The sequence below is a fragment of the Arenimonas sp. genome, from assembly GCF_041913985.1.
Taxonomy (GTDB): Bacteria; Pseudomonadota; Gammaproteobacteria; order Xanthomonadales; family Xanthomonadaceae; genus Arenimonas.
Map to the genome: position 1 here is coordinate 1 of NZ_JAYSEG010000011.1, position 57074 is coordinate 57074.

The following is a 57074-nucleotide window of genomic DNA, read 5'->3' on the forward strand; positions in this document are numbered from 1 at the left end:
CTCATGGCTCCATCCTCTCAAGGTTTGGAGCCTCCGGGAAAGCCGGGGCGATTCATGCCACCGCCTGATCCGGGAGGGCGCGGCTCTGGTCGAGGCGCCGGAAGAAGTCGTGGCGGCGTTGGGGCCGGTCGCCGAAGGCCTGGCCGAACAGCTGCGCGGGCGACTCGGAACGGGGTTGTTCAGCCCCGCCACCCACTCAGCCGCCGGACAGCCAGTCGGGGACGAAGACCACAAGCGCTTGTGGTCGGCGCTGGGCCACGACCCCACCGGCATGGATGAACTCGCCCGCCGGACAGGATTGACGGTGGCCGCCCTGTCCTCCATGCTGCTGCTCATGGAGTTGGATGGGCGGGTGGTCGCCGACAATGGCCGCTACGCCCGGCACCCCTGACCTTCCCATCGCGCCCAATGGCGCAGGCTGAGGGTAATGAAAGAGACCATTCTGGATGTGCTGCTGTACCTGTTCGAGCATTACTTCTACGACGACCCCGACGCCGTCCGGGATCGCGATTCGCTCCAGAACGGCCTGATCCAGGCCGGTTTCAGCCCCGCGGAAATCCACAAGGCCTTCGACTGGCTGGACGAGCTCGCCCGCCAGCGCCCGGCCGTGGCCGCGCCGCGGCTGCAGACCCCGGTCCGCGTGTACTCCGAGCCCGAGCTCGACCGCCTGGACATGGAATGCCGCGGCTTCCTGATGTTCCTCGAGCACAGCGGCGTGATCGACGCCGACCAGCGCGAACTGGTGCTCGACCGCGTCATGGCGCTCGACCAGGACGAAGTGGACGTGGACGACCTCAAGTGGGTCGTGCTGATGGTGCTGTTCAACCAGCCGGGCTCGGAAGCGGCCTACGCCTGGATGGAAAGCCAGATGTTCGAGGACGAACCCGAACCGGTTCACTGAACCCGCCTTCACGGCTACGCTGTGGACGCCCGGCCCCGGCCGGGCGTCGTCGTTTCGGGGAACGCGCGCCGCGCGCGCAGGGGAGCAGGCATGCAGCAGTGGTACTACGTGGACCGCGGGCACAACCGCCAGGGGCCGGTGCCGGCCGAACAGGTGGCGCAGGCCTACCGACAGGGCAAGGTGACGCGCGACAGCCTGGTCTGGCGCGACGGCCTGGAGAAGTGGGAGCCGCTGGGCGAGCACCTGGCGGAGTTGGGCCTGGACCAGCCCGGCCCGCCCGCGCCGCCGCCCGCTGAAATCCCGGCACCCGCCGCAGCCGCCTTGGCCGCCGCGCCGGTACAGGCACCGGCCGCCGCCGCAGGCCCCGACGAGGTGGTGGACGCCGGCTTCCTGCGCCGGTTCGCCGCCTTCTTCCTCGATTCGCTGATCGTCAGCGGCGTGTTCTACACGCTCTACCTGGTGGGTTTCGTGCTGTTCGCGCTGTCCATGGCCGGTGGCGGCGAACCGGACGAAGCCATGGTCATGGCCGGCGCGCTGGCCATGAGCCTGCTCTACGTGCTGCTGAGCCTGGCCTACTACGCCGGCATGGAGAGCTCGTCCCGGCAGGCCACGCTGGGCAAGATGGCGCTGGGCATCAAGGTCGTGGACGCCCGCGGCCAGCGCCTCGGCTTCGGCCACGCGGCCGGCCGCTGGCTGGCCAGCGCCCTGTCCTACCTCACCTTCTACATCGGCTTCGCCATGGCCGGTTTCACCGCCCGCAAGCAGGGCCTGCACGACCTGGTGGCCAACACCTACGTGGTGGACCAGTGGGCCTACACCGACCAGCCCGGGCGCCAGCAGCGCGGCCCCTCGGGCTGCCTGGCGGCGGCGGTGGTCGGCGGCGTCCTGCTGGTGCTGCTGTTCGTGGCGGGCATCCTGGCCGCCATCGCCCTCCCGGCCTACCAGGACTACGTGGAGCGGGCCGGGCGGGCCGCTTCGGCGGCCTCGGCCGACCTGGCCGGTCCGATGGCCCAGGCCCGCGCGTTGGCCACCCAGGTGGACGACTTCCGGCGCAACACCGACCGCTGCCCCCGCGACCCGGAGGAGCTCGGCCACCCCGGCTCGGCCCCGCCGGACATCGAGGCCTTCCGCCTGTTCGAGGACGCCCTGGGCCGCTGCGTGGTGGCCGTGGACCTCGGCGACGCCGGGACCCTGGGCGAAGCCTCCGGCGGCACCCTGCACCTGCGCCTGGACGGCCAGGGCGGCTGGACCTGCGAAGCCAGCGGCATCCCGGAGGCGCTGGTGCCCGCGGACTGCCGCTGACCCCGGCCGGGGGGCCTTGCTTGACAGGCCCGGCCGGACTGAGGCCTTAATGAAAAAAGAACCCCCCGGCCCGCGCACCTCGCGGGCCGCGTCATCTGGGCGACCCGAACGCGGCGCCCTGGAGCATCCCCCGGCATGGCCAAGAACCTCCTCATCGTCGAATCGCCCGCCAAGGCCAAGACGATCAACAAGTACCTGGGCAAGGACTTCCATGTCCTGGCTTCGTACGGCCACGTCCGCGACCTCGTGCCCAAGGAGGGCGCGGTGGACCCGGAGCACGGCTTCGCCATGCGCTACGAGCTGATCGAGAAGAACGAGAAGCACGTGGACGCCATCGCCAAGGCCGCCAAGGGCGCCGACGCCATCTACCTGGCCACCGACCCGGACCGCGAGGGCGAGGCGATCAGCTGGCACATCTCCGAGATCCTCAAGGAGCGCGGCCTGCTCAAGGGCAAGGACCTGCACCGGGTGGTGTTCACCGAAATCACGCCGCGCGCCATCCGCGAGGCGGTGGAACACCCGCGCCAGGTCGCCGCCGACCTGGTGGACGCGCAGCAGGCGCGCCGCGCGCTGGACTACCTGGTGGGCTTCAACCTGTCGCCGGTGCTGTGGCGCAAGGTGCAGCGCGGCCTGTCCGCCGGCCGCGTGCAGTCGCCGGCGCTGCGCATGATCGTCGAGCGCGAGGAGGAGATCGAAGCCTTCGTGCCGCGCGAATACTGGAGCGTGGAAGCCGAGCTCAACCACCCGCAGCAGGGCTTCACCGCCCGGCTGGTGAAGCTCGACGGCCAGAAGTTCGAGCAGTTCACGCTCACCAATTCCAAGGACGCCGAGGCCGCGCGCACGCGCCTGGCGAAGGCCGCGGGCGACGCCCTGCGCGTCACCGACGTGGCCAGCAAGGAGCGCAAGCGCCGCCCGTCGCCGCCCTTCATCACCTCCACGCTGCAGCAGGAGGCCGCGCGCAAGCTCGGCTTCACCACCTCGCGCACCATGCGCGTGGCGCAGAAGCTCTACGAGGGCGTGGCCATCGGCGAAGAGGGCACCGTCGGCCTGATCAGCTACATGCGTACCGACTCGGTGAACCTGTCGGTGGACGCCGTGAAGGAAATCCGCGACGTCATCGCCCGCGACTTCGGCACCGCCGCCTTGCCGGACAAGCCGAACGAGTACAAGTCCAAGTCCAAGAACGCCCAGGAAGCGCACGAGGCCATCCGCCCCACCTCGGCCCTGCGCACGCCGGCCTCGGTGGCGAAGTACCTCGACGACGACGCCCGCCGCCTGTACGAGCTGGTGTGGAAGCGCACCGTCGCCTCGCAGATGGTGCCGGCCACCATGAACACCGTCTCGGTGGAACTGGCCGCCGGCAGCGAGCACAGCTTCCGCGCCAGCGGCACCACCATCATCGACCCGGGCTTCCTGGCCGTGTACGAGGAAGGCAAGGACGCCAAGACCGCCGAAGACGAGGACGAAGGCCGCAAGCTGCCGCCCATGAAGCCCGGCATGTCGGTGCCGCTGGGCAGCATCCACACCGACCAGCACTTCACCGAGCCGCCGCCGCGCTTCTCGGAAGCCTCGCTGGTGAAGGCGCTGGAGGAATACGGCATCGGCCGCCCGTCCACCTACGCCAGCATCATCCAGGTGCTGCAGAGCCGCGAATACGTTTACCTCGACAACCGCCGCTTCCGTCCCAGCGACGTCGGCCGCGCGGTGGCGAAGTTCCTGACCGGCCACTTCATGCAGTACGTGGACTACGACTTCACCGCCAAGCTCGAGGACGAACTCGACGCCGTGGCCGCGGGCGAAGCCGCCTGGGTGCCGCTGATGGAGCGCTTCTGGAAGCCCTTCAAGGCCACCGTCGAGGAAAAGAGCGAATCCGTGGACCGCTCCGAGGCCACCGGCGCGCGCCTGCTGGGCACCGACCCCAAGACCGGCAAGCCGGTGTCGGTGCGCCTGGGCCGCTACGGGCCCTACGCCCAGATCGGCCACATGGACGACGAGGAAAAGCCCAAGTACGCCTCGCTGCGCCCGGGCACCAGCATGCACACCATCACGCTGGAGGAGGCGCTGCCGCTGTTCAACCTGCCGCGCACCCTCGGCGAGGTGGACGGCAAGTCCGTGACGGTGGCGATCGGCCGCTTCGGCCCCTTCGCCAAGCTCGGCGACACCTATGCCTCGCTGGGCAAGGAAGACGACCCGTACACCATCACCTTCGAGCGCGCCGTGGAACTGGTGCGCGCCAAGGAGGAGATGATCGCCAACCGCACCATCAAGACCTTCCCGGGCACCGGGATCCAGGTGCTCAACGGCCGCTATGGCCCGTACATCACCGACGGCGAGAAGAACGGCAAGATCCCCAAGGACCGCGACCCCGCCAGCCTGACCCAGGCCGAGTGCGAGGCCCTGCTGGCCGAAGGCAAGCCGGTGCGCAAGGGCGGCCGCTTCGGCAAGAAGGTGGCGGCGAAGAAGGCACCGGCGAAGAAAGCCGCCGCGAAGAGGGCGGCCGCGCCCGCCGAGGCGCCGGCCAAGAAGGTCGCCAAGAAAGCGGTGAAGAAGGCCGCCAAGAAGGCCCCGGCCAAGAAAGCCGCGAAAAAGGCGGCGAAGAAGGCCGTGAAGAAGGCGACGAAAACCGCCTGAACCAGACCCGCCCACCCCGGGAATACCGGCGTGGGCGGAGTTATAGTGGGCCCCAGAAGAATCCCTCGGAGCCCGCCATGACCCGCCGCACGCCGCTGCACATTGCCCTGTCGATCGCCTTGGCCTTCGCGGCCTCCGGGGCCCACGCGCAGTCCCTTCCCAGCGTCGGTGGTGAACCAGCCCTGCCGCCGAAGGCCGAAGCCCCACTGGCCTGGCGAGACGCCGGCAGCGCCCAGGCGATTCAGTCGGCCCCGCGCCAGGTGTTCGGGCCCATGGCTGCCGAACGCATCGCGGAGCTGGCCGCAAACAACGAGGCCAACGGTTTCAAGCGCCTGCAGGTCGGCATCAACCGCGATATCGGCGAGGCGCAGTCGCGGCTCGAGGGCCTGCAGTGGGCGCCCGTCGCCGGCGGCCATGTGGCGCGGCTGGCCATCGAATCTCCCGACGCCCTGGCCCTGCGCGCCGGCCTGCGGGTGCGCGGCGGCGACGGCCGGCTGGAGTTCCGCTTCTCCGGCAGCGACGACGCCGGCCGCGTCGAAGCCCAGCTGACGGGCGCCGAAGCGCGCAACGTCGCCGACGCTTCCGGGCTCTTCTGGGGTCCGATTACGGACGGCCAGGTGCAGTTCGTCGAGGTCTTCGCGCCGGCCGGCACCGACCTGGCGTCCATCCAGGTGACAGTGCCGCAGGTTTCGCACCTGGTCACCAGCATGGCCAGCGGCTTCCGGCTGGCGCCGAAGATCGGGGAATCCGGCAGCTGCAACGTGGACACCAAGTGCCGCGAAAACACGCTCGGTGCGGCCTTCGTGAATGCCAAGAACGCCGTGGCCTGGATGAACTTCGTCGAAGGCGGCGGCAACTACATCTGCACGGGCACCCTGCTCAACGACACCGACAACGCCACGCAGATCCCGTACTTCTTCACCGCCAACCACTGCATCGACAACCAGACGGTCGCCAGCACCTTGGTCACCATCTGGAACTACGAAGCCACCTCCTGCGGCAGTGGCGTGTCGGCGGCCACGACCCAGCGCGGGCCTGGTGCCACCCTGCTCTACACCGACAGCGCCGGCCCCATCGATGCGCCCCCCTATGAAGGTACCGACATCACGCTGATGCGCCTGAACCAGGCTCCCCCGGCGGGCGCGTACTACGCCGGCTGGGATGCTAACCCAGTGGCCGCCGGCGCCAGCGTTCTGGCCATCCACCACCCCCGCGGCGACGCGAAGAAGGCCTCGCTGGGCCAGCAGCTGCTCAACGACCTCACGACCTTCGAGGCCGGCTGGCTGAGCGGCACCACCGAGGGCGGCAGCAGCGGCTCCGGACTGTTCACGCTGGGCGACGGCTACCAGCTGCGCGGTGGCCTGTTCGGCGGCCAGGCGCTCTGCGCGAACAGCGGCAACCTGGGCAATCAGGGCAATTTCGACATCTACTCGCGCCTGGACGTCGCCTGGCCACAGCTGCAGCAGTATCTCGCCCCCACGCCGCAGACCTTCGGCCCCACGCCGGGCCGCGACTACACCGGCGCCTGGTACAACCCGAACGAATCCGGCTGGGGCCTCACCGTCTACCAGTTCCCGCCGCCGACCAACAACCTGTTCGTGATGTTCTTCATCTACGACCAAACCGGCAAGGCGCAGTGGTTCGAGTTCGACGGCACCTGGTCAGCCACCGACGTGCGCTCGGGCAATGTCCTGCAGTCCACCGCAGGCCCCTGGGGCCCGACCTACAACCCGGCCAACCGCCAGTTCACCGTCGCCGGCAACGCCACGCTCACCTTCACCTCGGCCACCACGGCGAACGTCTCGTTCACGGTGAACGGCGCGACGCGCAACATTTCGCTGCAGAAGCTGTAATCGGCGAAGGCAGGCGAAGCCCCGGCGTGCGCTGCGCGTCGGGGCTTTCTTGTCTGGAGTCCAATCCACAGAATCTCGTTGAATCCACAATGAATTCAGTCGCCTGTCTCATGACACACCGATCCTGTCGCATGCCGCCCGCACTGCAAATGTGATTGCCGCGGCCAAGCCGACAAGATCTTGAGGTGAACCCAAACTCGGCCCCATGATCGAGCCGACCGTCTACTGGGCTATGGAAACATTCCCTGAAGGCCGAATCGCAACGCACAGCCTCCCCCAATGGATACCTCGATCATCCGCCAGCAGTGCGAGCGCAATCAGCGTTTTACAATCGTTCGGCTCTGATTGGCATCAGTCTCTACATAGAGGCGTAGTTACCTGTGCTGGAGTAGGCCGACGGGGCAGTGGTGGCTCGGTAGCGCGCTTGTAGGCCTCATCCTCCGACGCGCTAAATGCGTGCGTTTCCCTCAACGCCTTGGCTCTGCCCGGCACGGAGTGCAGCCGCATTTGACAGGCAATCTCGCGCTTGGATGCAGCATCCTCATCAGAATGGATACATTGAGAAAGGATGCCAGCCCACAATTCGAAACTTCCGCTTTGAGCTCTCAGGGCACCGTTCCACGCGAGCGCCTCAAAAGGGCGCTCATCCCTCCAAACAGAGCCAATTCTGCCAATCCCCTTAAATGGGCCACGTTGCTAGTGGCCGCCACCATTTTCAACTCTGACTCTCCGGCAAACTTTTCGCCCAGCCGTTGTCCTATGCCCTGAGGGCAATGCGTGTCTGCTCTAGGGCAGGCCATATCTGCATGAGAGATGCGTCCACTTGGGGCGAGATACCAGGGCTCGATTTCAATCGCCCATCAAATGCAAGGTGGGCGCATCTCAACTGCAAGATACTGCTCTGCTTGCGGCGAAGTTGCAGAAACACTTAGAAATCTACTCCAACTCAGTGAGAAGATAAATGAAGAAACTCCCAGGCGTATTGCTACTCACATTCCTAACTACAATTCCGACTGTGGTCCTGGCGATCGACTGCAACCCAACCACTGAACCGAAATTCATAATCTCCTATAGCGGAAGCGATTTCGAAAAATCGAAGTCCGACGTCGCGAGCGCTGTGGCTGGGCTGAATGTTGAGGTTAGTTATGAGCGAAAACTTGTCTTTGGTTATCACTCGATATCAATGTCAGGTGCATCTTCCGACATTCAGTCGGCCGTGCAACTTCTTCGCCAAGACAGCTCCCTAGTCTCCTACCTTCAACCGGACCCGATTGCGCGTCCAGCTAACACCCCCACTGATCCGCTTATCAATCAACAATGGGCACTTGGCAATGGGCCTGGCTCACTGTTGATGTCGCAGGGCTGGAACTCACAGAACGGTTATGGAACAGTGGTCGCGATCTTAGATACGGGGATCACTCCACACGAGGATCTGCAAAGCAGATTGCTTCCTGGATACGATTTTGTGAGTCAAATCTACGCCCGAGACGGCGGAGGATGGGACTCGGACCCAACCGACCCCGGAGACTGGGTGGAGGCATCTGAATGCAGTGCCGGAAGGAGATCCACTTGGCATGGAACACATGTCGCGGGAATTGCAGCTGCATCCGCCAACTCTGTTGGTATCGCCGGGATTGCCCCTAGAGCAAGCATACTTCCTATTCGAGTAATGGGTGACGGGCACGGCTACGCATCAGACATTGCAGCTGCAATTGCTTGGGCAGCGGGCTCGCCAATTGAAGGAGGGCCACCGACACTTTCTGCAGGAAGCACTGCATCTGTAATAAACCTTAGCCTTAGCCTTGACGGAAACTGCAGTTCGACACCTGAGCTGGCAATCCTTAGAGAGGCGGTCTCATATGCGCGCAGCAAAGGAGCCATTGTTGTTGCTGCTGCAGGAAATGATCAGAGCCATAGCAGCCTATACTCTCCGGCGTCCTGCCCCGGCGTTATCTCAGTGGCAGCGTCAATAAAGGCAGATTTGCCGACCTTAGCGAGCTTCTCGAATACGGGCGCAAGATTTTCCGCGCCTGGTGTCGACATACTTTCTACCTATAACAGCGGCATGCAGCAGGCTTCGGTCGGAAATTACTCATATCAGGAAGGAACCAGCCAAGCGGCACCGTTTGTCACAGGAACAATCGCATCAATGCAGTCGGTAATGCCGCGGAGCGAATCAGAGATTATTCGAATCTTGGATGAGACTGCCGATCGCGGGGGCTGTACGTCTACAACCACCTGCCCGACGCCTCGAATTCTCTCGGGACCCGCAATCCTTCGCGCCGCCACATACCCAGAGGCGCGATTCAAATTCATGCTGAATAAAACATATCCTGCAAAGATCAGCGCGCGAAATACTTCCGCGGACCCCAATGGAGACACGATGACCGCAGTGTGGAGCTTTGACTCCATGAAATACTATCAATGGAACCTTCCATCAATTCCTGTCACTCTTGGCTCACATCGTATTGAGCTTGAGGTAACTGACGCCACTGGAAAGAAATCAACGACTAGCCAGATGATCAATTGCCCCACTTTGGGCAATTGCTATTAGCGGAATAGTGTTGCCACAGCCATTGGTGTCGGGCTGATTCCCAAGCCCCGGCGTGCGCCGCACGCCGGGGCTTCCTGTTTCAGCGTCCTGGCTGGGCGTAACGCGTGATGCCGCGCTTCGCCTTTTCTTCCGCCACGATGCGGCGCACGTCCCCGAGCAGCGCGGCGGCGTCGTACACGATGCCGTCCTTGATGGTGTAGCGCACGCCGCCTACGCGGCGCGGCTGGCCGTCGGCGCCCAGGCGGATGTGGCCGGTGGCGTAGAGCACCTTCAGGTTGGCCAGCGGGTTTTGGCCCAGCACCACCAGGTCGGCCAGCTTGCCCGGCTCGATCGAGCCGATGCGGTCGGCCGCGCCCAGCGCCTCCGCGCCCGAGAGCGTGGCCGCGCGCAGCACTTCCAGCGGGTGGAAGCCGGCTTCTCGCAGCAGCTCGAGCTCCTCGATGGTGCCGAAGCCGTAGGTCTTGTAGATGTAGCCCGAATCGCTGCCCACGGTGACGCGGCCGCCGCGGTTCTTGTAGTCGTTCACGAAGGCCATCCAGCGCCGGTAGTTGTCCTTCCAGGCGGCCTCTTCCTCGCTGCCCCAGTCGAAGAAGAAGCTGCCGTGGTTGTCGCGGCTGGGGGTGAAGAAATCCCACAGCGCCGGGTGGGTGTATTCGTCGTGGTATTCGGCGGTGCGCGCGCGCATCAGGTCGCGCGTGGCCTGGTAGATGGTGAAGGTGGGGTCGAGCGTGAAGCCCAGGCCCAGCAGTTCGGTGATCACCGCCTCGTAGCGCTCGCTGCCTTTTTCGCTGGCCTGCGCCCAGAGCTTGCCGGCCTCGCCGAAGCGGTGCTGTTCGTCCATGTAGTTGTAGCCGGCCGGGTACTGCTGCACGGTCTGGCCGTCGAACAGCGCCTCGGGCAGGCCGTACCAGTGTTCCATGGTGGTCAGGCCCCAGCGCGCGGTGGTGAGCACGTTCACGCGCGCCACGTCGAGCTGGGCGTGGTGGCAGGCGCTGCCCATGCCCTGCTTGCGCAGCTCGTCGAAGGCGGCTTCCAGTATCTCCGGCCGGTAGCCGAAGCACTTCATGCCCAGCGCGCCCTTGGCCTTCATGCCGCGCACCCACTGGCGCGCCTGTTCGGGCGTGGTGATGGGGCCGTCATGGCCCATGCCGAAGAAGGCATACGGGAACAGGCGCGGCGCGGTGATGGCATTGGCGGCGCTGCGGCGCGCTTCCGAGGCGCACCATTCGATGCCGTTGCCGCAGCCCGGGTCGCGCACGCTGGTGATGCCGTGCGCCAGCCACAGCTTGTAGACGTATTCGGCGGTGACGCCCTGCTCGTCGCCGCCGATGTGGCCGTGCATGTCCACGATGCCGGGCATCACGTAGTGGCCGGCGAGGTCGATCTCGCGGCCGCCGGGCTTCAGCGCCGGGCGGTACTTCGGGTCGATGGGCGCATTCGCGCTGCCGACGATGGCCACCTGCACGATGCGGTTGCCCTCGATGACGATGTCCACCGGGCCGTGCGCCGGCGCGCCGATGCCGGTGATGACGGTGGCGCCGCGCAGGATCAGCTGCGGGTACGGGCCTTCGCCCTCGTCGCGGTCGGGCGCGGCGGGGATGGCCGCCTGCGCCAGCGGCGCGAGCAGCAGGGCGAAGAGGGCGAGCAGTCGAGTCATGGCGGGTCCCGGGCTGGAAGTGGCGGCGGCGCGGGCGGACAATGCCGGCATGCGCCTGCGCTGGTGGCCAAGCTTAGCCATTTTGCTGATCCCCGTTGGCCCGCCGGCCGCGCAGGAGATCACGGTCTACCGCTGCCAGGACGCGCAGGGCCGCGTCACCCTGCAGGACGCGCCCTGCCCGGCCGGCAGCACCCAGGACACGCGCCGGATGCAGCGGCCGCAGGACCCACCGCCGAAGCCCGCGGCACCACCGGCGGCACCACCGCCCACGCCGGCGCCGGAGCCGGAAGCGCCACCCCCGCCGCCGCGCCGCTCGCCGCCCACGCTCTACCAGTGCACCGCCTACGACGGCGCCGTGCGCTACAGCGAAAACTACGACCCGAACCCGCGCTGCATCCCGCTGGCCGTGCTCGGCTACGACGCCGGCCCCTGGGGCGCCACCTGCCGCTGGGTCGAGGACTCCTGCGTGCGCCTCGACGACGCCTCGGCCTGCCTGGTCTACGCCGACAAGTTCGAACAGGCCAAGTCCGACGCCCTGCACGCCTTCAGCGACACCGCCGCCTACCGCAAATCCGAAGTGGCGCGCCTGCGCCAGATCCTCGACGACGGCTGCCGCTAGAACCCGTAGCGGAGGAAACCGCCGTCGACGGCGATGCATTCGCCGGTGACGTAGCTCGAGGCCGGCAGGCACAGGAAGGCCACCGCCGCCGCCACTTCCTCGGGCTCGCCGATGCGGCCCATGGGCGTGCGGTCGAGCACCTCGTCCAGGTAGTCCGGGTCGGCGAGCTTGCCGGAGGTGCGGCGGGTGCGGATGTACCACGGCGCCACCGCGTTCACGCGCACGCCGTCCTCGGCCCATTCGCAGGCCAGGTTCTTGGTCAGCTGGTGCAGCGCCGCCTTGCTCATGCCGTAGGGCGAGCCGGTGCGCACGTGCGTGAGTCCCGACACCGAGCCCACGTTCACGATGCTGGCGCTGGCGTGCTGGCTGAGCAGCGGGAAGGCGAAGCGGCACAGCTCGAAGGCCGAGAACAGGTTGGTCTCGAAGATGTCGCGCCACTCGGCGTCGGCGTAGTCCATGGTGGGCTTGCTGGCGTTGGTGCCGGCGTTGTTCACCAGGATCTGCAGGCCGGTGCCGAGGTCCTCGACCCAGTCGAAGATCTCGCGGCGCTGCTCGGGGTCGGAGACGTCGGCGGCGAAGGCGCGCACGTCGGCCTCGGGGAATTCGTCCTCGAGCTCGTCGCGGGTGGCGTCGAGCTGGGCCTGGTCGCGCGCAACGAGCATCACGTCGGCGCCCAGCCCCAGCAGTTCCGCGGCGATCGCGCGCCCGATGCCCACGCTCGCGCCGGTCACCAGCGCCACCTGTCCGTCCAGCCGCCAGCGGTTCGCGTCCATGGCCTGCTCCTCGTCGCCAGGGCTTAGGATAACGGCCTGCGACCGTAGGGAGTAAACCGCGATGAGAGCCGCCCTGACCGCCGTGCTGTGCCTGGCGCTGTGCGCCTGCAGCGACCCGCCGCCCAACGAGGAGGTACCGCCGCCGGAGCCCCAGGCCGCCGCGCCCGCGGAGAAGAACACCGAGCTGCGCGACGCCATGCAGGCGCCGCTGGACAAGGCCCACGCCGTCGAAGCCGCGCAGGAACAACGCGACGCCGAGCGCGACCAGGCGCTGGAAGACGCCGGCGGCTGAAAACAAAACGCCCGGGTTTCCCCGGGCGTTTTCCCTGCCTGGCGCCGCGCCTCAGTAGGCGCAGAGGCAGTGCGCGACCGCGCGGTAGGGCGTGCGGCCCTTGCTTTCGAGCCAGCGCAGCTCGCCTTCCACCCGTGCCATGGTTTCGCGGTCGAGCAGCAGCGGGGTCGGGGCCAGCAGGCGCACCAGGCCCTGCAGGCGGGCCTGGCCGCCCATGTTCACCACGAACTCCTCGAACGGGCTGAGCGGCTTCTCGACGTAGCTCACGCCGTACTGGCCCTCTTCGAGCTTCGCCAGCTTCGCGGCCTCGGCCAGGGCGGCCTGCAGGCCGCCCAGCTCGTCCACCAGCCCGCGCTCCTTGGCCTGGGCGCCCGACCAGACGCGGCCGCGCGCATGCACGTCGATTTGCTCTGGCGTGCTTCCGCGCGCCTCGGCCACCTTGCCGGTGAAGTCGGCGTAGCCCTTGTTGATGACGGCCTGGATGATGGCGCCCGCGTTCGGGTCGAGCGGCCGGGTCGGGTCGAAGGCGCCCGCCAGCGGCGTGGTGCCGACGCCGTCGGTGCTCACGCCCAGCTTGTCGAGCACGCGCGGCGCGGTCAGCCAGAGGCCGTAGATGCCGATGGAGCCGGTGATGGTGGACTCGTCGGCGTAGATCCTGTCGGCGTTCATCGAGATCCAGTAGCCGCCCGAAGCGGCCACGTTGCCCATGGACACCACCACCGGCTTGCCGCTGGCCTGGATCAGCTCTACCTCGCGGCGGATCTGCTCGGACGGGAACACGCCGCCGCCCGGCGAATCCACGCGCAGCAGCACGGCCTTGACGTTCTCGTCCTCGCGCGCCTGGCGCAGCAGCATCGAGGTGGACTCGCCGCCCACGGTGCCCGGCGGCTGGTCGCCGTCGATGATCTCGCCCTGCGCCACCACCACCGCCACCTGCGGACGGGAGTCGATCGGCATGCGGTGCAGGCCCATCTGGGTGAGGTAGCCGCGCAGTTCGATCTGGCGGAAGCTGTGCTCGTCCTCGTCCGGCGCGCCGCGCTCGATCAGCATCTGCTCGAGCTCGTAGTGGGTCTTGAGGCCGTCTACCAGCTTCTCTTCCAGCGCCAGCTTGCCCAGGTCGCCGCCGGCCGCCTGCACGCGCGCCGGCAGCTCGTTGATCATGGCCTCGAGTTCCGCCTGCTCCATGCCGCGGGCCTTGGCGATGTCGGCGACGAAGCGGTTCCACACGTCGCCCATCCAGTACAGGTCGGCCTCGCGCGCTTCGGGCGAGGCGGCGTCGAGCACGTAGGGTTCGGCGGCCGACTTGTACTCGCCCACCTTGAACAGATGCACGTCCACGCCCAGCTTGTCCTGCAGGCCTTCGCGGTAATACATGCGGTAGCGGCCCAGGCCCTCGAGCAGCACGCCGCCCTGCGGGTCGATGTACACCTCGTCGGCGTGCGCGGCCAGGTAGTAGGCCTTCTGCTCCATGCCGTTGCCGAAGGCGATCACTTCCTTGCCGGCGGCGCGGAAGTCGCGCAGCGCCGCCGCCACGTCGCGCAGCGCGGCGAAGCCGGCGGCGTTGAAGCCGTCGGTGAACAGCACGATGCGCTCGATGCGGTCGTCGTCCTTCGCGGCCTCGATGGCGCCCAGCAGGTCGCGCACCTGGATCTCCAGGCGGCCCTGGCCGGTGGCCTGGTTGAGCACGCGGTCCACGGGGTGGGCGGTGTACTGCTCCACCAGGTCGCCGCCGAGGTTGATCACCAGCGCGCTGTCGGCCATCAGCGGCTTCACGCCCGGGCTGGAGAACAGCACCGCGATGAAGGCGAACAGCAGCACCAGGAACACCAGGTTGAACACCAGGCGGCGGGTGAAGTTGACGGCGTTCCAGATACCGACCAGGAAGCGGCGGATCGGACCCGGCTTCGACTCAGACATGGGGAAACTCCATAACATCCAACCCACAGCATACCGACCGGGGGTGAAGGCCGCATGGGCGTCAGGTCACCACGACGGCCGGCAGGGGGCGGCGCGAAAGCCGCCAGAAACGCCAGCCCAGCAGGGTGGCGGCGGCGCTGAGGCCGAGGATCAGGCCGGTCCACAGGCCGGGCGCGCCCTGGCCCAGGTGGATGCCGAGCCACGCGCCCAGCGGCAGGCCGAGGCCCCAGTAGGCGAGCACGGTGATGAACATCGGCACCCGCGTGTCCTTCATGCCGCGCAGCGCGCCGGCCGACAGCGCCTGCATGCCGTCGGGGTACTGGAACACCGCCGCGTAGGCCATCAGCAGGCTGGCCAGCGCCACCACGGCGGCGTCGGTGGTGAACAGCGACGCCAGCCAGGCCGCGCCCGCCACCAGCCCGATGGCCGAGGCCGTCTGCGCCAGCAGCGCCAGCGCGTAGCCCGCCGCCGCCGACCAGCGCACGCCGGCCAGGTCGCCGGCGCCCACCGCGTGGCCCACGCGCACCGTGGTGGCCATGGCCACGCCCAGCGGCACCATGAAGCACAGGCTGGCGACGAGGATGGCAATCTGGTGCGCGGCCATCTGGGTGGTGCCCATCGTGCCGATCAGCAGCGCGGTGGCGACGAACAGGCTGCCTTCCATGAACACCGACACGCCCATGGGCAGGCCGAGCTTCAGCAGCGCGCGAATGGGCGGCCAGCGCGGCGGGTCGAAGCGCGCGAACAGGCCCAGGTCGGCGAAACGGCGCGAGCGCGCCAGGTAGGTGGCCATGGCGGCCGCCTGGCACCACAGCACCAGCGCCACCGCGTAACCCAGGCCGGCCGCGCCCAGCTCCAGCCCGAACATGAAGGCGTAGCCCAGCGGCGCCAGCAGCGCCAGGCCGACCACGCCGAACACCATGGACGGCACCGTCCACGCCACGCCTTCGCTCAGGTTGCGCAGGCAGAAGAACAGCGCCAGGCCCGGCGCACCCCAGCTGATGGCCTTGAGGAAGGCCACGGCTTCCGGCCGCGCCTCGGCGGTGATGCCCATGGGCTCCAGCGCCAGCGCGCCGGCCCGCACCACGGCGACCAGGCCCAGGCCCAGCGCCAGCGCCAGCCACAGCGCCTGCCGGAACACCGGCCCGATCTCGCCGCGGCGGCCGGCGCCGTTGAGCTGGGACACCGTCGGCGGCACCGCCATCAGCACGCCGATGCTGACCAGGATCACCACGCTCCACACCGCGCTGCCCACGCCCACCGCGGCCAGCGTCACCGGGCCATGGCGGCCGGCCAGCACGGTGTCGACGATGTTCATGCCCATGGACGAGGCCTGGCTGAGCACCAGCGGCAAGGCAAGCACGAAGCTGACGCGCATTTCTCGCAGCAGGCGGGCGGCGCGGCTTTCGGTACGGCTCATGGGGGCTTCGGGCGGGGCGGCGGCCCGCTATATTAGCGGCAGCCCTGCCGGAGCCCGTGATGAGCCCTGAAACCGCCCCGCCGAACGGAACCGCCGCGCCGGAGCGCCGCTGCCAGAACTGCGGCGTGCCCCTGCTGGGCGAGCACTGCTACGCCTGCGGCCAGCCCACCAAGGGCCTGGTTAGGCACTTCACCAGCATCGTCGGCGACTTCATGGATTCGGTGTTCGAGCTCGACTCGCGCATCCTGCGCACGCTCGGCCCGCTGCTGTTCAAGCCCGGCTACCTGAGCCTGGAATATTTCGCCGGCCGGCGCGTGCGCTACGTCAGCCCGGTGCGGCTGTTCGTGTTCATGAGCCTGGTGGCGTTCTTCGCCGCGCAGCTGAGCTTCGACATCGACAAGGGCGCGGTCGTCGACGACGAGGCCGGCGCCAGCCAGGCCAGCAAGGTGGGCGAGATCGGCCGGGTCACGACGGTGGCGGAAGTCGAGGCGCTGCGCGACCAGGCCGTGGCCGAGCTGCAGCGCGCGCGCAAGGAAACCGCCGACGTGCCCGGCGTGGGCATCGGCCTGGACGTGGCCGAGAAGGGCATCGAGAACGAAGCCGAGCGCCGCATCGAGGAAATCCGCCGCGCCGAGGCCGCCGGCGAACCCGTGCCGGTACGCGGCGCCGAACCCGGCGAACCGTCCATGTCGTTCAACGGCGAACCCTGGCACCCGCAGAAGAACCCGATCCGCATCGGCTTCCTGCCCGACGCCGCCAACGCCAAGCTCAACGAACAGGCCGGCCGCGCCCAGGGCAACATCAAGCGCATCCAGGAAGATCCGAACCTGCTCAAGGACGCCTTCCTGTCCACGGTGCCCACCACGCTGTTCGTGCTGCTGCCGCTGTTCGCGCTGCTGCTGAAGGTGGCCTACGTGTTCAAGAAGCGCCTGTACATGGAGCACCTGATCGTCGCCCTGCACAGCCACGCCTTCCTCTGCGGGGCGCTGCTGGTGGTGGTGCTGCTGGACGTGGGCGCCGACTGGGTGGCGGCGCTGCCCTGGCTGGCGGGCGCGATGGGCTGGGTGGAAGTGGCGATGATCGCCTGGATGCCGCTCTACCTGCTGCTGATGCAAAAGCGCGTGTACCGCCAGGGATGGATCATGACCCTGCTCAAGTACGGCGTGCTGGGCACCTGCTACCTGATGCTGGTGAGCATTGGCGCCGGCATCAGCCTGATGGTGAGCCTGGTCAACGTCTGAGCCGCGCCGGCTACTGGCCCAGGCGTTCGCGCAGCAGCGCCTCACGCGCTTCCGGCGGCGCCGACAGCAGGTCGCGGCGCAGCGTCTCGCGCGCGTCGGCCGGCAGGCGGCGAGCCAGCAGCGCCAGGTCGGTGCGCGCTTCCGGCGACAGGCCGCGCAGCATTTCCAGCAGCTGCGGCCGCTGCGCCTCGGGCACGTAGGCGAACAGCGGCTGCAGCGGCGCGAACCAACCCCCCACTTCGGGCCCCAGCCACCACGAGGCGCGCTGGTCGTCGGGCAGCGCCGCGAAGGCGTCCTGCAGCGGCTTGCGTTCGGCCTCGGGCAGCGCGGCGAAGGCCAGCGCCGCGGCCTGCACCCGGGTGCGCTCTTCCGGGCGCAGCGACAGCCAGGCGGCGTGGGTGCCGCGGCGGCGGGCGCGCTCGGCGGCGGGCAGCGCGTCCCAGGCGGCGATGCGCTCGCGCAGGGCCTGGCGCGCCGGTTCGTCCAGCGCCAGCCAGTGCGCCGCGTGGGCGATCACCTGGCGGCGGGTGTCCGGGTCGAGGTTGGGCCAGGCGCCGGCCAGCGGCACCAGCAGGGTGCGCTGGGCCGCGGGCAGGGCCTCGAAGCTGGCCACGTCGTCGGCGGGGCCGTCCACCGGCGCCGGCAGGGGTGCTCCACCGGCCGGGGCCGGGGCCAGCGCCGCGGTGCCCGCCAGCCAGCTGTGGAAGGCCAGGTCGGCCGAGACCGTGTCGTCCACCGCCTCGGCCAGGGCGGCGTAATCGGGGTGGATCACCCGGTCGGCGTCCACCGGCGCCGCGGCGGCGGGCGCGGGCGCTTCGGCCGGCAGTTCCGGGGGCAGGGTTTCGGTGCCACCGGGCGGCAGCGGCGGGGCCGGCTCCCAGAATGTGGCGGCGAAGGCCAGGGCCAGCAGGCCCAGGCCCACCCAGGGCAGGCGGCGCAGCCAGGCCGGGGGCGGCGGCGGCGGGGCCGGCGGCGCGGGTTCGGGCTCGCCGCGCGAGACCCGCCCGCGCTCGTCGGCCAGCGCGGCCACGGTGGCCTCGGGCAGGGTCTTCACCTGCCGGTGCAGGCGTTCGCGCAGCTGGCCGAGCGCGGCATAGCTGATGCCGGCCTCGCCCAGCTGGTGCAGGGCGCGCTGCAGGGCGAAGCGGTAGGTCGCCTCGCCCACGCCCAGCACCTGGGCGGCATGGGGGAAGTCCAGGCCCGCCACCAGCCGCAGCAGCAGGGCGGCCCGGGGGCCGCTGCTCAGGGCCGCCAGCTCGGGCAGGGTGGACTGGCCGTCGGAAAGCTCGGCCTGGGCCAGCAGCAGCGACCAGAAGCCCGCCGGCCAGCCCGACAGCGGGGTGGCGGCCGACACGGCCCCGAACGCCCGCATGGCGCGCCCCACGGCGGCCAAGGCTTCCCGGTCCCGCCCGCACTGCAGCTGGGCGAACACGAAGGCGCGGCGCTCGATGCCGCGCAGGAAGGCCGAGAGGGCGGGAGACAGAGGGGCTTGTGCGGACATCGGGGGGTCGGAAATCACCCCCCATTCTAGCCAGCGAACGACCCGAAGCAGCGGTTGACAGCCGGAAAATCCTTGCTCAGCCAAGCCCGGCGCGGCTTCCGGCGTGGAACGTTGTGCACAGCGGCAGCGCAAGGCCGTGAAGAAGGCCGCCGGACGGCCCCGCGGCGCCAATGACTGTTTTGTGATTGAGCCAAGCCTTTGATTCCAAAAGACTATGACGCCTTGGTTAAAAAATCACCAACCCGGCTGTGGAGCCGTGCAGACAGGGGGTGCGCAGACTTGCCCAAGGCCCCTTCCACAGAGTTATCCACAAAGCATGTGGATAAGGGACTTTCGGTTTTGTGAACAGCAGCTTACCTCCGCTTTGTGATGCGTTTGGCAGCAATGCGGCGCAAGTCCATCCACAGGGCGGCCAGCCGGCCACAGGCTAGACTTGGCGGATGTCCGCCACCCCCGACCCCGTGCTGCGCGTCGCCCTGCCGGTGCCGCTGCCCCGGGACTTCGACTACCGCCCGCCCGCCGGCCAGGCCGCCGATGCCGGCTGGGTGGGCTGCCGGGTGCGGGTGCCGTTCGGGCGCGGCTCGGGCGAGCAGGTGGGCGTGGTGGTCGGCGTGGGCGCCCCGGAAGGCGACCCGGCCGCGCTGAAGCCGGTGCTGGCCCGGCTGGACGACACCCCGCTGCTGGCCGGCGAACTGTTCGACACCCTGCGCTGGGCCGCGGCCTACTACCACGCCCCGCTGGGCGAGGTGCTGGCCACCGCCCTGCCCACCCTGCTGCGCGCCGGCCAGCCCCTGCCCGACACCACCCGCTACGGCTGGGCCCTCACTGCCGCCGGCCAGGCCGCGGCCGCCGCGCCCGGCCGCGAGGGCAAGCCTCGCCGGCTGCTGCTGCGCCTGCAGGCCGGGGCCCTGTCCGAAGACGTGCTCGACGCCGCCGACGAGGCCTGGCGCCCCGCCGCCCGCAGCCTGGCCGAGCGCGGCCTGGCCGGGCGCGTGGTGCTCGACGGCCCCGGCGACGCGCCTGCGCCGGCCCCGCCGCCGGTGCTGATGCCGGGCCAGGCCGAGGCGCTGGCGGCCCTGCGCGAAGGCAGCGGCTTCCGGCCGGTGCTGCTCGAGGGCGTCACCGGCAGCGGCAAGACCGAGGTCTACCTGCAGGCCATCGCCGACTGCCTGGCCGCCGGCAAGCAGGCCCTGGTGCTGGTGCCCGAGATCGGCCTCACGCCGCAGACGCTGGCGCGCTTCCGCGCCCGCCTGGGCGTGCCCGTGGCCGCCTTCCATTCCGGCCTGGCCGACGGCGAACGTGCCCGCGCCTGGGCCGCCATGGCCAGCGGCCGGGCGCGCGTGCTGGTGGGCACGCGCTCGGCGGTGTTCTGCCCGCTGCCCGAGGCCGGCCTGCTGGTGGTGGACGAGGAACACGACGGTTCCTACAAGCAGCAGGACGGCATCCGCTACCACGCCCGCGACCTGGCCCTGGTGCGCGCCAGCAAGCTCGGCGTGCCGGTGCTGCTGGGCAGCGCCACGCCTTCGCTGGAATCGCTGCACAACGCGCTCTCCGGCCGCTACCGGCACCTGCGCCTGGCCCAGCGCGCCGGCGGCGCGCGGCCGCCCTCGGTGCGGGTGGTGGACGTGCGCAAGCGGCCGCTGCGCGACGGTTTGTCGGAAGCGCTGCTCGAGGCCGTGGGCGCCTGCCTGGCCCGCGGCGAGCAGGCGCTGGTGTTCAAGAACCGCCGCGGCTACGCGCCGGTGCTGATCTGCCACGACTGCGGCTGGAGCGCGCACTGCAAGCGCTGCGACGCCGCCATGACGGTGCACGCCGGCGGGCGGCGGCTGGTTTGCCACCACTGCGGCGCGCGCGCCACGCCGCCCAACGCCTGCCCCGACTGCGCCAGCCTGGCGCTGCAGCCGCAGGGCGCCGGCACCGAACGGCTGGAGAAGGCGCTGGCCGAACGTTTCCCCGACGCGCGCCTGGTGCGCGTGGACCGCGAAACCACCCGCCGCCGCAACGCGCTCGAAGACCACCTCGCCACGCTGGGCGACGGGCCCGGCATCCTGGTGGGCACCCAGATCCTGGCCAAGGGCCATGACCTGCCGCGGCTCACCCTGGTGGCGGTGGTGGGCGTGGACGAGGGCCTGTTCAGCGCCGACTTCCGCGCCGGCGAAAAACTGGCGCAGCTGCTGATCCAGGTCGCCGGCCGCGCCGGCCGCGCCGCGCTGCCGGGCGAAGTGCTGCTGCAGACCCACCACCCCGACCACCCGCTGCTGGGCACCCTGCTCAACGGCGGCTACCCGGCGGTGGCGGCGCTGCAGCTGGCCGAACGCGAGGCGGCCGGTTTCCCGCCCTACACGCACCTGGCCATGCTGCGCGCCGAAGCCGGGACCGAGGCCGAGGTGCACGGCTTCCTGCAGGAGGCGCGCGCGGCGCTGGATGGGCGCGAGGGGCTGTCGGTGAACGGCCCCATGCCCGCGCCCATGGCGCGGCGCGCCGGCATGGCGCGCGGCCAGCTGCTGCTGGAGGCGGCGCAACGCGGCCCGCTGCATGCGGCCCTCAACGCCGCGCTGCCGGCGCTGCACGCGCTGCGTTCGGCGCGGCGGGTGCGCTGGTCGCTGGACGTGGACCCGACCGACCTCTACTGAGGCGCCACGCCGTCCTGGCGCACCAGCAGGTGCAGCCGCAGGCCCGGCGACAGCTGCCGCAGGTGCAGGGCGCCGTTGAGCGCCAGCACGCGGTCGCGCATGCCGGTGAGGCCGTTGCCGGGGCTCAGGCGCTCGAGCCGGCCGTTGCCGTCGTCGCGGATGTCCAGGAACACCCACAGCGCGCCGTTGCGCCGGTTGATGCGGATGCGCAGCAGGCAGCGCGTCGCGCCGGCATGGCGCACGATGTTCGTCATCGACTCCTGCGCCATGCGGTAGATGGCGGTCGAATGCGTGGCGTCGAGCTCGGCGAGCAGGCGCGCGTCGCCTTCCAGGCGCACGTCCAGCGCCAGGCCGGCGTCGTCCACCAGGCGGCGGATGCTGCCGCGGTCGAGTTCGCCGAACAGGCCCAGCTGCTCCAGGCCGGCGGGGCGCAGGTCGCCCAGCACGCGACTGATGTTGCGCTGCATGGTGCGGGTGAGCTCGAGCAGCAGGTCGGACATGCCGGGACGACCCGACACCGCCAGGTGCGGCGCGGCCAGCTTGAGGTGGGTCTGCAGCGCCGCCAGGTTCTGGCCGAATTCGTCGTGCAGCTCGCGCGCAAGGCGCCGGCGCTCGGCCTCCTCCAGCTGCAGGTTGCGCAGCGCGGCGTCCTGCAGCTCTGCCAGCAGGCGCAGCTCGCGCCGGCGCGCATGCAGCAGGTCGGCCGCCTGCTGGCGGTAGTCGTCCACCGAGCCGCCGAACAGCAGCATCATCGTGCCGGTCACCACCAGGTAGGTCTGCAGCAGGATGGGCGTGAGCATCGGCAGGCCCAGCCACACTTCCAGCGCGACCGCGGCGGTGAGCATCTGCATCGACACCACCGCGCCGCGCCAGCCGTGCCACATGGTGAAGGCGGCGATCACCGCCACCAGCAGGCGCCGCAGCAGTTCGGCGAATTCCGAGGTGGGGAACTGCAGGCTCAGCACCACGAACAGCGCCATCGCCGGCGCCATCAGCGCCAGCGCCCAGCCCAGCACCCGCGCGGACGGCGACAGCGGCCGCGGCGCGAACAGCCACAGCACCAGCGGCGTGAGCAGCAGGATGCCGATCATGTTGCCCAGCACGTGCATGGTGGCGAATTCGCCCAGCAGCGCCCACGCGCCCTCGCCCCGCAGCGGGTGCGGGCCCACCACCACGGCCAGCTTCACGTCGGCGACGAAGCCCTCGTTGAGCACGTAGGCCAGGTCCTTGAGCGTGACGGCGAGCGAGGACACCAGCGCCGCCAGGTGCACCTTGCCCTCGGTGCGCATGCCCACGCGCACGCCGGGATGCACCTGCCAGCCCTGCAGCAGGAAGGCGCCGGTCATCACCAGGAAAGGCTCGGCCACGTTGCCCAGCACGAACTGCAGCGGATCGGCCCAGTAGGCCAGGAAGCCACCGTGGTAGCCGCTGCGCTCGCCAATGACCACGCCCATGGCGATGCGCGAGACGATGGTGCCGCCGGCCAGCCACGGCCACCAGCGGGTGGGCAGGCACCAGGCCAGCACGAACACCAGGCCGGTGGCCAGGTTCCACTGGTAGCGCTGCACGAAGGACAGCGGCAGCAGCAGCAGCGCGACCGCCAGCGCCAGCCCGGCGCCGATGGCCAGGGCGCGCGCAGGCGTGGTGGCGCGGGCCTCCAGCCAGCGTGCGGGCCAGCCTTGGATTTGCCGCGGGGTCGCCATGGTCGGCAAGCTTAGCGGCCTGCTCCCGCCACCGCTGGGAATTTTTCTCTGCGGAGCCCTGTCCGGGTTTGCGAGACTTCGCGTATGCACCGCATCCTGCTGATCGACGACCACGCCATCGTCCGCGAGGGCTTCCGTCGCCTGCTCGAGGAGGCCGACGGCTTCGAAGTGGTGGCCGAGGCCGGCAACCCCACCGAGGCCCTGGCCGCCGCGCGCCGGCATTCGCCGGACCTGGCCCTGGTCGACCTGAGCCTGGGCACCGAGAGCAGCGGCCTGGTGCTGCTGATGCAGCTGCACGAAACCTTCCCGGCCATGCGCTGCGTGGTGCTGAGCATGCACGACGACCCCGGCCTGGTGGTGCGCGCGCTCGAGCGCGGCGCCCAGGGCTACTTCAGCAAAGCGGTGGCGGCCGAGGAACTGCTGGGCGGCCTGCGCCGCGTGCTGGCCGGCGAACGCGTGCTCAGCTCCGACCTCTCGCCCACCTCGGCCACGCCGCCGGCCAGCACGCTCACCGCGCGCGAGCGCGAAACCCTGCGCGGGCTGCTGTCGAACCTGCCGCCGAAAGTGGTGGCCGCCGCCCTGGGCATCAGCGACAAGACCCTGTACCGCCACCGCGCCAACCTGATGGAAAAGCTCGGCGCCCGGCACCCCGGCGAACTGGCCCACATCGCCCGCGAGCGCGGCCTGCTGGTGGACCCGGACTGAAGCCCGGAAACGACGACGGCCCCTCGCGGGGCCGTCGGTGCTTGCGTGGCGCGGGCGGCGATCAGGCCGCGAACAGCGCCCGCATCTTCTTCAGCGCGTTGGCCTCGATCTGGCGGATGCGCTCGGCGGACACGCCGTATTCGTCGGCCAGCTCCTGCAGCGTCGCCTTGGGCTCGCCCAGGAAGCGGCGCTTGAGGATGTCGCGCGAACGCTGGTCGAGGTCGGCCAGGCCTTCGCGCAGCAGGTCGAGCTGGTCTTCCTCGTGCGAGGCGCGCTCGTAGGCCAGGGCCGGGTCGTCGCCGGCGTCGCGCAGGTAGGCCACCGGCGACGGCGGGGCGTCGTCGTCGGAATCCTCGGGCGCGTCGAAGCCGATGTCGCGGCCGCTCAGGCGCGACTCCATCTCCAGCACCTCGCGCTCGGAGACGTTGAGGTCCTTGGCCACCGCGCGCACTTCCTCGGCGTTCATCCAGCCCAGGCGCTTCTTGCTCTTGCGCAGGTTGAAGAACAGCTTGCGCTGCGCCTTGGTGGTGGCCACCTTGACGATGCGCCAGTTGCGCAGGATGAACTCGTGCATCTCCGCGCGCACCCAGTGCACGGCGAAGCTGACCAGGCGAACGCCCTGGTCGGGGTCAAAGCGCTTCACCGCCTTCATCAGGCCGATGTTGCCTTCCTGGATCAGGTCGCCCATGCCCAGGCCGTAGCCCTGGTAGCCGCGGGCCACGTGCACCACGAAGCGCAGGTGCGACATGACCAGGGCCTTGGCGGCGTCCAGGTCTTCCTCGTCGCGATAGCGGCGGGCCAGGGCCTGCTCGTCCTCGACGCTCAGCACCGGCACGCGGTTGACCGCGGCGATATAGGCGTCCAGGGAACCCAGCGCACTGGGAACCGGCAGGTTGTTGGCGATCAAAGCCGTGGTGGTCATTCGATCCTCGCTCATGGATTCAGTTTAGCACTCGGGTCATTCGAGTGCTAAAGAGGCCGAAAGTTCCCTGTCTGTTCCATAAACAGAACAGCCGCTCCCCGGGCCGTCAACCTGTTCTGGGGGTGGCCCGGCCGGGTTCAAGGGGCCGCCGGGCTTAAGCGTGGCCAAAGCCTGGCCCCTACACTGCAAGGATGGCCACCCCTGCCTCCCCATGAAAGTCCTGATCGTCGAGGACTCCGAACGCCTCCGCGAGGCCCTGCGCACCGGCCTGGCCGCCGCCGGCCTGGCCGTGGACGTGGCCTGCGACGGCCGCGCGGCCCTGCCCTACCTCGACGCCGGGGACTACGACGTGATCGTGCTTGACCTGATGATGCCCCAGCTCGATGGCCGCGGCCTGCTCGCCGAGATCCGGCGCCGCCGGCTGGCGGCCCGCGTGCTGGTGCTGTCGGCCCTCGACGCCGTGGGCGAGCGCGTGGGAGCCCTGGACGCGGGAGCCGATGACTACCTGGTCAAACCCTTTTCCTTCGACGAACTGCGGGCCCGGGTGCTGGCGATGGCGCGGCGCCACCCGGGCCAGCCGCAGCCCGTGCTTCGGCACCGGGGGCTGGAGATCGACACCGCGCGCCGGACCGCCGCCGGGCCGCAGGGCACGCTGGGGCTGACCCCCAAGGAGTACGCCCTGCTGGAAGAACTGGTGCGCCACCCGGGCCGGGTGTACAGCCGTCCGCAGCTGTTCGAGCGCCTGTACGCCAGCGACAGCGAGGCCTCGGACAAGGTGATCGAGGTCCTGATGAGCACCCTGCGCACCAAGCTCGCGCGCGGCGGCCTGGAGGACCTCATCGAAACGCGGCGGGGGTTCGGCTATGTGGCCCGCTAGTCCCGGTTCGCTGCGCCAGCGCATCGGCCTGGGCGTCGCCGGTGCGCTGGTGCTGGCCCTGGGCGGCCTGTTCCTGTCGCTCGACGCCATGGTGGACGGCGAGATCTACCGGCGCTTCGACGACAGCCTGAGTTCGCGCGCCAACGCCATCGCCGCCTACCTGGGCGCGCGCGTGGACCGCGCCCAGCCGATCGAACGCTGGATGCCGGAATTCCGCGAGGAGGGCCACCGCGACTTCTTCCAGGCCTGGGACGCGCAGGGCAACGTGGTCGCGCGCTCCGCCTCGACCCAGTCGGTGGATCTCCAGCGCCCGCCCAGCCTCGGCCCCGATGGTTTCCGCCATTACGACCTGCCGCTGCCCGACGGCCACCGCGGCCGCGCCGTGGCGCGCCGCTACGTGCTGGGCGCCGACGATCCGCGCCGCCACCTGGTGCTGGTGGTGGCCGAGGAGCGCGAGCAGATCGACGCGCTCGAGCAACGCCTGCACCTGCTCACCGGCGGCACCGTCGCGCTGGCGCTGGCGCTGGCGATCCTGCTGGCCTGGCGCGGCACCAGCCTGGGCCTGCGCCCGCTCGACCAGCTGGCCGACCGCATCGCGGCCGTGCGCCTGTCCGGCCCCGGCCTCGCCATCGACGACGCTTCGCTGCCCAGCGAACTGCAGCCCGTCGCTCGACGCTTCGACGAGGTCATCGGCACCCTGCTGCGCAACCTCGAGCGCGAGCGTCGCTTCGCCCAGGACCTGGCCCATGAGCTGCGCACCCCGGTGGCCGAACTGCGCGCCATCACCGAGACCAGCCTGCTGGTGGATGACCCGGTGCGGCAGCGACGTTCGCTCGAGGAACTCGCGCGCCTGGGCGGCGAAATGGAGCAGACCGTCGAGGCCCTGCTCAGCCTGGCCCGGCACGAGGCGGGCCTGGTGCAGGCCGAGGTCGAACCCCTGGACCTGGTCGCGATGCTGGGCGCTTCCTGCCGGCGCCTGGAAACCCTGCGCCAGCGCCGCGGCGTCGCCTGTTCGATGGCCCTGCCGGCGGAATGCTGGGTCCAGGCCGACGCCTCGATGACCGCCCGCCTGCTCGCGATCCTGCTCGGCAACGCCTTCGAGTACGCGCCCGGGGACAGCACGGTGCGGGTGGCGCTGCAGGCGGGGCCGGGCGTGCTCACGATCGAAAACGAAGCCCCGGAACTGGTCCCGGCCGACCTGGCGCAGCTGGGCACGCGCTTCTTCCGCGGCGGCCGCGCCGCCAGCGGGGCCACCGGCATCCCGCACGCGGGCCTGGGCCTGGCCCTGGCGCGCGCGCTGGCGCAGGCGCAGGGGCTGGAACTGGGCTTCTCGCTGGAGACCGGATGGCTCCGGGCCACGGTGTCGGGCTGGACCGCACTGGATTCGAACGCGGCTTAAGCACGGCCAAAGCTTCGCGCGGGATCGTGGGCGGAAACGACCCCGGAGACCCGCCCGTGCCCCGCCTCCCGACCTTGCTGCCCCTGGCCCTCGCGCTTGCCTTCGCGTCGGCCGGCACCCCCGCCGCCCCGCTGCCGGTTACGCCGGCCCAGGCCGAGGCCATGGGACTGGCGTTCGCCAGCGCCGAGCCGGCCGACTGGATCCCGGTGGTGACGATCCCGGCCCAGGCCGAACTGGCGGCGGGTGCGCGCACCATCCTGGCGGCACGCCACGCCGGCACGGTCGAACGCACCCTGGTCGCCGACGGCGATGCCGTCACCGCTGGCCAGCCGCTGCTGGCGCTGGCCAGCGCCGACTGGTCGGCCGCGCTGGCGGCGGCCAGCGGCCGCGCCGCCCGGCTCGACGCGCTCGCGCGCCAGGCCACACGCAGCGAGGCCCTGCTGGCCGCCGGCGTGATCGCGCGCCGCGAACACGAAGCGACGCGGGCCGAACTGTCGGCCCTGCAGTCCGAAGCCCGCGCCGACGTGGCCGCGCTGCAGTCGGCCAAGGTGTCCGCCGACGGCGGCCTGGTCCTGCGCGCCACCGTCGCCGGCAAGGTGCTGCGCCGCCACGTGTCCACCGGCAGTCCCTTCCAGGGCGGCGACGTGCTGGTCGAGATCGCCAGCGGCGACGGCCTGGTGGCGGAAGGCCAGGCCCCGGCGCGCCTGGCCGGCCAGCTGGCGGTCGGCATGCGCGCCACCACGCCCGACGGCGCCATTGGCGAAGTGGTGGGCGTCGGTGCCGCCATCGACCCGGTGACACGCTCGCTTCCGGTCATGGCGAATCTCCCGGCCGGTGCCGCGGTGCCCGGCGCCTTGCTCGAGCTGGGCATTTCGCGCCGCGCCGACGGCGGTGTGGCGCGGGTGCCCGCCACCGCCGTCATCGCGGTGGCCGGACAGCCCTCGGTGTTCGTGCGCCGGGGCGAAGGCCTCGAGGTCGTTCCGGTGCAGGTGCACTTCCGCGACAGCCGGCAGGCCTGGATCGGCGGCCTGGCGGCGAAGGCCGAGGTGGTGTCGCGCGGCGTGCTGGCGCTCAAGGCCGTGGCGGAATCGGCGGCCGACGTCGCCGGGGAGGGCTGAACATGCTCGCCCGCCTCGTCGCCTGGTCGCTGGCCCAGCGCCTGCTGGTCGCGCTGGCCACCGCGGCGCTCGCCGTCGCCGGCTACGTCGCCTGGCGCACGCTCCCCATCGACGCCTTCCCGGACATCGCCCCGACCCAGGTCAAACTCATCCTCAAGGCACCGGGCATGACGCCGGAGGAAGTCGAGCAGCGCGTGGTCGTGCCGCTTGAAATGGAGCTGCTGGGCATTCCGCGCCAGGTGATGCTGCGTGCTTCCGCCAAGTACGCGCTGGCCGACCTCACGCTCGATTTCGAGCAGGGCACCGACATCTACTGGGCCCGCCAGCAGGTGGCCGAACGCCTGGCGGCCGTCTCGGGCGACCTGCCCGAGGGCATCGACGGCGGCCTGGCGCCCATCGCCACGCCGCTCTCGGACATGTACATGTTCACCGTGGACGGCGAGGGCTACACGCTGGCCGAGCGCCGCGAGGTGCTGGACTGGGTGATCCGCCCCGCGCTGCGCACCGTGCCCGGCGTCGCCGACGTCAACGCGCTGGGCGGCCGCGTGCGCACCTGGGAAGTGGTGCCCGACCGCGCCGCGATGGCCGCCGCGGGCCTGGACCTGGCCAGCCTGCGCGGCGCGCTGGAAGCCAACAACGGCAACGACGGCGCCGGCCGCCTGGACGAAGGCGAGGAGTCGCTGGTGGTGCGCGCCACCGGCGCGATGCGCGACGGCACCGACATCGGCGCCACCGTGGTGGCCGTGCGCGAAGGCCAGGCACTGCGCGTGGGCGACATCGCCCAGGTGCGCGACGGCTCGCTCACGCGCTATGGCGTGGTCACCCGGGACGGCACCGGCGAAGCCGTGCAGGGCCTGGTCGTGGGCCTGCGCGGCGCCGATGCCTCGGCGGTGGTGCGCGGCGTCAAGGAGCGGCTGGCGCTGCTGCAGCCGAGCCTGCCGCCCGGCATGGTCATTTCGCCCTTCTACGACCGCAGCGACCTGATCACGCGCGCCACCGGCACCGTCACCAGCGCGCTGCTCGAGGCCACCGTGCTGGTGGTGATCCTGCTGCTGCTGTTCCTGGGCGACGTGCGCGCGGCGCTGGTGGTGGCGGTGACGCTGCCGCTGGCGGTGCTGGGCACCTTCCTGGTGATGCGCTTCGCCGGCCTCAGCGCAAACCTGATGAGCCTGGGCGGCCTGGCGATCGCCATCGGCATGCTGGTGGACGCGTCGGTCGTGGTAGTGGAGAACACCGTCGAACAGCTCGCCGGCGCCCGCAAGGGCGACGGCATCCCGCGCCTGCACCGGGTGTGGCGCGCGGCTGCGGAAGTGGCGTCGCCGGTGGCTTCGGGCATCCTGATCATCGCCCTGGTGTTCACGCCGCTGCTGACGCTGCAGGGCCTGGAGGGGCGCATGTTCGGGCCGGTGGCGCTGACCATCGTGTTCGCGCTCGGCGCGTCGCTGCTGCTCTCCCTCACGGTGATTCCGGTGCTGGCGTCCTGGCTGCTCCGGGACGGCTCGCACCACGAACCCTGGCTGATGCGCCGCCTCAATGCCATCTACGCGCCGGCGCTCGACGCCGCGCTGGCGCGGCCGCGACTGGCGATGGCCGCCGCGGTGGCCGCGCTCGCCCTGGCGGCCCTGGCCTGGGGCGGCATCGGCAAGACCTTCATGCCGACCATGGACGAGGGAGCGATCCTGATCCAGCTTGAGAAACTGCCCTCGGCGAACCTCGACGCCAGCGCCGCGGTCGACCTGGCGGTGCAGGACGCCATCCTTGCCGAAGTCCCCGAGGTGCGCAGCATCATCGCGCGGGCCGGCGCCGACGAACTCGGCTTCGACCCGATGGGCCTGAACCAGACCGACAGTTTCCTGGTGCTGGCGCCCAAGGAAGAATGGCGGCAGCCCGACAAGGCCTGGCTGGTGGAGCAGCTGCGCCAGGTGCTCGACCGCTTCCCCGGCACCGCCTACGCCTTCACCCAGCCGATCGAGATGCGCGTGTCGGAAATGCTGACCGGCGCGCGCGGCGACATCGCCATCAAGGTCTTCGGCCCGGACCTGGCGGAGCTGGAGGCGCTGTCGGCCGCCGTCGAGGCGCGCGTGCGCGCCGTGCCCGGCGCGGAGGACGTCTACCGGCTCACCAACGAAGGCGTGCAGTACCTGGAGATCGAGGTGGACCGGCTCGCCGCCGGCCGGCACGGCTTCGACGTGGCGCGGTTGCAGCAGGAGCTGCGCGCGCAGGTCGAGGGCGTGGCCGTGGGCGTGGTGGTCGAAGGCAGCCGGCGCATCCCGCTGGTGGTGCGCGGCGACGAGGCCCTGCGCACCGACCCGGCGCGTTTCGCCGACCTGCCGCTGGTGTCGCCGCTGGGCGGCCAGGTGCGCATCGGCGACGTCGCCCGCGTCCGCCGCGTGGATGGGCCCGTGAAGGTGGATCGTGAAAGCGGCTCGCGCTACGCGCTGGTGCAGGCGAACGTGTCCGGCCGCGACCTGGTGGGCTTCGTCGAGGAAGCGCGGCAGGCGGTGGCCGACGGCGTGCCGCTGCCACCCGGCTACTCGCTGGGCTGGGGCGGCCAGTTCGAAAACCAGCAGCGCGCTTCGGCCCGGCTGGCGCTGGTGGTACCGGTGGCGCTGTCGCTGATCTTCGTGGTGCTGTTCACCAGCCTGGGCAGCGCGCGCCAGGCGCTGCTGGTGCTGGCCAACATTCCGTTCGCGCTCGTCGGCGGGGTGCTGGCGCTGTGGCTGGTCGGCGAGTACGTCTCGGTGCCCGCGTCGGTGGGCTTCATCGCCCTGCTCGGCATCGCGGTGCTCAACGGCACGGTGATGGTGGGCCACTTCAACGACCTGCTGGCGCGCGGGCTGCCGATGGACCGCGTGGTGGTCGAGGGCGCGCGCAGGCGCCTGCGCCCCGTGCTGATGACCGCCTCGATCACCGCGCTGGGCCTGGTGCCCCTGCTGCTGGCCTCGGGCCCCGGCTCGGAGATCCAGCGCCCGCTCGCCATCGTCGTGGTGGGTGGCCTGGCCACCGCGACGCCGCTGACGCTCCTGCTGCTGCCACTGCTCTACCTGCGCTTCGGCCAGGCCCGCTCGAGGACCACGCCATGAACGACAACCCGCTGGTCCAGCTGACGCTGGCCTATCCCCGACCGGCCGAGCGCCAGTTGCTGGCCGACCTGCTGGAAATGGACCCCGACCTCGCCGGCTTCACCACGCTGCACGCCGAGGGCCACGGCCACGGTTTCGCCCGCGCTTCGGTGCAGGAACAGGTGAGCGGGCGCGCGGAGCGCGCGCTGCTGCTGGCGGTGTTGCCCAAAGACAGCGCGCGCCGCTTGGTCGAAGGCCTGCGCACGCGCCTGCCGTCGCCGGAAATCGCCTACTGGATGAGTCCGATCATCGAATTCGGGAGGATCGTCGAATGAAAGCCCGCCTGAGCCCGCTGCTCCTGGCCCTGGCCATCGCGGGCGCGCCGCTGGCGCGCGCCGCCGAGTTGCCGGCCGCGCTGGCAGGCACGCTTCCTGATACGCCCCTGGCGGTCGCCGCGATCGATGCCGACCCCGGCGTGCGCCGCGCGCAGGGCGAACGCGAGGCCGCGCTCGCGCGTGCCTCCGGCCGCCGCCGCGGCACCCACGAATGGATCGCCGGTGGCCAGTGGCTGGACCGCGACGCCGGCGCCCAGGGCCGGTTCAACGAATGGGAAGCCAGCCTGCAGCGCGAACTGCGCCTGCCCGGCAAGGCCACCGTCGACCGCCGGATCGCCGACACCGAAGAATCGGTCGGCGACGACCTGCTGGCGGACGCCCGCCACATGGCGGCGATCGGCCTGCTCGAGACGTGGCTGGAATGGCTGGCCGCCGAAGAGCTGCGCCGCGTGGCGGCGGCGGCCGTGGCCGACGCCGACGCCGACCTCGAGGCCGTCGCCGCGCGACTGCAGGGCGGCGACGCCGCGCTGGTCGAGCACGATGCCGCCCTCGCCGCCGCCGCCGCCGCCCGCCGCGAGGAGCGGCTGGCGGAAGTCCGCGCGCAGGAGGCGCGGATCACGCTGCAGGCGCGCTACCCCGGCCTGCCGCTGCCGGCGCAGCCGGCACCCGTGGCCGCGCCGGCCATGCCCGAACCCGGTTGGGGCCATTGGGGCGAGCGGGTCGTCGCGGTCAGCCATGAAATCACGCTGGCCCGGGGCCGGGCGGAACTCGAGGCAAGCCGCGCCGAGCGTGCCCGCCTTGACCGCCGCGCCAACCCCACGGTCGGCGTGCGCGCCCTGTCGGAGCGGGGCGGGGACGAAACGGCGCTGGGCGTGTTCTTCAGCGTGCCGCTGGGCACCGGCGCACGGCGCGCCGTGGCGGCGGAGGCGGCCGGCCAGGCCATGGCGGCCGAGGCCGACGCCGATGCGGTGCGCATCGAGGTGGGCCGCCACGCGCAGGCCCTGGCGGCCCGCGCCGAGGCCCTGGCCGCGGCCTGGACGCTGGCGAAGGAAAGCCTGGACGCACAGCGCCAGGAAACCGCGCGCCTGGTGAAGGGCCGCGAGCTCGGCGGCGTCGCCCTGGCGCCTTTGCTGGCGGCCCGCCGGCGCGAACGCGAGGCCGCGATGGCCGAAGTGGAAGCGCGCGCCGCGGCCTGCGGCGCGACGGCGCGGCTGCTGCTGGACGCACATGCCTACTGGATCGACGACGACGGCCATTCCGCGGAAGGACACGCCGCGCCCTGAGCCCGCTGGCGGGCGCCCTCAGCCGCCGGCCAGCATGGCCTCGACCTCGGCCCGGGGCGGCAGGGCCCACTGGATGGGCGTCTTGCCGCCGCCCTGCAGCCAGCGGTTGGCCTTGCCGAAGTGGCCGCAGCCCAGGAAACCCCGGTGCGCCGACAGCGGCGAGGGGTGCGGGGCGCGCAGCACGCAGTGCCGGCGGGCGTCCACCAGCTTGCCCTTGGCCTGGGCGTAGCTGCCCCAGAGCAGGAAGACCAGGCCTTCCTTCTCCCGGTCCAGGGCCTGGACGATGGCGTCGGTGAAGCCCTCCCAGCCCTTGCCCTGGTGCGAGCCGGCCCGGCCTTCCTCGACCGTCAGCACCGCGTTGAGCAGCAGCACGCCCTGCCGGGCCCAGGGCAACAGGCAGCCGTGGTCCGGGGGCGGGATGCCCAGGTCGCCCTGGATCTCCTTGAAGATGTTGAGCAGCGAGGGCGGCACCGGCACGCCCGGCAGCACCGAGAAACACAGGCCATGGGCCTGGCCGGCGCCGTGGTAAGGGTCCTGGCCCAGCACCACCACCTTCACCTGGTCGAAGGGCGTGGCGTCGAGCGCCGAGAAGATGCGCGGGCCGGGCGGGAAGATGCGCTTGCCGGCCGCCTTTTCCCTACGCAGGAAGGCCGAGAGTTCCTGCATGTCCGGGCGCTGCAGGTAGTCGCCGACGCGCGCCTTCCACGACGGCTCGAGCCGGATGCGGCCCTTTTCCGACACCGCTTACTTGCCGAGCTTGGCGCGCAGCAGCCGGCCGACGCGCAGCTGGAACAGCAGCTTGGTGACCAGCAGGCGCTCTTCGATGGGCTTCTGCACCAGGTCGTTGGCGCCGGCGCGCAGCAGGTCGCTCTGGTTGGCCGGGTTGGCGTCGCCGGTCATCACCAGCACGGGCAGCAGGCCCTTGGCGTAGCCGAACTCGTCGCGGATGGACTTGAGCAGGTCCTTGCCGGTGAGTTCGCCCTTCAAATACACGTCGGTGAGCACCACGTCGGGGCCGGGCACCTTGCCTTGGGCGCGTGCGGTTTCGAGGTGGGCGATGGCGTCTTCCACGCCGGTGGCGTGGGTGACCGTGAGGCCGTGCTTCTCGAGCATGCGGCGGGTGGCCATGGCCACGACGCGGCTGTCCTCGACGTAGAGCACCTCGCCGCCCGCTTCCGATTCCGGCGCCACGTAGCCCTTGATGAAGGCGGCCAGGGCGTTGAAGCCCAGCGCCTTGTCGAAGTAGTCGGTGACGTCGTCGCTGATCGAGCGGCTCTCGAGGCGCTCCTGCACGTCGCCCGAGACCACGATGATGGGGATGTAGGCCTGCGGGGTGTGCTCGCGCAGGTAGCGCGCCAGGTCCAGGCCGTCCATGTCGGGCAGGCGCAGGGCCATGGTGACCAGGTTCACGGCGCCGGCCTGCAGGGCGGCCTTGGCCTCCTCGCCGGTTTCGCAGCCGACGAACTCCATGTCGGGCAGCTGCTGGCGCAGCACGCCCTCGATCATCTTGCGGACGACCTTGGAGCCGTCCACGACCATGATTCGCGGGTTGGGGGTGTCGAAGCTTCGGAAGGCTGGGCTGTTCATGTCACACGTCCGTAGGACGGGTCCTGCGCAGATGATGCCCGGTTGCGAGCCATGCGCCCAGCCACCCCATGGCGGCGGCGCCGGCCAGCAGGGCCAGGGTGCCGCGCCAGCCGGGGCCGGAGAGCGCGAATTCACTGCCGTAGCTGGCCACCAGGGCGCTCAGCCGGCCCTGCAGCAGCAGGCCCGCGACCAGCAGCAGGGCCAGGGCCAGCAGGCCCGCGGCCAGCCCGTACCAGGCGCCCAGGTAGAGGAAGGGCCGGCGAACGAAGCCGTCGGTGGCGCCCAGGTGCTGCAGCACGGCGATCTCCTCGCTGCGCGCGCCGATGTCCAGGCGCACCGTGTTGCCCACCACCAGCAGCACGCCCAGGCCCAGCAGCACCGCCACCACCTGCACCACGCGCTCGCCGAAGGCCAGCCAGGCCGACAGGCGCTGGCGCCAGGCGGCGTCGTGCTGCACCACGTCGGCCTCGGGCAGGGCACGCAGGGCCTCGGCCAGGGCATTGCCGTCGTCGCCGGCGGCCGGCTGCACCACCAGCACGTAGGGCAGCGGGTTGTCCTCGAGCACGTCGAGCGCGCCGGCGAGGTCGCTCATGGCGCGGAATTCCTCCAGGCCTTCCTCGGGTGTGCGCACGGTGACGCCGGCCACGTCGGGGCGGGCGCGCAGCTCTTCGGCCAGGGCCGCGGGACGGCCTTCGGCCACCTCGGCCTTGAGGAAGACGCCGATCTCGCGCGATTCGCTCACGCTGCCGGAGAAGCGCTCGAGGTTGCCCAGCGCCAGCGCCAGCCCCAGCGGCAGGGCGATGGCCACCGCCATCACGCCGATGGTGAGGCCGGTGGCCACCGGGCGCTGCAGCAGGCGGCCCAGGCTGGAAACCAGCGAATACAGGTGCTGCTCGCGCCAGGCGCGCAGGCGGCTGCCGGGGCCGCCGGCCTTGACGCGTTCGGCGGCGGCGGACCGGGGCCGGGTCTCGACCTTGCTCATGCCGCCAGGTCCTCGGGCGAAATGTCGTCCACCAGCTTGCCGTGGTCGAGCACCAGCACGCGGCGGCGCATGCGCTTGACCAGGGCCAGGTCGTGGCTGGCGATGACCACGGTGGTGCCCAGCGCCGGCAGCGAGGCGAAGAGCTGCATGATCTCGGCGGCCAGCTGCGGGTCGAGGTTGCCGGTGGGTTCGTCGGCCACCAGCAGCTGCGGCTGGGCGACGATGGCGCGGGCGATGCCCACGCGCTGCTGTTCGCCGGTGGACAGCTGCAGCGGCAGCGAACGTTCGCGTTCGGCCAGGCCGACCTTGTCGAGCACGGCGCGCACGCGCTTGCCCACCTCGGCGCGCGGCGTGCCGGCGATCAGCAGCGGCAGCGCCACGTTCTCGAACACGCTGCGGTCGGTCAGCAGGCGGTGGTCCTGGAACACCACGCCCACCTGGCGCCGGTGCAGCGGCACCTTGCGACCGCGCACCTTGGCCAGGTTGCGCTCGTTCACCAGCACGGTGCCGCGGCTGGGCCGCTCGGACAGGTGCACCAGGCGCAGCAGGGTGGACTTGCCGGCGCCGGAGTGGCCGGTGACGAAGAGCATCTCGCCCTCCTCCACCGCGAAGCTCACGTCGCTCAGCGCCGGCGGGCTGCCCGGGTAGGTCTTGGAAACGTTGTCGAAGCGGAGCAGGGCCATGCCGGCGACGGTGGGGGAAGTCCCGCGCAATCTAGCAGACGCGCCGGCGGCGCCGGCGCATCGTGATCAGTGCTTGCCGGGCGGCGTGCGCTTGACCAGGGACTTCAGGCCGGCCTTGATGCGGCCGAGCAGCGACGGCTTCTCGGCCGGCGCGGGCGCCGGTTCGGCCTTCTTGCGGCCACCCTCGGCGCGCGGCGCGGCGGCCTCGGCGCCGGCTTCGCCCACCGGGCGGCCACGGCGACGACGGCGGCGCTTGCGGGCCGGCGCGTTCGGGTCGGCCTGCATCGGCGACGACGGCGCCGGGCGCTGGGCCGGACGCTCGGCGGCCGGGGCCGCTGCGTCCACGGCCTCGCCCGCGGCTTCCGGCGCGCGCTCGCGGCGCGGACCGGAGCCCGAACCGCTGCGCGGGCCGCGTTCGCCGCGCCCGCCGCCGGAGCGACCACCCTCGCGCCCCCCGCGACCGCCGGAACGGCCACCGCCGCGGCGCTCGTCCTCGGCGGCCTTGGCCTCGCGGACCTCGCGGAAGATGGCGGTGACGCTCTCACCCTCCTCCTCGCCCTCGACCTTTTCGCGCGGCGCGCGCGGCACCGGCACCAGCAGCTCCTTGTCGATCTGGGCCACCGGCAGCTTCTGCTCGATGTAGGCCTCGATGTCCGGCAGGCTCATCGCATAGCGCTCGCAGGCGAAGCTGATGGCGTCGCCCTCGGCGCCCAGGCGCGCGGTGCGGCCGATGCGGTGCACGTAGTCCTCGGCGTCGAACGGCAGGTCGTAGTTGTAGACGTGCGACACGCCGTCGATGTGCAGGCCGCGCGCGGCCACGTCGGTGGCCACCAGGATGTCGAGCTGGCCCTTCTGGAAGCGCGCCAGCAGGGTTTCGCGCTTCTTCTGCGGCACGTCGCCGGACAGCACGCCGACGCGGAAGCCGGCGCGCTCGAGCGCCTTGGCCACGCGCTCCACCCACACCTTGGTGTTCACGAACACCATGGTGCGGTGGCCCTCGCTGCGGGTCAGCAGGCCGATCAGCAGCGGGATCTTCTCCTCGTCGGAGGGGAAGTAGACCTTCTGGCGCACCTTGGCCGCGGTGATGAACTCGGTCTCGACCACGAGCTTCTCGGGGTCGTTCATGTGCTCGTAGGCCAGCTCCAGCACGCGCTGGCTGAGGGTGGCGCTGAACAGCAGGGTCTGGCGCTCGGTGCGGATCGGCATGCGCCGAAGCAGGAAGCGGATGTCCTTGATGAAGCCGAGGTCGAACATGCGGTCGGCCTCGTCGAGCACGCAGATCTCGCAGGCGTGCAGGGAGACGACCTTGTGCTGCTTGACGTAGTCGATCAGGCGGCCCGGGGTGGCGATGATCACGTCCACGCCCTGCTGCAGCAGCTCGCGCTGCTTGTCGTAGTCGACGCCGCCGTAGACCAGGGCGAAGCGCAGGCCCAGGTCGGAGCCGAACTTCACGGCGTCCTTGTGGATCTGGATGGCCAGCTCGCGGGTGGGCGCCAGGATGAGGGCGCGCGGGTCCTCGGGCTTGCGCTCGGCCAGGGCCGGGCGGGTCAGCAGCCGGTTCATCAGCGCCACCAGGAAGGCCAGGGTCTTGCCGGTGCCGGTCTGGGCCTGGCCGGCCACGTCGCGCCCGGCGAGGGCGATCGGCAGGGTCAGGGCCTGGATGGGGGTGCAGCGGGTGAAGCCGGCGGCCTCGAGGCCCGCCTGGAGCGCCGGATGCAGCTCGAAGTTGGAAAAAGCGATATCGGTCAGCGGTTTATCGGACATGGGACTCTCTGGGTGCGCGTCTCTGCGCTTGCGCGGCCAGCCCGGTGGGTCGCAAACTGCCCTCAACCCGGGGCCGCCAGGGGCGGTTGAATTAACGTCTTGAACGCCCCAGTTTAACCCAAGGACGGCCGGGACCGGCCGCGACCCCAAGCAAATCAGGAGTTTGACGCATGAGCGACCAGGTGCTCCATGTGGGTGATACCGACTTCGAAGCCCAGGTGCTCAAGTCCGATACCCCGGTGCTGGTGGATTTCTGGGCCGAGTGGTGCGGCCCCTGCAAGATGATCGGCCCGATGGTCGACGAGCTGGCCGGCACCTACGCCGGCAAGGTCAAGGTGGTGAAGCTCAACATCGACCACAACCCGATGGTCCCGCGCCAGTACGCCGTGCGCGGCATCCCAACCCTGATGCTGTTCAAGGACGGCAAGGTGCACGCCACCCAGGTCGGCGCGGTGGGCAAGGCCCAGCTCGCGCAGTTCGTCGACAAGGCGCTCTGAGCGCCCCCGGCCCCGGCCAGCCCGGGGCCCTCGCGGGGCGGCGGCTTGTCGTGCCGCCCCCGCCGGTGTTAGTTTGTGAAGCATTCGGGCGCCCCTGGCGCCGATCTTCTGCAGTACCCCCTTCCTCCCCCACGCTCGCGTTCGCGAGGTGAATCCTGTGTCCGAAAACGAAACCGACTCCGGCGCCAGCGCCGAGAAGCGTCCGCGCAAGCCGCGTGCCGCCAACCCCAACAACGATGCCGTAGCCAGCGCCCCGGCGCCCGCGCCCGTGTCCGCCCCCGCGCCCGAGCGCGCCCCGGCCGAAGCCCCCGCCCACGGCGGCGGCGAGCGCCAGGGTGGCGGCGAGCAGGGCCAGGGCGGCGGCCAGGAAGGCGGCGGCCAGCGCGAGGGTGGCGACGACGCCAACCGCGAGGGCGGCTTCCGCGAAGGCCGGCGCAACCGCCGCGACCGCTTCCGCGACAAGCGCGACCGCTTCCGCGACCGCGACCGTCCGCGCGGCGAAGGCGAGGACGAGGGCAATGGCGGGGGCAACGGCGGCGGCGAGCGCAACGACCGCCCGCTGCCCCAGCTGCCGCCGGACTTCCCGACCTACAGCCTCAACGACCTCAAGCGCATGCCGGCGCACAAGCTGCTCGAGATCGCCGACAAGCTGAACCTGCATGAGGGCGTCGCCCGCATGCGCAAGCAGGACGTCACCTTCGCCCTGCTCAAGGTGCTCACCCGCCACCCCGCCGGCGTGGCCGGCGACGGCGTGCTGGAAATCCTGCCCGACGGCTATGGCTTCCTGCGCTCGGACGACGCCAGCTACCTGGCCGGCCCGGACGACGTGTACATCTCGCCCAGCCAGATCCGCCGCTTCAACCTGCGCACCGGCGACCACATCGCCGGCCGCATCCGCAGCCCGAAGGACGGCGAGCGCTACGTCGCGCTCAACATCGTCGACACCATCAACGGCGAGCCGCCGGAGGCGTCGAAGGGCAAGGTGCTGTTCGAGAACCTCACGCCGCTGTTCCCGCGCGAGCGCTTCCGCCTCGAGCGCGGCAACGGCTCGTCGGAGGACATCACCGGCCGCGTGATGGACCTGATGTCGCCGCTCGGCAAGGGCCAGCGCGCCCTCATCGTCTCGCCGCCCAAGGCCGGCAAGACCATGCTGATGCAGAACGTCGCCCAGGCCATCATCCACAACCACCCGGACGTGCACCTGATCGTGCTGCTCATCGACGAGCGCCCGGAGGAAGTGACCGAGATGCAGCGCACCGTGCGCGGCGAGGTCATCAGCTCCACCTTCGACGAGCCGGCCGCGCGCCACGTGCAGGTGGCCGAGATGGTGATCGAGCGCGCCAAGCGCCTGGTCGAGCACAAGAAGGACGTGGTGATCATGCTCGACTCGATCACCCGCCTGGCCCGCGCCTACAACACCGTGGTGCCCAGCTCCGGCAAGGTGCTCACCGGCGGCGTGGACGCCAACGCGCTGCACCGCCCGAAGCGCTTCTTCGGCGCGGCCCGCAACGTCGAGGAGGGCGGCAGCCTGACCATCATCGCCACCGCGCTGGTGGAAACCGGCTCGAAGATGGACGAGGTGATCTACGAGGAGTTCAAGGGCACCGGCAACAGCGAAGTGCACCTCGACCGCCGCATCGCCGAGAAGCGCGTCTACCCGGCCATCAACATCAACCGCTCCGGCACCCGCCGCGAGGAGCTGCTGATCGAGCCGGACATGCTGCAGAAGATCTGGATCCTGCGGAAGCTGCTGCACCCGATGGACGAGCTGGCGGCCATGGAGTTCCTGCTCGACAAGATGAAGAACACCAAGTCCAACGACGAGTTCTTCAGCTCGATGAAGCGCTGAGGCCCGCCTCGCGCTTCAAATGGAAACGCCGGCCACTGGCCGGCGTTTTCGTTTCCCGCCCGCGGGGTGGTTCAGTCGGCGGGGCCGCCCAGCGGCGTGAGCAGGCGCAGCCGGGCCGAGCCGCGTTCGCCGGAGTCGGCCAGTTCCACCGGCGCGTGCGCCGCCGCGGCCGCGACCACCCAGGCCGGCACTTCCACCGGCACCGGCCGCACGCGGGTCCAGCGCCGCTCCTCGCGCGACTGCCCGGGGGCGATGTAGCGCACCGGGATGCGCACCAACTCGCCGGGCTCCACGCCCTTGATGGTCCAGTACTTGATGGTGGCCAGGGTGGCGCGCTGGAACTGGCCGGCGAAGCGCCGGCCCTGCGCGCCCGGGTCGGGCCCGGTGAGGTGCAGGTATTCGGTGGCGGCGTCCGTGGGCTTGCCGTGGGCGTCCACCCGCGCCGCCACGACCACCAGCGCCCCCACGCCGGTCAGCGCCGCGTCGCGCGGGTACAGCGGTGCGCGCAGGCTGGGCGCCTTGTCCGGCCCGCGGTAGGTTTCCGGGTCCAGGAACACGGCGCGCTGGATGGCGAACTGGGCGGTGCGCGCCTGGTCGTCGCGTTCGGCCACCAGGTCCAGGCGCATGCGGCCGCGGGCGCTGATGGGCTGGCCCTGCACGAGCACCGGCGCGAACTTCCACTCGCGCACCTTGGCCTCGTAGCCGCGGCGCACGTCGTCGCCCAGCCAGCCGGCGTCCTTGAACGCCACTTCCAGCACCTGCCCCTGCGGGCCGATGACCAGTTCCCCCTCGAGTTGCGCGGTGAAGCGCGCGGGCTCGCCCGCCTGGGCCAGGCCCGGAACGAGCAACAACGCGCACAGCCATCCAACCAGACGCATGTCTTCCCTCCCCCCCGGGCACCGCGGGAGTAGAACACCGGCGCCACCCCCGTTCAATGCCACGTTTGCGCGGCGCATAATCGGCCAATGCACGGAAATGGCGGCTACCTCGGCATCATCCTCGTCTTCCTGGTCGCCGCGGTGGTGGCGGTGCCGCTGTTCCGGCGGCTGGGCCTGGGCGCGATCCTGGGCTACCTGGCCGCCGGCGTCGCCATCGGTCCCGACGGCCTGAAGCTGGTGCCCGACCCCGAGGACGTGCTGGCCGCGTCCGAATTCGGCGTGGTGATGCTGCTCTTCATCATCGGCCTCGAGCTCAGCCCGCCGCGGCTGTGGGTGATGCGCCGGCAGGTGTTCGGCACCGGCGGCCTGCAGGTGCTGCTGTCGGCGCTGGCCATCGGCCTGGCCTGCACCCTGGTGGCCGACAGCTGGAAGGCGCCGTTCGTGATCGGCATGGGCCTGGCGCTCTCGTCCACCGCGGTGGGCCTGCAGCTGCTGGCCGAACGCAAGGAGCTCGCCAGCGACCACGGGCGCGTGGCCTTCGCCATCCTGCTGTTCCAGGACCTGGTGGCCATCCCGCTGCTGGCGGCCATCCCGCTGCTGGGCGCCGCCAAGGCGCTGGAGCGCTCCGTGCCGCCGCTCGACTCGGTGGTGACGGCGGTGGCGGCCATCCTGGCCGTGGTGGTCGGCGGGCGATTCCTGCTGCGGCACCTGCTGCGGGTGGTGGCGCGGGCGAAGTCGGTGGAAGTGTTCACCGCCAGCGCGCTGCTGGTGGTGGTGGGCAACGCCTGGCTGATGCAGAAGGCCGGCCTGTCGATGGGCCTGGGTGCCTTCCTGGCCGGCGTGCTGCTGGCCGAGTCGGAGTTCCGGCACGAGCTCGAGTCGCACATCGAACCGTTCAAGGGCCTGTTCCTGGGGCTGTTCTTCATCGCCATCGGCATGAGCATCGACCTCAACGTCATCGCCGACGAACCGGCGCTGATCGCCGGCGGCGTGCTGGCGCTGCTGCTGGCCAAGACCCTCATCCTGGTGGCCGTGGGCCGCTTCGCCGGCGGGCTGCCGCTGCGCAGCGCGCTGATGCTGGGCGCGGTGCTGGCGATGGGCGGCGAGTTCGGCTTCGTGGTGTTCGCCGAGGCGCTCAAGGCCGGTCTGTTCGACGCCGCCATGCGCGACAAGCTGTTCGTGGTGATCGGCCTGTCCATGGCCGCCACGCCGCTGGCGATGATGGCGGTGGCGCGCTGGCTGCGCGAGCACCCGGAAGTGGCGGCCGCGCGCGCCCCCGACCCCATCGACCACGAGCACCCGCGGGTCATCATCGCCGGCTTCGGCCGCGTCGGGCAGATCGTCGGCCGCATGCTGCGCGCGCAGAAGATCCCGTTCACCGCGCTGGAGAACAGCGCCGAGCAGGTGGATTTCTCGCGCCGCTTCGGCAACAAGATCTACTTCGGCGACCCGGCCCGGCCGGAGCTGCTGCGCGCCGCGCACGCCGAGCGCGCCGAGGTGTTCGTGCTCACCACCGACGACCCCGACGCCAACGTGCGCACCGCGCGCCTGGTCAAGCGCATGTACCCGCACCTGAAGGTGTACGCCCGCGCCCGCAACCGCCAGCACGCCTTCAAGCTGATGGACATGGACGTGGACGTGACCCGCGAAACCTTCCACTCCAGCCTGGCCATGGGCCGCAAGGTGATGGAGGCGCTGGGCGTGCCGCCCGACGAAGCCGCGCGCAACACCGACCGCTTCCGCCAGCACGACGAGGCGCTGCTGCGCCGCCAGCACCTGGTGTACGACGACGAGGCCGCGCTGGTGGCTTCCTCGCACGAGGCGCTGCGCGACCTGGAAACCCTGTTCGAGGCCGACACCACGCCCGAGCCGGGCGAAGGCGAAGACACGGGCGAAGGCCAGCCGCCGCGCTGATCAGCGCGGGCGCTTGGGGCCGCCTTCGTCGCCCGCGGCCGGTTCGCGCAGGAACCGCGCGAGCGAGGGCGTGCCGGTGCCCCGGGCCGGTTCGAATTCCGCCGCCACGTCGACGAAGCCGCGCAGCACCGCCAGGTCGTGCGGGGTGCGGCCCAGCGTGTCGCGCGCCTGGCGGTCGGCGCCCTCGCGCAGCAGGCGCTGCACCACGCGCGGCAGCCCGTGCAGGGCCGCCAGGTGCAGCGGCGTGAGGCCGCGCGCGTCGTGCGCTTCCAGCGAAACGCCTTCGCCCAGCAGGCGGTCGAGGGCGGCCAGCAGCACGTCTTCGTCGCAGGCGGTGCCGGGCTCGGCGCGCGCGCCCAGCAGCAACAGCAGCGGCGTCTGGCCGGCGGCGCTGGGCGAATCGGGCTCCACGTCGGCCAGCAGCAGCACGTCCACCAGCGCCAGCACGCGCTGGCGGTCGCGCGAGGAGAAGGCGTGCAGCGCCGCGCAGTGCAGCGGCGCCAGGCCCTGGGCGTCGCGCGCCTCGGGGTTGGCGCCGTGCGCGAGCAGGCGCGAGATGAGTTCGGGCTGGCCCAGCGCGGCCGCCAGCATCAGCGGCGTGACCTGGCCAGGCAGCGGCAGGTCGGGCTCGGCGCCGGCGCGCAGCAGCTGGTCGACCACGCCGGCGTGGCGCATGCTGATCGCCGCCGACAGCGGCGTGGCGCCGGTGCGCGCGGCGATGCGGGTGTCGGCGCCGCGCGCCAGCAGCAGCGCCACCACGGCCTCGTGGCCACCGCCGGCGGCGCGCAGCAGGGCGCTGCAGCCCTGCGCGTCCACCGCGTCCACGGGCAGGCCGAGTTCGAGCAGGCGGCGCACGGCTTCGTCGTCGCCGGCCATGGCCGCGGCCGGCAGGTCCGAGGGCTGCAGCGCGCGGCCCGGCAGCTGCCACTGCCGCCATTCGAGCCAGTGCGACAGCTCGCGGCGGTCGGCGGCGAGCGCCAGGCCCAGCGGCGTCTGGCCGTCGGGCGAGCACAGCGCCGGCGAGGCGCCGTGGCGGATCATGATGCGCAGCGCGCCTTCGCGGCCCAGCGCGGCGGCGGCGTGCAGCGGCGTGTGGCCGCGGCCGTCGCGGGCGTTCGGGTCCACGCCCATCGCCAGCAGCGCTTCGGCCAGGCGCAGCCAGCCCAGGCGGATGGCCAGGCCCAAGGGCGGGTCGTTCGGCGCGCCGCCGAAGGCGTCGGCGCCGCGCTCGAGCAGGCACAGCGCCAGCTGTTCGTGGCCGCGGGTGACGTGTTCGCCGTCCAGGCAGGCCTGCAGCCAGCGCGCCAGGCCACCGCGGCCGCCCACCGGCTGGGCGCGCTCGAGCAGGCGCTGCAGCGCCGCGCTGGCGTGGCCGCCGCGGTCGAGCAGGTGGCCCAGCACGGTGCCGTCGGCATCGAGCCAGGTGTCGGCGCTGGCGCCATGGCGCAGCAGCCAGTCGAAGCGCGGCAGGTCGGGTTCGCCGGCGAACTCGAGCAGCAGCGCGGCCATGCCGGCGGCATCCGGGCCGGCGCCCAGGCGCAGCATGGCCTCGGCCGATTCCATGCGGTCGGCCACCAGGGCTTCGCGCAGCAGTTCGCGCGGGCTCTTCTCGAAGTGGCCGCCGGCCAGGCCTTCGGCGACGCTGGCGGGCAGCGGATAGGTCGGGTCGAGCACGGCCACCTGCGGCCAGCGGCCGGCGCCGAGCGCGTGTTCGATGGCGCGGCGGCCGTCCTGGTCGCGCTGTTCCGGGTCCACGCCCATCGCGATCAGGTGGCGCACCAGCTCCGGGCCGGCTTCCGATTCCGCCGCCAGCACGAGCGCGTTGCGGCCGCGCGCGTCCACCGCGGCCACGTCCGGGCGCGCCTGCGCCAGGCGGGCGAGCACGGCGCCCTGGCCGTTGCGCGCGGCCTCGAGCAGCGGCGTCAGGCCGTCTTCGTCGCGGGCGTTGCGGTCGGCACCGGCGTCGAGCAGGCAGCCGACGATGTCCACGTGGCCGGCGGCGCAGGCCACGTGCAGGGCGCTGCGCTGGCGCTGGCCGCGGGCGTCCACGCGCGCCTTGTGGCGCAGCAGCAGCTGCACGCCGGCCGGGTCGTCGTCGCCGGCGGCGGCGGCCAGCAGGGCCGGCTGGCCGCCCTTGGGCTCGGGCTTGGCGCCGCGTTCGATCAGGAAACGCGCCAGCCGCCAGTTGCCGCAGGCGCAGGCCACGCCCAGCGGGCTGAAGCCTTCGGCGTTGAGCGCCTCGAGCACCGCGCCGGCGTCGAGCAGCAGCGCGGCCACGCCAGGGTCGGTGCTGCGCGCGGCGTGGTGCAGGGCGGTGTTGCCCTCGGCGTCGGCGTGGCGCGCGTCGGCGCCGTTGGCCAGCAGGGTCATCACCGCCTCGGGGCGGCCGTGCCAGCTGTCGCGGGTGGCGGCGAGCAGCGGCGTGAGGCCGGCGTGCTCGGCGTTGAGGTCGACGCCGCGGGCGATCAGCTGGCGCAGCAGGCGCAGGTCGCCGAGCAGGGCGGCGAGCATGGGCAGGCTGCGCTGGTCGCGGTCGTTGGCGTCCGGCAGGGCTTCCGGGTCGGCGCCATCCTCGAGCGCGGCGAGCGCGGCTTCGATGCGGCCGGCGCGGGTGGCGGCGTAGAGGCGCGCATCCGGGTCGCTGGCCTCGACGGGCGCCGGCGCGTCGGTGTCGTCGTCATCGCCGATGATCGGCAGGTTCGCCGGCACGCGGTCGGGTGCCGGCGGTTCGGTGCCGAAACGCTGCACCACGGCATGCGCCAGCACCGAGCCCAGCGCGAACACGGCCACCAGCGCCGGCCGCAGCGCCGGCGCCACCAGGCCCGGCCAGGCCAGCGCGAGCGCGCCGGCCTGCACCACGAACACCGCGACCGCCACCACGAAGCCGCGCCCGGCGTCGGCGCTGCCGCCGTTGCCCACCTGCGCGGCCAGTGCCGCCAGGCTGCCGCCGGTGCGCCCGGCCTGGCCAAAGGCTGGCCAGGCGCGCCACAGCACCAGCAGGGCGATGCCCGACAGCGTGCCCAGGCCCAGGGCCGCGGCCAGGCTGCCGGTTTCCAGCAGGGCCGCCAGCGGCCAGCCAGCGGCGAGCACAAGCAGCACGCCGCCCAGGCCCCAGAGCACGGCCAGGGCGATGAAGTCGCGCTGCAGCAAGGGCGCGGGCAGGGCCGGGCGCAGCCCGCGCAGGCGCGACAGGCCCAGTGCCAGCGCCGGCTGCGCCAGCCAGGCACCGACGACGGCGGCGGGGTGCGCCAGCAGCAGCGCGGCGGCGAGCACCAGGCCCAGCGCCAGCCAGGCCCAGGCCGACCACGGGCGGGCGGCTTCAGCCATCGACCATCGGGTCCAGCACGGTGGGCGGGAACTGCAGGTGGAAGCCGTGCGCCTCCAGGTTGGCGCGCACCACCGCCGGGTCGCTCTGCGCCAGGCGGCGGCCTTCGACCAGGGCGAACTCGAGCACGAACACCAGCTGCCCCAGCGGCGCCAGCACCGGCGGCGGCACCGGCGTGAAATCGTCCCGCTTGCGCAGGAACAGGTAGGTGTCGGGCTTGCGCAGGGATTTGTAGACGTAGGTTTGCATGGGGGCGCCGCGCGGGTTGCCGGGGATTGTCGCCGCAAACGGCAGGTGGGAAAAGCCGCACACGCGGCCGCCCCGCCGGCTTTGTTAGGCTTGCCGGCCTGCCTGATCCCGGGAGCCACCATGCACCGTCGCCTCACCCCCATCGCCCTGCTGCTCGCCGCCGCGCTGCCGGCCGCCGCCCAGCCCGCGCTCACGCTGGACCAGGCCATGGCCAACCCGGACTGGATCGGCCCGCCGGTGGAATCGGCCTGGTGGTCGCTCGACGGCCAGCGCGCCTACTACACGCTCAAGCGCGAAGGCTCGCCGGTGCGCGACACCTGGACCGTGCCCGTGGCCGGCGGCGAGCCGGTGAAGCTGGAAGGCGCGGCGCTGGCCGAACTCGACGCCGCCAACCCGCGCTTCGACGCGGCGCGCCGGCAGGCGGTGTTCGTGCGCAACGGCGACGTCTTCCTGCGCGTGCTGGGCGGCCCGCTGCTGCAGCTCACGCGCAGCAGCGAAGCCGAGGACGGCGTGCGTTTCGCCGCCGACGGCCGCGGCGTGCTCTGGCGCGTGGGCAACGACTGGTTCCGCTGGTCGCCCGACACCCGCCTGGTGCAGCCGGTGGCGCTGCCTCGCGCGGAAAAGAACCCGGCCGCCGCGCCGGAAGCCGACGCGCTGCGCGAGCACCAGCTGCGCCTGAGCGTGCAGCTGGCGCGCGAGAAGGCCTTCCGCGAGGCCCAGCGTGAAAACGCCGAGGCCCTGCGCCAGGCCGACCCGAGCCGCGCCGCGGCGCCGGTGTACCTGGGCGACAAGGTCGAGATCGCCGACAGCGCGCTGTCGCCCGACGGCCGCTGGCTGCTGGTGGTCACCGAGGCCAAGGGCGCCGACAAGGGCCGCGGCGGCAAGATGCCCAAGTACGTGACCGAATCGGGCTACGAGGAGGCCGAGGACGTGCGCGTGCGCGTCGGCCGCAACCCGCCGCAGGGCCAGCAGCTGGCGCTGGTGGAGCTGGCCACCGGCCAGGTGCGCGCGCTGCCGCTGGCCGCGCTGCCGGGCATCACCAGCGACCCGCTGGCCGACCTGCGCAAGGCCGCCGGCCTCGAGGCCTTCAAGGGCGAGCGCGCGGTGCGCATCGACGCGATCCGGTGGAGCGACGACGGCGGCAACGTGGCGGTGATGGCGCGCGCGGTGGACAACAAGGACCGCTGGATCGCCACCGTCGACTTCGCCGGCGGCAAGCTGGTGCCCGCGCACCGGCTCACCGACCCGGCCTGGATCAACTGGAACTTCAACGACTTCGGCTGGCTGCCGGGTGGCCGCACGCTGTGGCTGCTGTCGGAGGAATCGGGCTACTCGCACCTGTACACCGTGGTGCCGGGCCAGCGCGCCAGCCGCCTCACCTCGGGCCGCTGGGAGGCCTCGTCGCCGCAGTGGTCGCCGGACGGCGCCACCGCCTACTTCCTGTGCAACCGCGAGTGGCCGGGCGACTACGAGGTGTGCGCGGTGCCCAGCACCGGCGGCGAAGTGCGGGAAGTGACCGCGCTCGACGGCGTCGAGGATTTCACGCTTTCGGCCGACGGCAGCCAGCTGCTGCTGCGCTGGTCGGCTCACCACACGCCGCCGCAGCTGGCCGTGCAACCGGTGGCCGGCGGCGAGGCGGTCAAGCTCACCGACACCCGCAGCGCCGACTACAAGGCGCGTGAATGGCTGGCGCCGAAGATGGTGCAGGTGCCGTCCACGCACGGCGCCGGCAGCGTGTGGGCCAAGCTCTACCGCCCGGAAACGCTGGAGCCGGGCCGCAAGTACCCGGTGGTGATGTTCGTGCACGGCGCGGGTTACCTGCAGAACGTGCACGCGCGCTTCCCGGTGTATTTCCGCGAGCAGATGTTCCACCAGCTGCTGGTGGAGCGCGGCTTCATCGTGCTCGACATGGACTTCCGCGCCTCGGAGGGCTACGGCCGCGACTGGCGCACGGCGATCTACCAGCGCATGGGCCACCCGGAGCTCGAGGACTACCTCGACGGCGTGAAGTACATGGTGGCCCGGCACCAGGGCGACGCCGCCAACGTGGGCATCTACGGCGGCAGCTACGGCGGCTTCATGAGCTTCATGGCGCTGTTCCGCGCGCCCGAGGTGTTCAAGGCCGGCGCCGCGCTGCGCCCGGTCAGCGACTGGACCAGCTACAACCACGAGTACACCTCGAACATCCTCAACACGCCCGAGCTCGACCCGGAGGCCTACAAGCGCAGCTCGCCGATCGAGTACGTGGAGAACCTGCGCGGCCACCTGCTGATCAGCCACGGCATGATCGACGACAACGTCTTCTACCAGGACTCGGTGCGGCTGGCGCAGCGCCTGATCGAGCTGAAGAAGGACAAGTGGACGATGGCCAGCTACCCGCTCGAGCGCCACGCCTACCAGCACCCCGAGAGCTGGTACGACCAGTACCGCCGCATCCTCGAACTGTTCGAGACCAGCCTGAAGTAGGGTTCACGCTTTCAACGCGGATAAGAGCGGATGGAAGCGGATAAAAGCGGATCCACTTGAACAAGAAGGCCCGCGATCCAAGCAAGGATCGCGGGCCTTTTCATTCGACCGCCCTATTCGCCCTTATCCGCTTCCATCCGCTCTGATCCGCGTTCAAACCCACGCAGTCACACCGCCGGAAAGACACCCTCGAGCTCGACGTCGAGTTCACGGCGGCAGACGTCGCCGCGCAGGTAGGTGATGCGGCCGGCGTCGATGCCGCTGCCCGCGAGGATGGCCTGCGCGGTGGCCAGGTCGCGCGGGTGGCGCAGGTAGACGCGCAGCGATTCGCAGCCGGCCAGCGGGAAGCGCCGGCCGGTGCGCTGTTCGCCCTGTTCGAGCAGGGCTTCGAGGTTGCGCAGGCTTTCGTGCAGCTGCCCGGCGAAATCGCCGACGTGCTGCGAGACGTGGCCGATGATGCTGGCCGTGCCCGAAGCCAGCAGGCGCGGCGTGGCGGTGCCGGCGTCGAGCACGGCGCCACGCGAGAAGCCCGGCGACACCGGCCCGTGTTCGCGCGGGTAGCGCCAGGCCGGCGTCTGCCGCGGGTTTTCCAGCGCCAGCGCCGGCGCCTTCGCGCACAGCGCCACCACCTGCAGGCGGCCCGGCAGGCCGTCGGCGCCGATGGCGGTGGCCGCCGGCGGCGGGTCGTTGAACATGCCGTCCACCGCCGCGGCGCGGCCGACGCAGAAGCGGCGGTAGCGCTCGTCGTCGCCCTCGCCGGCGTTGATCGCGGCGAAGTAGTTCCAGATGCGCAGCAGGTAGGGATGCGACGACGGCCGCACGGCGGCCAGCAGCCGACGGTAGGCCTCGGCGGCGGCGGCCTGGATGTCACCGCCCGTTTCCGCCACTTCGATCGCCTGCAGCGCGTAGTGGTCGCCCTCGGCCAGCCAGGCCTCGGCCGCCGGGCCCGCCAGCCGCGCACAGTCCACCGCCAGCGGCGACGGCGCCGCGGGGGCGTAGCGGAAGGCGATCAGCGCGTCCGGGCGTTCATCGGCCAGGACACGCAGGCGGGGAGGCGTGGGGGAGTCCATTGCTGGCGCGGATTATAGCCGCCGGCCCGGGCGGCTATCATGGCCCTCCCTTTCCGCCAGCGCCCGCCATGTCCGATTTCAACGCCGTGCACGCCTTCCTCCGCGACCTGCAGGACCGCATCTGCGCGGGCCTGGAAGGCGCCGACGGCGGCGCCCGCTTCCAGCAGGACGAATGGACCCGCCCCGAAGGTGGCGGCGGCCGTTCGCGGGTGATGAAGGAAGGCGCGGTGTTCGAGCAGGCCGGCGTGGGCTTCTCCGATGTTTCCGGCGCCACCCTGCCGCCTTCGGCCACGGCGCACCGCCCGGAGCTGGCCGGTGCGCCCTGGCGCGCGGTGGGCGTGTCGCTGGTGATCCACCCGCGCAACCCGTACGTGCCCACCTCGCACGCCAACGTGCGCTTCTTCGAAGCGCGCCCGGAGGGGCGCGACCCGATCTGGTGGTTCGGCGGCGGCTTCGACCTCACGCCCTTCTATCCCTTCGACGAGGACGTGCGGCACTGGCACGAGGTGGCACGCGACCTGTGCGCGCCCTTCGGCGAAACCCGCTACGCCGAGCACAAGGCCTGGTGCGACAAGTACTTCTTCCTCAGGCACCGCAACGAGGCGCGCGGCGTCGGTGGCCTGTTCTACGACGACCTGCACGCCGACGGCTTCGAGCGCTGCTTCGACTACACGCGCGCGGTGGGCAACGGCTTCCTCGACGCCTACCTGCCCATCGTGGCGCGCCGCAAGGACACGCCCTACGGTGAACGCGAGCGCGAGTTCCAGCTCTACCGCCGCGGCCGCTACGTGGAGTTCAACCTGGTCTGGGACCGCGGCACGCTGTTCGGGCTGCAGAGCGGCGGGCGCACCGAGTCGATCCTGATGAGCCTGCCGCCGCGGGTGCGGTTCGAATACGCGTACGTGCCGGAAGCGGGCAGTGCGGAGGCCAGGCTCGGTGAGTATCTGCGGGCGCGGGATTGGCTCGGCGAAGAGCTTCGCGGCTGAAGCCGCTCCTACAGGGAGCCGGCGCGGCAAATAAAAACCCCGCGGGCCAGGGGAAGCCCGCGGGGTAGGGGATGGAGCTCAGGTTGGGGAGAACCCTGCTCCGGTTGGATCCACTCAGGGGAGGGAGTGATCCTGCGCCGGACCTTGCATCCGACGCGCCTAGTAGACCCCCCCACGCATGAGAAGTTCGTGAACAGGACAGTTAAAAAACCGTTCGATTCAGGACGCGTTCATTCCGCCGCAACTGGCTGATTCAAAAGGCGAATTCCGTCACGGAATCAATGCGCCTGGTCCCAGTTTTCGCCCACGCCCACGTCCACCACCAGCGCCACCCTGAGCTTCGCCGCCGATTCCATCCGCGTGCGCACTTCCGCGACCAGGGTGTCCACGAAACCGGCCTCGGCCTCGAACACCAGTTCGTCGTGCACCTGCAGCAGCATCGCCGCCCGGTCGCGGTGCGCCTGCACCCATTCGTCCACCGACACCATGGCCCGCTTGATGATGTCGGCGGCGGTGCCCTGCATCGGCGCGTTGATGGCGGCGCGCTCGGCGCCGGCACGCTGGGCCTGGTTGCGCGAATTGATTTCATTGAGCTGCAGGCGGCGGCCGAACACCGTTTCCACGTAGCCCTGCTCGCGCGCCTGCTGGCGCACCCGCTCCATGAAGTCACGCACGCCCGGGTAGCGGGCGAAGTACAGCGCGATGTAGTCCTGCGCCTCGCCGCGGCCGATGCCCAGCTGGCGCGCCAGGCCCCAGGCGCTCATGCCGTACATCAGGCCGAAGTTGATGGCCTTGGCGGCGCGGCGCTGGTCGCCGCTCACCTCGGCCAGCGGCACGCCGAACACCTCGGCGGCGGTGGCCTTGTGCACGTCCTGGCCGCTTTCGAAGGCGCGCAGCAGGCCGGCGTCTTCCGACAGGTGGGCCATGATGCGCAGCTCGATCTGCGAGTAGTCGCAGGCCACGATCTTCCTGCCCGGCGGCGCGATGAAGGCGGTGCGGATGCGGCGGCCGTCCTCGGTGCGGATGGGGATGTTCTGCAGGTTCGGGTCGTTCGAGCTCAGGCGGCCCGTGGCGGCGCCGGCCTGGTGGTAGCTGGTGTGCACGCGGCCGGTGCCGGGGTTCACCATCTCCGGCAGCTTGTCGGTGTAGGTGTTGCGCAGCTTGGCCAGGCCGCGGTATTCGAGGATCAGGCGCGGCAGCTCGTGCTGGTCGGCGATGGCCTCCAGGGCCTCCTCGTTGGTGGACGGCGCGCCGGTGGGCGTCTTCACCAGCGCCGGCAGCTTGAGTTCGTCGAACAGCAGGGCGCCGAGCTGCTTGGGCGAATCGAGGTTGAAGGCGCGGCCTGCAATTTCGTGCGCGCGCTGCTGCGCGGCCAGCATGCGCCGGCCGAGGTCGGCGCCCTGCCGCCTGAGCTCGGCCACGTCCACCAGCACGCCGGCGGCCTCCATGCGCGCCAGCACCGGCACCAGCGGCATCTCGATGTCGCGGTACACCTGCTGCAGCGAAGGCTCGGCGGCCAGCCTGGCCGACAGCACGCGGTGCAGGCGCAGGGTGACGTCGGCGTCCTCGGCGGCGTACCGGGTGGCGTCGTCGAGCGCCACCGACGAGAACGGGATCTGCTTGGCGCCCTTGCCGGCCACGTCTTCGTACTTGATGGTGTCGTAGCCCAGGTACTTGCGCGCCAGCGTGTCCATGTCGTGGCGCAGGCCGCCGGCGTTGAAGACGAAGCTCTCGAGCATCGTGTCCTCGGCGTAACCGAGCACGTCCACGCCGTGGCGGCGCAGCACGTGGATGTCGTACTTGCCGTGCTGGCCCAGCTTGGGCCGGGCGGCGTCGCACAGCACCGGGCGCAGCGCGTCGAGCACCTCGTCGCGCGGCAGCTGCGCCGGCGCGCCCGGGTAGTCGTGGCCCACCGGGATGTAGCAGGCCTTGCCGGGCTCCACGGCGAAGCTCAGGCCCACCAGGTTGGCGCGCAGCGGATCTAGCGAATCGGTTTCGGTGTCGAAGGCCACGAGCTCCGCCCGGAGCAGGCGTTCGACCCAGGCCGCCAGCGCCTCGCGGGTGGTGACGCATTCGTATTCACCCGGCGCGGACAGCGACGGATCGGGCGCAGCCTCCTCGGCCGCCGCTGGCGCGGCGCGGCCGGCGGGGCGAGCGGCGGACGACGGCGCGCCACCCTCGAGTTCGCGCAGCGCGGCGTTGAAGCCGTAGCGCGCGTACAGCTCGCGCAGCGCATCCACGTGGCGCGGGCGCAGCTTGAGCTGCTGCGGCGCCAGGTCGAGCGGCACGTCGGTCCGGATGGTCACCAGCGCCTGGTTCAGCGGCAGGCGGCCGAGCACGGCGCGCAGGTTCTCGCCGATCTTGCCGCCGATGTCGGCGGCATGGGCGATCACGCCCTCGAGCGAGTCGTACTGCGCCAGCCACTTGGCGGCCGTCTTGGGGCCGCACTTGTCCACGCCGGGCACGTTGTCCACGGTGTCGCCCATCAGCGCCAGCAGGTCCACCACCTGGTCGGGACGCACGCCGAATTTCTCGAACACGCCGGCCTCGTCGGTGACGCTGCCGGTCATGGTGTTGGTGAGCGTGATGCCCGGCCGCACCAGCTGGGCGAAGTCCTTGTCGCCGGTGGAAATGGTGACCGGGATGCCGGCCGCGTGCGCCTGCAGCGCCAGCGTGCCGATCACGTCGTCGGCCTCCACGCCGGGCACGCGCAGGATGGGGAAACCCAGCGCCTCGACGATCCGCATCATCGGCTCCACCTGGGCGCGCAGCTCGTCCGGCATGGGCGGGCGGTTCGCCTTGTAGTCCGGGTACATCTCGTCGCGGAAGGTCGGGCCCGAGGCGTCCACCACGAAGGCGGTGTAGTCGGGGTTTTCCTTCAGCGTGGCGCGCAGCATGTTGACGATGCCGAACAGGGCGCCGGTGGGCGAACCGTCCGGGCCGGTCAGCGGCGGCAGGGCGTGGAAGGCGCGGTAGAGGTAGGAGGAGCCGTCGATGAGGACGAGGCGGGACATGGCGGCGGTCCGGTGCGGTCGAACCCGGATTCTACGCGCCCCGGGCGCGCCGCTTGAGGGCCCGGGGCGCTTTTGCCATGCTGGCCGTCCCGCGTGCAGGAGCCCGCCATGAACGCCCTGATTCCCCTGCTGTTCGCCCTGGCCGCGCAGGACGCCGCGCCCGCCGCGGAAGCCCCCGCCCGCGAGGAAGCGCCCATCCCCGAGAAGGTGCAGGCCGCGCCCACCGGCGACGAACTGCCGGCGGTGAGCATCCGCACCGAGCAGAACGGCGACCGCGTCGAGGAGTACCGCCAGGACGGCCGGCTCTACATGGTCAAGGTCACGCCTGCGCGCGGCCGCCCGTATTACCTGATGGACACCGACGGCAACGGCCGCCTCAACCGCGACGACGTGGCCGACCACGTGTCGCCGGTGTACTGGACCCTGTACGAGTGGGATTGAGCCGCCTCGCCCCGGCCCTGCGCTGGGCCGACGCCGTGAGTGAAGCCGGTGGCCGCGTGGCCGCCGCGCTGGCGGTCGCGCTGGTGGCGCTGGCCTTCGGGCTGGTGCTGGCGCGGCATGCCGCCGGCGCGGGTTCGGTGGCGGCGCAGGAAGCGGTGCTGTGGCTGCACGCCTCGGTGTTCCTGCTGGGCCTGGCCTACGCCCTGCGCCACGGCGCGCACGTGCGGGTGGACGTGTTCTCGCAGCGCTGGGGCGCGCGCACCCGCGACTGGGTGGAGTTCGGCGCCGGCGTGGCGCTGCTGCTGCCCTTCTGCGCCTTCATCGTGGCGATGAGCTGGGACTACGTTGCTGCCAGCTGGGCCGCGCGCGAAGGCTCGCGCGACCCGGGCGGCCTGCCGGCCTGGTACCTGCTCAAGGCGCTGATCCCGCTGTCGGCGGGCCTGCTGTTCCTGCAGGGCCTGGCCGAAACCCTGCGCGCGCTTAGCCGCGCCCTCGCCCGCGGGGGCGCATGAGCCTGCACGACCAGCACGTCCTGATGCTCGTCCTGCTGCTGCTCGGCCTGCTGGCCGGGCTGGCCAGCGGCTTCCCGGTGGCCTTCGTGCTCGGCGGCGTGGCGCTGCTGGCCGCCGGTGCCGGCATCGTGCTCGGCAACTTCGACGCCAGCTTCCTCGAAGCCTTCCCGAACCGCGTGTTCGGCGTGATGAGCAACGAAACCCTGGTGGCGGTGCCGCTGTTCGTGTTCATGGGCGTGATGCTGGAACGCTCGCGCATCGCCGAGTCGCTGCTCGAGGCCGTGGCCGCGCTGTTCGGCCGCGTGCGCGGCGGCCTGGTGGTGGCCGTGCTGCTGGTGGGCGCGGTGCTGGCGGCGTCCACCGGCATCGTCGGTGCCACGGTGGTGGCCATGGGCCTGATCTCGCTGCCCACCATGCTGCGCCATGGCTACTGCCCGCGCCTGGCCAGCGGCGCCATCTGCGCCTCGGGCACGCTGGGCCAGATCATCCCGCCCTCGATCGTGCTGGTGCTGCTGGGCGACCAGCTCGGCAACGCCTACCAGCAGGCGCAGCTGAAGCAGGGCATCTACGCGCCGGAAACGGTGTCGGTCGGCGACCTGTTCGCCGGTGCGCTGGTACCCGGCCTGGCGCTGGTGGCGATGTACCTGCTGTACGTGCTGTGGGTGGCCTGGCGCCAGCCGGAGCGCGCGCCCGCGCTGCGGGAAGCGCAGCCGCGTTCGCTGGCGCAGCTGGCCAAGGCCATCCTGCCGGCACTCTCGCTCATCGGCCTGGTGCTGGGCTCCATCCTCGCCGGCTACGCCACGGCCACCGAAGCGGCGGCGGTGGGCGCGGTGGGCGCCACGGCGTTCGCGGCGCTGTACGGGCGGCTCGGCCTGCGCCGGCTGTTCGAGGTCGGCACCGAAACGGTGAAGGTGACGGCGATGGTGTTCGCCATCCTGGTCGGCGCCGCGCTGTTCTCGCTGGTGTTCCGCGGCTACGGCGGCGACGACCTGGTGCACGAGGCGCTGGCCTCGCTGCCCGGCGGCAAGTGGGGCGCCATCGTGGCGGTGATGCTGTTGATGTTCCTGCTCGGCTTCGTGCTCGATTTCATCGAAATCGTGTTCGTGATCGTGCCGATCGTCGGCCCGGTGCTGCTGGCGATGGGCGTGGACCCCGTCTGGCTGGGCGTGATGATGGCCATCAACCTGCAGACCTCGTTCCTGACGCCGCCGTTCGGGTTCGCGCTGTTTTACCTGCGCGGCGTGGCGCCGCCGGAACTTCGCACCGCCGACATCTACCGCGGCGTGCTGCCCTTCATCGTGTTGCAGTTGCTGGTGCTGGCGGCCGTGGCGGCCTTCCCTTCGCTGGCCACCGCCCTGCCGGACTACCTGTATGGATGAGCTTCGCATCAGCACCGACCCCGCCGACGTCGACCTCGACGTGGTCTACGGCTTCCTTCGCGAACACGCCTATTGGTGCGTCGGCATCCCGCGCGCGGTGGTGGAGAAGGCGGTGGCGAATTCGCTGTGCTTCAGCGCGCTGCTGGGCGGCCGGCAGGTGGGCTTCGCGCGCGTCATCGGCGACCGCGCCACCTTCGGCTACCTGGCCGACGTGTTCGTGCTGCCGGAGTTCCGCGGCCGCGGCATTTCGAAGGCGCTGATGGACGCGGTGGCGGCGCACCCGGAACTGACCGGCCTGCGCCGCATGCTGCTGGCCACGCGCGACGCGCATGGCCTGTACGCGGATTACGGGTTCACCCCGCTGTCGCGGCCGGAAAGCGTGATGGAACGCTACCGGCCGGACATCTACCGCCAGGGCTAGGCTTTCGCGGCCTTCGGCTGGCCGGGCTTCGCCGGCAGGCCGGAAAGGTGCAGCCAGAGCGCGGTCACTTCGTCGTCGGTCATCACGCCGTAGGTGCGCCAGGGCATGAACGGGTGCACGTCGCTGCCGTCCGGGCGCTTGCCCTCGCGGAACACGCGGGCGAAATCGGCCTGGCTCCAGCCGGCCAGGCCGTTGGCGTGCGGCGTCAGGTTCGAGGCCGGCGGCAGTTCCGGCGGCGTGCCGGGCACGCGCTGGCCGGCCCAGTCGGCGCCGTGGCAGCCCGTGCACACCTGGGCCAGGTAGGCGCCGTATTCCGCGGTGGGGCCCTGCGGCGGCGCGGTGCGCTGGCGCGGCGAATG

Annotated in this window: 43 protein-coding genes and 1 pseudogene (1 of these 44 running past the window's edge); 26 read left to right on the forward strand and 18 right to left on the reverse strand. The window is 71.4% G+C overall.

Annotated features, from left to right (window positions below; genetic code table 11):
* The 6 genes and pseudogenes from ACE3Q2_RS05345 to ACE3Q2_RS05370 all read left to right on the forward strand — a co-directional run.
* Positions 1 to 391, forward strand: a pseudogene (locus tag ACE3Q2_RS05345) (DNA-protecting protein DprA); the annotation flags it as partial.
* A 36-nt stretch (positions 392 to 427) separates the two neighbouring features.
* The gene (locus ACE3Q2_RS05350) at positions 428 to 901 is read left to right on the forward strand and encodes a DUF494 family protein (RefSeq protein ID WP_231697840.1); all 474 of its coding nucleotides are present in this window, start codon (positions 428 to 430) and stop codon (positions 899 to 901) included.
* Positions 902 to 991: 90 nt separating this feature from the next.
* Entirely contained in the window at positions 992 to 2203 is a 1212-nt protein-coding gene (locus tag ACE3Q2_RS05355; protein ID WP_374473288.1) for an RDD family protein, read from the forward strand.
* Between the two features lie 135 nt (positions 2204 to 2338).
* A complete protein-coding gene (locus ACE3Q2_RS05360; protein ID WP_374473289.1) occupies positions 2339 to 4834 on the forward strand; it encodes a DNA topoisomerase I in 2496 nt (831 codons plus the stop codon).
* 77 nt (positions 4835 to 4911) lie between these two features.
* Positions 4912 to 6687 carry a serine protease gene (locus tag ACE3Q2_RS05365; protein ID WP_374473290.1) on the forward strand — a complete coding sequence of 592 codons (1776 nt, stop codon included), beginning with the start codon at positions 4912 to 4914 and terminating at the stop codon, positions 6685 to 6687.
* 961 nt (positions 6688 to 7648) lie between these two features.
* The gene (locus tag ACE3Q2_RS05370; protein WP_374473291.1) at positions 7649 to 9241 is read left to right on the forward strand and encodes a S8 family serine peptidase; all 1593 of its coding nucleotides are present in this window, start codon (positions 7649 to 7651) and stop codon (positions 9239 to 9241) included.
* 79 nt (positions 9242 to 9320) lie between these two features.
* Here ACE3Q2_RS05370 and ACE3Q2_RS05375 read toward each other — a convergent pair whose 3' ends face one another.
* Positions 9321 to 10898 carry an amidohydrolase family protein gene (locus ACE3Q2_RS05375; protein ID WP_374473292.1) on the reverse strand — a complete coding sequence of 526 codons (1578 nt, stop codon included), beginning with the start codon at positions 10896 to 10898 and terminating at the stop codon, positions 9321 to 9323.
* Positions 10899 to 10980: 82 nt separating this feature from the next.
* On the opposite strand from ACE3Q2_RS05375, the gene ACE3Q2_RS05380 reads away from it, so the two are divergent.
* Positions 10981 to 11517 carry a DUF4124 domain-containing protein gene (locus ACE3Q2_RS05380; protein WP_374473293.1) on the forward strand — a complete coding sequence of 179 codons (537 nt, stop codon included), beginning with the start codon at positions 10981 to 10983 and terminating at the stop codon, positions 11515 to 11517.
* Here ACE3Q2_RS05380 and ACE3Q2_RS05385 read toward each other — a convergent pair.
* Positions 11514 to 12290, reverse strand: a complete 777-nt coding sequence (locus tag ACE3Q2_RS05385; protein WP_374473294.1) for an SDR family oxidoreductase — start codon at positions 12288 to 12290, stop codon at positions 11514 to 11516. The genes ACE3Q2_RS05380 and ACE3Q2_RS05385 overlap by 4 nt on opposite strands.
* 61 nt (positions 12291 to 12351) lie before the next feature.
* Between ACE3Q2_RS05385 and ACE3Q2_RS05390 the strand changes: the two genes are divergently transcribed.
* Complete coding sequence (locus tag ACE3Q2_RS05390; RefSeq protein WP_231697848.1) at positions 12352 to 12582, forward strand: hypothetical protein; 231 nt, start codon at positions 12352 to 12354, stop codon at positions 12580 to 12582.
* 51 nt (positions 12583 to 12633) lie between these two features.
* On the opposite strand, the gene sppA is transcribed toward ACE3Q2_RS05390, so the two are convergent.
* Together sppA and ACE3Q2_RS05400 are read right to left on the reverse strand one after the other, a co-directional pair.
* Positions 12634 to 14499, reverse strand: a complete 1866-nt coding sequence (gene sppA / locus ACE3Q2_RS05395) for a signal peptide peptidase SppA (RefSeq protein ID WP_374473295.1) — start codon at positions 14497 to 14499, stop codon at positions 12634 to 12636.
* A gap of 61 nt (positions 14500 to 14560) precedes the next feature.
* A complete protein-coding gene (locus ACE3Q2_RS05400; protein WP_374473296.1) occupies positions 14561 to 15919 on the reverse strand; it encodes an MATE family efflux transporter in 1359 nt (452 codons plus the stop codon).
* A 59-nt stretch (positions 15920 to 15978) separates the two neighbouring features.
* Between ACE3Q2_RS05400 and ACE3Q2_RS05405 the strand changes: the two genes are divergently transcribed.
* A complete protein-coding gene (locus tag ACE3Q2_RS05405; RefSeq protein WP_374473297.1) occupies positions 15979 to 17160 on the forward strand; it encodes a DUF3667 domain-containing protein in 1182 nt (393 codons plus the stop codon).
* Between the two features lie 10 nt (positions 17161 to 17170).
* On the opposite strand, the gene ACE3Q2_RS05410 is transcribed toward ACE3Q2_RS05405, so the two are convergent.
* A complete protein-coding gene (locus tag ACE3Q2_RS05410) occupies positions 17171 to 18661 on the reverse strand; it encodes a DUF3106 domain-containing protein (RefSeq protein ID WP_374473298.1) in 1491 nt (496 codons plus the stop codon).
* Positions 18662 to 19101: 440 nt separating this feature from the next.
* On the opposite strand from ACE3Q2_RS05410, the gene ACE3Q2_RS05415 reads away from it, so the two are divergent.
* Entirely contained in the window at positions 19102 to 21294 is a 2193-nt protein-coding gene (locus ACE3Q2_RS05415) for a primosomal protein N' (RefSeq protein WP_374473299.1), read from the forward strand.
* Here ACE3Q2_RS05415 and ACE3Q2_RS05420 read toward each other — a convergent pair.
* Entirely contained in the window at positions 21288 to 22997 is a 1710-nt protein-coding gene (locus tag ACE3Q2_RS05420) for a histidine kinase (protein ID WP_374473300.1), read from the reverse strand. The two genes, ACE3Q2_RS05415 and ACE3Q2_RS05420, sit on opposite strands and share 7 nt — an antisense overlap.
* 84 nt (positions 22998 to 23081) lie before the next feature.
* Between ACE3Q2_RS05420 and ACE3Q2_RS05425 the strand changes: the two genes are divergently transcribed.
* The gene (locus ACE3Q2_RS05425; protein WP_374473301.1) at positions 23082 to 23702 is read left to right on the forward strand and encodes a response regulator; all 621 of its coding nucleotides are present in this window, start codon (positions 23082 to 23084) and stop codon (positions 23700 to 23702) included.
* Between the two features lie 61 nt (positions 23703 to 23763).
* Here the strand turns inward: ACE3Q2_RS05425 and rpoH are convergent, their stop codons facing one another.
* Positions 23764 to 24639, reverse strand: a complete 876-nt coding sequence (gene rpoH, locus ACE3Q2_RS05430) for an RNA polymerase sigma factor RpoH (RefSeq protein ID WP_374473302.1) — start codon at positions 24637 to 24639, stop codon at positions 23764 to 23766.
* A 196-nt stretch (positions 24640 to 24835) separates the two neighbouring features.
* Here rpoH and ACE3Q2_RS05435 point away from each other — a divergent pair, with 196 nt between their 5' ends.
* From ACE3Q2_RS05435 to ACE3Q2_RS05460, 6 genes are read left to right on the forward strand one after another with little or no spacing between them, the layout of a single operon-like run.
* A complete protein-coding gene (locus ACE3Q2_RS05435) occupies positions 24836 to 25501 on the forward strand; it encodes a response regulator transcription factor (protein WP_231697856.1) in 666 nt (221 codons plus the stop codon).
* Positions 25488 to 26900: a histidine kinase dimerization/phospho-acceptor domain-containing protein gene (locus ACE3Q2_RS05440; protein ID WP_374473303.1), complete on the forward strand. Its 1413-nt coding sequence runs from the start codon at positions 25488 to 25490 to the stop codon at positions 26898 to 26900. Before ACE3Q2_RS05435 ends, ACE3Q2_RS05440 begins: the two co-directional genes overlap by 14 nt.
* A 56-nt stretch (positions 26901 to 26956) precedes the next feature.
* Positions 26957 to 28018, forward strand: coding sequence for an efflux RND transporter periplasmic adaptor subunit (locus ACE3Q2_RS05445; protein WP_374473304.1), 1062 nt, complete (start codon positions 26957 to 26959; stop codon positions 28016 to 28018).
* Between the two features lie 2 nt (positions 28019 to 28020).
* Positions 28021 to 31101: an efflux RND transporter permease subunit gene (locus ACE3Q2_RS05450; protein WP_374473305.1), complete on the forward strand. Its 3081-nt coding sequence runs from the start codon at positions 28021 to 28023 to the stop codon at positions 31099 to 31101.
* Complete coding sequence (locus ACE3Q2_RS05455; RefSeq protein WP_231697860.1) at positions 31098 to 31415, forward strand: DUF3240 family protein; 318 nt, start codon at positions 31098 to 31100, stop codon at positions 31413 to 31415. Before ACE3Q2_RS05450 ends, ACE3Q2_RS05455 begins: the two co-directional genes overlap by 4 nt.
* Positions 31412 to 32698, forward strand: coding sequence for a TolC family protein (locus tag ACE3Q2_RS05460; RefSeq protein WP_231697861.1), 1287 nt, complete (start codon positions 31412 to 31414; stop codon positions 32696 to 32698). Before ACE3Q2_RS05455 ends, ACE3Q2_RS05460 begins: the two co-directional genes overlap by 4 nt.
* Positions 32699 to 32716: 18 nt before the next feature.
* On the opposite strand, the gene ung is transcribed toward ACE3Q2_RS05460, so the two are convergent.
* The 5 genes from ung to rhlB form a co-directional block, all read right to left on the reverse strand.
* On the reverse strand, positions 32717 to 33439 hold the full coding sequence (ung, locus tag ACE3Q2_RS05465) for a uracil-DNA glycosylase (protein ID WP_374473306.1): 723 nt from the start codon (positions 33437 to 33439) through the stop codon (positions 32717 to 32719).
* A gap of 3 nt (positions 33440 to 33442) precedes the next feature.
* Complete coding sequence (locus ACE3Q2_RS05470) at positions 33443 to 34285, reverse strand: response regulator (protein WP_231697862.1); 843 nt, start codon at positions 34283 to 34285, stop codon at positions 33443 to 33445.
* A 1-nt stretch (position 34286) separates the two neighbouring features.
* Entirely contained in the window at positions 34287 to 35267 is a 981-nt protein-coding gene (gene ftsX, locus ACE3Q2_RS05475) for a permease-like cell division protein FtsX (protein WP_231697863.1), read from the reverse strand.
* Positions 35264 to 35950 (reverse strand): cell division ATP-binding protein FtsE, encoded by a 687-nt coding sequence (gene ftsE / locus ACE3Q2_RS05480; protein ID WP_374473307.1) that lies wholly within the window; start codon positions 35948 to 35950, stop codon positions 35264 to 35266. The genes ftsX and ftsE overlap by 4 nt, the downstream gene beginning before the upstream one ends.
* A gap of 66 nt (positions 35951 to 36016) precedes the next feature.
* Positions 36017 to 37714 carry an ATP-dependent RNA helicase RhlB gene (gene rhlB, locus ACE3Q2_RS05485; RefSeq protein ID WP_374473308.1) on the reverse strand — a complete coding sequence of 566 codons (1698 nt, stop codon included), beginning with the start codon at positions 37712 to 37714 and terminating at the stop codon, positions 36017 to 36019.
* A gap of 170 nt (positions 37715 to 37884) precedes the next feature.
* Here rhlB and trxA point away from each other — a divergent pair, with 170 nt between their 5' ends.
* Complete coding sequence (trxA, locus tag ACE3Q2_RS05490) at positions 37885 to 38211, forward strand: thioredoxin TrxA (protein WP_374473309.1); 327 nt, start codon at positions 37885 to 37887, stop codon at positions 38209 to 38211.
* 157 nt (positions 38212 to 38368) lie between these two features.
* Entirely contained in the window at positions 38369 to 40060 is a 1692-nt protein-coding gene (gene rho, locus ACE3Q2_RS05495; protein WP_374473310.1) for a transcription termination factor Rho, read from the forward strand.
* A 71-nt stretch (positions 40061 to 40131) separates the two neighbouring features.
* On the opposite strand, the gene ACE3Q2_RS05500 is transcribed toward rho, so the two are convergent.
* Entirely contained in the window at positions 40132 to 40938 is an 807-nt protein-coding gene (locus ACE3Q2_RS05500) for a hypothetical protein (RefSeq protein WP_374473311.1), read from the reverse strand.
* Between the two features lie 87 nt (positions 40939 to 41025).
* On the opposite strand from ACE3Q2_RS05500, the gene ACE3Q2_RS05505 reads away from it, so the two are divergent.
* Positions 41026 to 42852: a monovalent cation:proton antiporter-2 (CPA2) family protein gene (locus tag ACE3Q2_RS05505; RefSeq protein ID WP_374473312.1), complete on the forward strand. Its 1827-nt coding sequence runs from the start codon at positions 41026 to 41028 to the stop codon at positions 42850 to 42852.
* Here ACE3Q2_RS05505 and ACE3Q2_RS05510 read toward each other — a convergent pair whose 3' ends face one another.
* Both ACE3Q2_RS05510 and ACE3Q2_RS05515 read right to left on the reverse strand, forming a co-directional pair.
* On the reverse strand, positions 42853 to 46179 hold the full coding sequence (locus ACE3Q2_RS05510) for an ankyrin repeat domain-containing protein (RefSeq protein ID WP_374473313.1): 3327 nt from the start codon (positions 46177 to 46179) through the stop codon (positions 42853 to 42855).
* Positions 46172 to 46426 carry a YcgL domain-containing protein gene (locus ACE3Q2_RS05515; protein WP_374473314.1) on the reverse strand — a complete coding sequence of 85 codons (255 nt, stop codon included), beginning with the start codon at positions 46424 to 46426 and terminating at the stop codon, positions 46172 to 46174. The genes ACE3Q2_RS05510 and ACE3Q2_RS05515 overlap by 8 nt, the downstream gene beginning before the upstream one ends.
* 120 nt (positions 46427 to 46546) lie before the next feature.
* On the opposite strand from ACE3Q2_RS05515, the gene ACE3Q2_RS05520 reads away from it, so the two are divergent.
* On the forward strand, positions 46547 to 48892 hold the full coding sequence (locus ACE3Q2_RS05520) for a prolyl oligopeptidase family serine peptidase (RefSeq protein ID WP_374473315.1): 2346 nt from the start codon (positions 46547 to 46549) through the stop codon (positions 48890 to 48892).
* Between the two features lie 167 nt (positions 48893 to 49059).
* On the opposite strand, the gene ACE3Q2_RS05525 is transcribed toward ACE3Q2_RS05520, so the two are convergent.
* Positions 49060 to 49962, reverse strand: a complete 903-nt coding sequence (locus ACE3Q2_RS05525) for a pteridine-dependent deoxygenase (RefSeq protein ID WP_374473316.1) — start codon at positions 49960 to 49962, stop codon at positions 49060 to 49062.
* Between the two features lie 68 nt (positions 49963 to 50030).
* On the opposite strand from ACE3Q2_RS05525, the gene hemF reads away from it, so the two are divergent.
* On the forward strand, positions 50031 to 50948 hold the full coding sequence (gene hemF / locus ACE3Q2_RS05530) for an oxygen-dependent coproporphyrinogen oxidase (protein ID WP_374473317.1): 918 nt from the start codon (positions 50031 to 50033) through the stop codon (positions 50946 to 50948).
* Positions 50949 to 51226: 278 nt separating this feature from the next.
* Here hemF and polA read toward each other — a convergent pair whose 3' ends face one another.
* Entirely contained in the window at positions 51227 to 53962 is a 2736-nt protein-coding gene (gene polA, locus ACE3Q2_RS05535; RefSeq protein ID WP_374473318.1) for a DNA polymerase I, read from the reverse strand.
* Between the two features lie 108 nt (positions 53963 to 54070).
* Here polA and ACE3Q2_RS05540 point away from each other — a divergent pair, with 108 nt between their 5' ends.
* The 4 genes from ACE3Q2_RS05540 to ACE3Q2_RS05555 are packed head-to-tail and all read left to right on the forward strand — an operon-like array spanning position 54071 to position 56715.
* Complete coding sequence (locus ACE3Q2_RS05540; protein WP_374473319.1) at positions 54071 to 54403, forward strand: DUF2782 domain-containing protein; 333 nt, start codon at positions 54071 to 54073, stop codon at positions 54401 to 54403.
* Entirely contained in the window at positions 54400 to 54915 is a 516-nt protein-coding gene (locus ACE3Q2_RS05545; protein WP_374473320.1) for a TRAP transporter small permease subunit, read from the forward strand. Before ACE3Q2_RS05540 ends, ACE3Q2_RS05545 begins: the two co-directional genes overlap by 4 nt.
* On the forward strand, positions 54912 to 56294 hold the full coding sequence (locus ACE3Q2_RS05550; RefSeq protein WP_374473321.1) for a TRAP transporter large permease subunit: 1383 nt from the start codon (positions 54912 to 54914) through the stop codon (positions 56292 to 56294). Before ACE3Q2_RS05545 ends, ACE3Q2_RS05550 begins: the two co-directional genes overlap by 4 nt.
* The gene (locus ACE3Q2_RS05555) at positions 56287 to 56715 is read left to right on the forward strand and encodes a GNAT family N-acetyltransferase (RefSeq protein WP_374473322.1); all 429 of its coding nucleotides are present in this window, start codon (positions 56287 to 56289) and stop codon (positions 56713 to 56715) included. The genes ACE3Q2_RS05550 and ACE3Q2_RS05555 overlap by 8 nt, the downstream gene beginning before the upstream one ends.
* Here ACE3Q2_RS05555 and ACE3Q2_RS05560 read toward each other — a convergent pair.
* Positions 56712 to 57074, reverse strand: partial view of a c-type cytochrome gene (locus tag ACE3Q2_RS05560; protein ID WP_374473323.1) — the 3' portion only. Its footprint extends 546 nt past the window's final position; the window shows 363 of its 909 coding nt (coding positions 547–909); its start codon lies beyond the right edge, outside the window; it ends in the stop codon at positions 56712 to 56714. The two genes, ACE3Q2_RS05555 and ACE3Q2_RS05560, sit on opposite strands and share 4 nt — an antisense overlap.

Bases quoted from the DNA above. Each gene is read 5' to 3' on its own strand.
- trxA (WP_374473309.1), top strand. From the start codon at position 37,885: ATGAGCGACCAGGTGCTCCATGTGGGTGATACCGACTTCGAAGCCCAG.
- ACE3Q2_RS05390 (WP_231697848.1), top strand. From the start codon at position 12,352: ATGAGAGCCGCCCTGACCGCCGTGCTGTGCCTGGCGCTGTGCGCCTGC.
- ftsE (WP_374473307.1), bottom strand. From the start codon at position 35,950: ATGGCCCTGCTCCGCTTCGACAACGTTTCCAAGACCTACCCGGGCAGC.
- ACE3Q2_RS05350 (WP_231697840.1), top strand. From the start codon at position 428: ATGAAAGAGACCATTCTGGATGTGCTGCTGTACCTGTTCGAGCATTAC.
- ACE3Q2_RS05355 (WP_374473288.1), top strand. From the start codon at position 992: ATGCAGCAGTGGTACTACGTGGACCGCGGGCACAACCGCCAGGGGCCG.
- ACE3Q2_RS05455 (WP_231697860.1), top strand. From the start codon at position 31,098: ATGAACGACAACCCGCTGGTCCAGCTGACGCTGGCCTATCCCCGACCG.
- ACE3Q2_RS05550 (WP_374473321.1), top strand. From the start codon at position 54,912: ATGAGCCTGCACGACCAGCACGTCCTGATGCTCGTCCTGCTGCTGCTC.
- ACE3Q2_RS05420 (WP_374473300.1), bottom strand. From the start codon at position 22,997: ATGGCGACCCCGCGGCAAATCCAAGGCTGGCCCGCACGCTGGCTGGAG.
- ACE3Q2_RS05385 (WP_374473294.1), bottom strand. From the start codon at position 12,290: ATGGACGCGAACCGCTGGCGGCTGGACGGACAGGTGGCGCTGGTGACC.
- ACE3Q2_RS05360 (WP_374473289.1), top strand. From the start codon at position 2,339: ATGGCCAAGAACCTCCTCATCGTCGAATCGCCCGCCAAGGCCAAGACG.
- ACE3Q2_RS05440 (WP_374473303.1), top strand. From the start codon at position 25,488: ATGTGGCCCGCTAGTCCCGGTTCGCTGCGCCAGCGCATCGGCCTGGGC.
- ACE3Q2_RS05500 (WP_374473311.1), bottom strand. From the start codon at position 40,938: ATGCGTCTGGTTGGATGGCTGTGCGCGTTGTTGCTCGTTCCGGGCCTG.
- ACE3Q2_RS05520 (WP_374473315.1), top strand. From the start codon at position 46,547: ATGCACCGTCGCCTCACCCCCATCGCCCTGCTGCTCGCCGCCGCGCTG.
- ACE3Q2_RS05510 (WP_374473313.1), bottom strand. From the start codon at position 46,179: ATGGCTGAAGCCGCCCGCCCGTGGTCGGCCTGGGCCTGGCTGGCGCTG.
- ACE3Q2_RS05415 (WP_374473299.1), top strand. From the start codon at position 19,102: ATGTCCGCCACCCCCGACCCCGTGCTGCGCGTCGCCCTGCCGGTGCCG.
- polA (WP_374473318.1), bottom strand. From the start codon at position 53,962: ATGTCCCGCCTCGTCCTCATCGACGGCTCCTCCTACCTCTACCGCGCC.
- ACE3Q2_RS05435 (WP_231697856.1), top strand. From the start codon at position 24,836: ATGAAAGTCCTGATCGTCGAGGACTCCGAACGCCTCCGCGAGGCCCTG.
- ACE3Q2_RS05515 (WP_374473314.1), bottom strand. From the start codon at position 46,426: ATGCAAACCTACGTCTACAAATCCCTGCGCAAGCCCGACACCTACCTG.
- ACE3Q2_RS05400 (WP_374473296.1), bottom strand. From the start codon at position 15,919: ATGAGCCGTACCGAAAGCCGCGCCGCCCGCCTGCTGCGAGAAATGCGC.
- rpoH (WP_374473302.1), bottom strand. From the start codon at position 24,639: ATGAGCGAGGATCGAATGACCACCACGGCTTTGATCGCCAACAACCTG.
- ACE3Q2_RS05505 (WP_374473312.1), top strand. From the start codon at position 41,026: ATGCACGGAAATGGCGGCTACCTCGGCATCATCCTCGTCTTCCTGGTC.
- ftsX (WP_231697863.1), bottom strand. From the start codon at position 35,267: ATGAGCAAGGTCGAGACCCGGCCCCGGTCCGCCGCCGCCGAACGCGTC.
- ACE3Q2_RS05425 (WP_374473301.1), top strand. From the start codon at position 23,082: ATGCACCGCATCCTGCTGATCGACGACCACGCCATCGTCCGCGAGGGC.
- ACE3Q2_RS05370 (WP_374473291.1), top strand. From the start codon at position 7,649: ATGAAGAAACTCCCAGGCGTATTGCTACTCACATTCCTAACTACAATT.
- ACE3Q2_RS05410 (WP_374473298.1), bottom strand. From the start codon at position 18,661: ATGTCCGCACAAGCCCCTCTGTCTCCCGCCCTCTCGGCCTTCCTGCGC.
- ACE3Q2_RS05525 (WP_374473316.1), bottom strand. From the start codon at position 49,962: ATGGACTCCCCCACGCCTCCCCGCCTGCGTGTCCTGGCCGATGAACGC.
- sppA (WP_374473295.1), bottom strand. From the start codon at position 14,499: ATGTCTGAGTCGAAGCCGGGTCCGATCCGCCGCTTCCTGGTCGGTATC.
- rhlB (WP_374473308.1), bottom strand. From the start codon at position 37,714: ATGTCCGATAAACCGCTGACCGATATCGCTTTTTCCAACTTCGAGCTG.
- ACE3Q2_RS05540 (WP_374473319.1), top strand. From the start codon at position 54,071: ATGAACGCCCTGATTCCCCTGCTGTTCGCCCTGGCCGCGCAGGACGCC.
- ACE3Q2_RS05470 (WP_231697862.1), bottom strand. From the start codon at position 34,285: ATGAACAGCCCAGCCTTCCGAAGCTTCGACACCCCCAACCCGCGAATC.
- ACE3Q2_RS05450 (WP_374473305.1), top strand. From the start codon at position 28,021: ATGCTCGCCCGCCTCGTCGCCTGGTCGCTGGCCCAGCGCCTGCTGGTC.
- ACE3Q2_RS05555 (WP_374473322.1), top strand. From the start codon at position 56,287: ATGGATGAGCTTCGCATCAGCACCGACCCCGCCGACGTCGACCTCGAC.
- hemF (WP_374473317.1), top strand. From the start codon at position 50,031: ATGTCCGATTTCAACGCCGTGCACGCCTTCCTCCGCGACCTGCAGGAC.
- ACE3Q2_RS05375 (WP_374473292.1), bottom strand. From the start codon at position 10,898: ATGACTCGACTGCTCGCCCTCTTCGCCCTGCTGCTCGCGCCGCTGGCG.
- ACE3Q2_RS05405 (WP_374473297.1), top strand. From the start codon at position 15,979: ATGAGCCCTGAAACCGCCCCGCCGAACGGAACCGCCGCGCCGGAGCGC.
- ACE3Q2_RS05460 (WP_231697861.1), top strand. From the start codon at position 31,412: ATGAAAGCCCGCCTGAGCCCGCTGCTCCTGGCCCTGGCCATCGCGGGC.
- ACE3Q2_RS05365 (WP_374473290.1), top strand. From the start codon at position 4,912: ATGACCCGCCGCACGCCGCTGCACATTGCCCTGTCGATCGCCTTGGCC.